This window comes from Streptomyces sp. NPDC048290, assembly GCF_040652095.1.
Taxonomy (GTDB): Bacteria; Actinomycetota; Actinomycetes; order Streptomycetales; family Streptomycetaceae; genus Streptomyces.
In genome coordinates this window covers 1-57,671 of sequence record NZ_JBEZLM010000012.1, presented here as the reverse complement: position 1 = coordinate 57,671, position 57,671 = coordinate 1, and the positions used below count along the sequence as shown (strand labels likewise).

The 57,671-nt window shown below is 73.2% G+C and carries 45 protein-coding genes and 1 pseudogene (1 of these 46 running past the window's edge); 24 read left to right on the top strand and 22 right to left on the bottom strand.

Annotated elements, in window-relative coordinates; genetic code table 11:
• The 4 genes from AB0D49_RS21700 to AB0D49_RS21685 all read left to right on the top strand — a co-directional run.
• Nucleotides 1–110 carry the 3' portion of a hypothetical protein gene (locus AB0D49_RS21700; protein ID WP_362759669.1) on the top strand. The gene continues 43 nt to the left of window position 1, outside the view, so 110 of the gene's 153 nt are visible here — the last part of the coding sequence; its start codon lies off the left edge, out of view; it ends in the stop codon at nt 108–110.
• Between the two features lie 3 nt (nt 111–113).
• Nucleotides 114–1,349, top strand: a complete 1,236-nt coding sequence (locus tag AB0D49_RS21695; protein WP_362759666.1) for a helix-turn-helix domain-containing protein — start codon at nt 114–116, stop codon at nt 1,347–1,349.
• Between the two features lie 149 nt (nt 1,350–1,498).
• Entirely contained in the window at nt 1,499–2,272 is a 774-nt protein-coding gene (locus tag AB0D49_RS21690) for an IclR family transcriptional regulator (RefSeq protein ID WP_362759662.1), read from the top strand.
• Complete coding sequence (locus tag AB0D49_RS21685; protein WP_362759659.1) at nt 2,269–3,111, top strand: SMP-30/gluconolactonase/LRE family protein; 843 nt, start codon at nt 2,269–2,271, stop codon at nt 3,109–3,111. The genes AB0D49_RS21690 and AB0D49_RS21685 overlap by 4 nt, the downstream gene beginning before the upstream one ends.
• A 10-nt stretch (nt 3,112–3,121) precedes the next feature.
• Here AB0D49_RS21685 and AB0D49_RS21680 read toward each other — a convergent pair whose 3' ends face one another.
• From AB0D49_RS21680 to AB0D49_RS21660, 5 genes are all read right to left on the bottom strand, one after another.
• The gene (locus tag AB0D49_RS21680; protein WP_362759656.1) at nt 3,122–4,552 is read right to left on the bottom strand and encodes an FAD-dependent monooxygenase; all 1,431 of its coding nucleotides are present in this window, start codon (nt 4,550–4,552) and stop codon (nt 3,122–3,124) included.
• A 21-nt stretch (nt 4,553–4,573) separates the two neighbouring features.
• Nucleotides 4,574–5,767, bottom strand: a complete 1,194-nt coding sequence (locus tag AB0D49_RS21675; protein WP_362759653.1) for an MAB_1171c family putative transporter — start codon at nt 5,765–5,767, stop codon at nt 4,574–4,576.
• Nucleotides 5,764–7,011 (bottom strand): MAB_1171c family putative transporter, encoded by a 1,248-nt coding sequence (locus AB0D49_RS21670; protein WP_362759650.1) that lies wholly within the window; start codon nt 7,009–7,011, stop codon nt 5,764–5,766. Before AB0D49_RS21670 ends, AB0D49_RS21675 begins: the two co-directional genes overlap by 4 nt.
• Entirely contained in the window at nt 7,008–7,529 is a 522-nt protein-coding gene (locus tag AB0D49_RS21665) for a toxin (protein WP_362759647.1), read from the bottom strand. Before AB0D49_RS21665 ends, AB0D49_RS21670 begins: the two co-directional genes overlap by 4 nt.
• 95 nt (nt 7,530–7,624) lie before the next feature.
• Nucleotides 7,625–8,863, bottom strand: coding sequence for a DUF6545 domain-containing protein (locus AB0D49_RS21660; RefSeq protein ID WP_362759644.1), 1,239 nt, complete (start codon nt 8,861–8,863; stop codon nt 7,625–7,627).
• Between the two features lie 506 nt (nt 8,864–9,369).
• On the opposite strand from AB0D49_RS21660, the gene AB0D49_RS21655 reads away from it, so the two are divergent.
• A complete protein-coding gene (locus AB0D49_RS21655) occupies nt 9,370–9,828 on the top strand; it encodes an Rrf2 family transcriptional regulator (RefSeq protein WP_362759641.1) in 459 nt (152 codons plus the stop codon).
• A 42-nt stretch (nt 9,829–9,870) separates the two neighbouring features.
• Here AB0D49_RS21655 and AB0D49_RS21650 read toward each other — a convergent pair whose 3' ends face one another.
• On the bottom strand, nt 9,871–11,316 hold the full coding sequence (locus tag AB0D49_RS21650; RefSeq protein WP_362759638.1) for an SMI1/KNR4 family protein: 1,446 nt from the start codon (nt 11,314–11,316) through the stop codon (nt 9,871–9,873).
• Nucleotides 11,317–11,541: 225 nt separating this feature from the next.
• Between AB0D49_RS21650 and AB0D49_RS21645 the strand changes: the two genes are divergently transcribed.
• A complete protein-coding gene (locus AB0D49_RS21645) occupies nt 11,542–12,456 on the top strand; it encodes a sulfite exporter TauE/SafE family protein (RefSeq protein ID WP_362759635.1) in 915 nt (304 codons plus the stop codon).
• Between the two features lie 19 nt (nt 12,457–12,475).
• On the opposite strand, the gene AB0D49_RS21640 is transcribed toward AB0D49_RS21645, so the two are convergent.
• The gene (locus AB0D49_RS21640) at nt 12,476–14,359 is read right to left on the bottom strand and encodes a glycerophosphodiester phosphodiesterase family protein (protein WP_362759632.1); all 1,884 of its coding nucleotides are present in this window, start codon (nt 14,357–14,359) and stop codon (nt 12,476–12,478) included.
• 734 nt (nt 14,360–15,093) lie between these two features.
• Here AB0D49_RS21640 and AB0D49_RS21635 point away from each other — a divergent pair.
• Together AB0D49_RS21635 and AB0D49_RS21630 are read left to right on the top strand one after the other, a co-directional pair.
• The gene (locus tag AB0D49_RS21635; RefSeq protein ID WP_362759629.1) at nt 15,094–15,744 is read left to right on the top strand and encodes a DUF4360 domain-containing protein; all 651 of its coding nucleotides are present in this window, start codon (nt 15,094–15,096) and stop codon (nt 15,742–15,744) included.
• 146 nt (nt 15,745–15,890) lie between these two features.
• Nucleotides 15,891–16,097 (top strand): annotated as a pseudogene (locus AB0D49_RS21630) (ankyrin repeat domain-containing protein); the annotation flags it as partial.
• Nucleotides 16,098–16,112: 15 nt separating this feature from the next.
• Here AB0D49_RS21630 and AB0D49_RS21625 read toward each other — a convergent pair.
• Entirely contained in the window at nt 16,113–19,241 is a 3,129-nt protein-coding gene (locus tag AB0D49_RS21625) for a VCBS repeat-containing protein (protein WP_362759626.1), read from the bottom strand.
• A 250-nt stretch (nt 19,242–19,491) separates the two neighbouring features.
• On the opposite strand from AB0D49_RS21625, the gene AB0D49_RS21620 reads away from it, so the two are divergent.
• Nucleotides 19,492–25,953: an RHS repeat-associated core domain-containing protein gene (locus AB0D49_RS21620; RefSeq protein WP_362759624.1), complete on the top strand. Its 6,462-nt coding sequence runs from the start codon at nt 19,492–19,494 to the stop codon at nt 25,951–25,953.
• A gap of 52 nt (nt 25,954–26,005) precedes the next feature.
• Nucleotides 26,006–26,497: a hypothetical protein gene (locus AB0D49_RS21615; protein ID WP_362759621.1), complete on the top strand. Its 492-nt coding sequence runs from the start codon at nt 26,006–26,008 to the stop codon at nt 26,495–26,497.
• 50 nt (nt 26,498–26,547) lie between these two features.
• Here AB0D49_RS21615 and AB0D49_RS21610 read toward each other — a convergent pair whose 3' ends face one another.
• Nucleotides 26,548–27,141: an intradiol ring-cleavage dioxygenase gene (locus AB0D49_RS21610; protein WP_362759618.1), complete on the bottom strand. Its 594-nt coding sequence runs from the start codon at nt 27,139–27,141 to the stop codon at nt 26,548–26,550.
• A gap of 7 nt (nt 27,142–27,148) precedes the next feature.
• Between AB0D49_RS21610 and AB0D49_RS21605 the strand changes: the two genes are divergently transcribed.
• A complete protein-coding gene (locus tag AB0D49_RS21605; RefSeq protein ID WP_362759615.1) occupies nt 27,149–27,388 on the top strand; it encodes a hypothetical protein in 240 nt (79 codons plus the stop codon).
• A gap of 66 nt (nt 27,389–27,454) precedes the next feature.
• Here AB0D49_RS21605 and AB0D49_RS21600 read toward each other — a convergent pair whose 3' ends face one another.
• Together AB0D49_RS21600 and AB0D49_RS21595 are read right to left on the bottom strand one after the other, a co-directional pair.
• Nucleotides 27,455–29,116 (bottom strand): histidinol-phosphate transaminase, encoded by a 1,662-nt coding sequence (locus AB0D49_RS21600; protein ID WP_362759612.1) that lies wholly within the window; start codon nt 29,114–29,116, stop codon nt 27,455–27,457.
• Nucleotides 29,117–29,313: 197 nt separating this feature from the next.
• Nucleotides 29,314–29,814 carry a hypothetical protein gene (locus AB0D49_RS21595; RefSeq protein WP_362759609.1) on the bottom strand — a complete coding sequence of 167 codons (501 nt, stop codon included), beginning with the start codon at nt 29,812–29,814 and terminating at the stop codon, nt 29,314–29,316.
• Nucleotides 29,815–30,053: 239 nt separating this feature from the next.
• Between AB0D49_RS21595 and AB0D49_RS21590 the strand changes: the two genes are divergently transcribed.
• The 4 genes from AB0D49_RS21590 to AB0D49_RS21575 all read left to right on the top strand — a co-directional run bounded on the left by AB0D49_RS21590 (nt 30,054) and on the right by AB0D49_RS21575 (nt 33,016).
• Nucleotides 30,054–31,304: a helix-turn-helix transcriptional regulator gene (locus AB0D49_RS21590; protein ID WP_362759607.1), complete on the top strand. Its 1,251-nt coding sequence runs from the start codon at nt 30,054–30,056 to the stop codon at nt 31,302–31,304.
• Between the two features lie 709 nt (nt 31,305–32,013).
• Nucleotides 32,014–32,322 carry a hypothetical protein gene (locus tag AB0D49_RS21585; RefSeq protein WP_362759605.1) on the top strand — a complete coding sequence of 103 codons (309 nt, stop codon included), beginning with the start codon at nt 32,014–32,016 and terminating at the stop codon, nt 32,320–32,322.
• A 53-nt stretch (nt 32,323–32,375) separates the two neighbouring features.
• On the top strand, nt 32,376–32,810 hold the full coding sequence (locus AB0D49_RS21580) for a hypothetical protein (RefSeq protein WP_362759602.1): 435 nt from the start codon (nt 32,376–32,378) through the stop codon (nt 32,808–32,810).
• Nucleotides 32,807–33,016, top strand: coding sequence for a hypothetical protein (locus AB0D49_RS21575; RefSeq protein ID WP_362759599.1), 210 nt, complete (start codon nt 32,807–32,809; stop codon nt 33,014–33,016). The genes AB0D49_RS21580 and AB0D49_RS21575 overlap by 4 nt, the downstream gene beginning before the upstream one ends.
• 165 nt (nt 33,017–33,181) lie before the next feature.
• On the opposite strand, the gene AB0D49_RS21570 is transcribed toward AB0D49_RS21575, so the two are convergent.
• The 4 genes from AB0D49_RS21570 to AB0D49_RS21555 form a co-directional block, all read right to left on the bottom strand.
• A complete protein-coding gene (locus AB0D49_RS21570; protein WP_362759597.1) occupies nt 33,182–33,340 on the bottom strand; it encodes a hypothetical protein in 159 nt (52 codons plus the stop codon).
• 13 nt (nt 33,341–33,353) lie between these two features.
• On the bottom strand, nt 33,354–34,478 hold the full coding sequence (locus AB0D49_RS21565) for a glycosyltransferase (RefSeq protein WP_362759594.1): 1,125 nt from the start codon (nt 34,476–34,478) through the stop codon (nt 33,354–33,356).
• 40 nt (nt 34,479–34,518) lie between these two features.
• Nucleotides 34,519–35,820 (bottom strand): nucleotide sugar dehydrogenase, encoded by a 1,302-nt coding sequence (locus tag AB0D49_RS21560; RefSeq protein WP_362759591.1) that lies wholly within the window; start codon nt 35,818–35,820, stop codon nt 34,519–34,521.
• A gap of 68 nt (nt 35,821–35,888) precedes the next feature.
• Nucleotides 35,889–37,286 (bottom strand): glycosyltransferase family 4 protein, encoded by a 1,398-nt coding sequence (locus tag AB0D49_RS21555; protein WP_362759588.1) that lies wholly within the window; start codon nt 37,284–37,286, stop codon nt 35,889–35,891.
• A gap of 119 nt (nt 37,287–37,405) precedes the next feature.
• On the opposite strand from AB0D49_RS21555, the gene wecB reads away from it, so the two are divergent.
• From wecB to AB0D49_RS21535, 4 genes are read left to right on the top strand one after another with little or no spacing between them, the layout of a single operon-like run.
• Entirely contained in the window at nt 37,406–38,497 is a 1,092-nt protein-coding gene (gene wecB / locus AB0D49_RS21550; RefSeq protein WP_362759585.1) for a UDP-N-acetylglucosamine 2-epimerase (non-hydrolyzing), read from the top strand.
• Nucleotides 38,490–39,278 carry a methyltransferase domain-containing protein gene (locus AB0D49_RS21545; protein ID WP_362759582.1) on the top strand — a complete coding sequence of 263 codons (789 nt, stop codon included), beginning with the start codon at nt 38,490–38,492 and terminating at the stop codon, nt 39,276–39,278. The genes wecB and AB0D49_RS21545 overlap by 8 nt, the downstream gene beginning before the upstream one ends.
• The gene (locus tag AB0D49_RS21540) at nt 39,278–41,095 is read left to right on the top strand and encodes a hypothetical protein (RefSeq protein ID WP_362759579.1); all 1,818 of its coding nucleotides are present in this window, start codon (nt 39,278–39,280) and stop codon (nt 41,093–41,095) included. The genes AB0D49_RS21545 and AB0D49_RS21540 overlap by 1 nt, the downstream gene beginning before the upstream one ends.
• Nucleotides 41,092–43,620 (top strand): glycosyltransferase, encoded by a 2,529-nt coding sequence (locus tag AB0D49_RS21535; RefSeq protein ID WP_362759576.1) that lies wholly within the window; start codon nt 41,092–41,094, stop codon nt 43,618–43,620. Before AB0D49_RS21540 ends, AB0D49_RS21535 begins: the two co-directional genes overlap by 4 nt.
• Here AB0D49_RS21535 and AB0D49_RS21530 read toward each other — a convergent pair.
• Both AB0D49_RS21530 and AB0D49_RS21525 read right to left on the bottom strand, forming a co-directional pair.
• Entirely contained in the window at nt 43,617–44,387 is a 771-nt protein-coding gene (locus tag AB0D49_RS21530; RefSeq protein ID WP_362759574.1) for a class I SAM-dependent methyltransferase, read from the bottom strand. The two genes, AB0D49_RS21535 and AB0D49_RS21530, sit on opposite strands and share 4 nt — an antisense overlap.
• 9 nt (nt 44,388–44,396) lie before the next feature.
• On the bottom strand, nt 44,397–44,846 hold the full coding sequence (locus AB0D49_RS21525; protein WP_362759570.1) for a MarR family transcriptional regulator: 450 nt from the start codon (nt 44,844–44,846) through the stop codon (nt 44,397–44,399).
• 108 nt (nt 44,847–44,954) lie between these two features.
• Between AB0D49_RS21525 and AB0D49_RS21520 the strand changes: the two genes are divergently transcribed.
• Both AB0D49_RS21520 and AB0D49_RS21515 read left to right on the top strand, forming a co-directional pair.
• Complete coding sequence (locus AB0D49_RS21520; protein ID WP_362759567.1) at nt 44,955–45,980, top strand: NADP-dependent oxidoreductase; 1,026 nt, start codon at nt 44,955–44,957, stop codon at nt 45,978–45,980.
• 104 nt (nt 45,981–46,084) lie between these two features.
• Nucleotides 46,085–46,504: an organic hydroperoxide resistance protein gene (locus tag AB0D49_RS21515; protein WP_362759564.1), complete on the top strand. Its 420-nt coding sequence runs from the start codon at nt 46,085–46,087 to the stop codon at nt 46,502–46,504.
• 70 nt (nt 46,505–46,574) lie between these two features.
• On the opposite strand, the gene AB0D49_RS21510 is transcribed toward AB0D49_RS21515, so the two are convergent.
• On the bottom strand, nt 46,575–49,151 hold the full coding sequence (locus AB0D49_RS21510; RefSeq protein WP_362759561.1) for a M14 family zinc carboxypeptidase: 2,577 nt from the start codon (nt 49,149–49,151) through the stop codon (nt 46,575–46,577).
• A gap of 129 nt (nt 49,152–49,280) precedes the next feature.
• Between AB0D49_RS21510 and AB0D49_RS21505 the strand changes: the two genes are divergently transcribed.
• On the top strand, nt 49,281–50,105 hold the full coding sequence (locus tag AB0D49_RS21505; protein WP_362759557.1) for an EI24 domain-containing protein: 825 nt from the start codon (nt 49,281–49,283) through the stop codon (nt 50,103–50,105).
• A 15-nt stretch (nt 50,106–50,120) separates the two neighbouring features.
• On the opposite strand, the gene AB0D49_RS21500 is transcribed toward AB0D49_RS21505, so the two are convergent.
• Entirely contained in the window at nt 50,121–51,368 is a 1,248-nt protein-coding gene (locus AB0D49_RS21500) for a pyroglutamyl peptidase (RefSeq protein WP_362759554.1), read from the bottom strand.
• Nucleotides 51,369–51,454: 86 nt separating this feature from the next.
• Nucleotides 51,455–52,057, bottom strand: coding sequence for a helix-turn-helix domain-containing protein (locus AB0D49_RS21495; protein ID WP_362759552.1), 603 nt, complete (start codon nt 52,055–52,057; stop codon nt 51,455–51,457).
• Nucleotides 52,058–52,156: 99 nt separating this feature from the next.
• Here AB0D49_RS21495 and AB0D49_RS21490 point away from each other — a divergent pair, with 99 nt between their 5' ends.
• Nucleotides 52,157–54,655 (top strand): glycoside hydrolase family 3 C-terminal domain-containing protein, encoded by a 2,499-nt coding sequence (locus AB0D49_RS21490; RefSeq protein ID WP_362759549.1) that lies wholly within the window; start codon nt 52,157–52,159, stop codon nt 54,653–54,655.
• Between the two features lie 100 nt (nt 54,656–54,755).
• Here AB0D49_RS21490 and AB0D49_RS21485 read toward each other — a convergent pair whose 3' ends face one another.
• Together AB0D49_RS21485 and AB0D49_RS21480 are read right to left on the bottom strand one after the other, a co-directional pair.
• The gene (locus AB0D49_RS21485) at nt 54,756–55,712 is read right to left on the bottom strand and encodes an aldose epimerase family protein (protein ID WP_362759547.1); all 957 of its coding nucleotides are present in this window, start codon (nt 55,710–55,712) and stop codon (nt 54,756–54,758) included.
• A gap of 45 nt (nt 55,713–55,757) precedes the next feature.
• Nucleotides 55,758–56,648 (bottom strand): SGNH/GDSL hydrolase family protein, encoded by an 891-nt coding sequence (locus tag AB0D49_RS21480; protein ID WP_362760149.1) that lies wholly within the window; start codon nt 56,646–56,648, stop codon nt 55,758–55,760.
• A gap of 266 nt (nt 56,649–56,914) precedes the next feature.
• Between AB0D49_RS21480 and AB0D49_RS21475 the strand changes: the two genes are divergently transcribed.
• The gene (locus AB0D49_RS21475) at nt 56,915–57,409 is read left to right on the top strand and encodes a DUF3145 domain-containing protein (protein ID WP_362759544.1); all 495 of its coding nucleotides are present in this window, start codon (nt 56,915–56,917) and stop codon (nt 57,407–57,409) included.
• The last annotated feature ends 262 nt before the right edge of the window (nt 57,410–57,671 follow it).

Genomic DNA, 57,671 nt, shown 5'->3' with positions numbered 1-57,671 from the left:
CCGCACTCGCCGTGGCCGCCGCGTTCGGTGTCGTCGCGCTGCTCGGCGCCACGCCCGAGCAACCGAACACCCCGCTGATCACCTACGAGCAGGCCGATCAGGGGAGCTGAGCCGTGACCACCCAGCCCGCACCGGCCCTCTCCCCCCGCTCCGCCTGGCATGACGTACCGCGCTTCCAGGTGCGCCGCTTCGCGTCCATCGCGCTGGCCGAGGCCCCCGGCCTCGCCGAGGACATCATGCGGGAGATCCGCCGCGAGTACCCGCAGCTGCCGGTCGTCATGGACGAGAACGGCGAACCCATGGCCCTGGTCGGCATCCGCCGCGCCATCGAGGTCTTCGTCCAGCACCTGGAACGCTCCGAGGGCCGCCCGACCGTACCGCCCGGCGTCTTCCACGACTTCGGCCGCGGCGAGGGCTACGGAGGCCGCAGCCTGGACTCCCTCCAGGCCATCTACCGCATGGGCGTACGGCTCGCCTGGCGCCGCTTCGCCGACATCGGCCAGCGCGTGGAGATCCCGCCCCCGGCCATGTACGAACTGGTCGACGCGGGCTACGAGTACCTCGACGGCCTGGTCGACCAGTCGGTACGCGGCTACGCCGAGGCCGCCGCCCGCCAGGCCGGGGAGCGGCTGCGTCTCCAGCGCCGCCTGATGGAGCTGCTGCTCGTCGAACGCCACCGGGGCGACCCGGCCGAGGCGCTCGGCGAGCGGGCCGCCCGGATCGGCTGGCCGCTGCCGCGCAAGGTGGCCGTCGGGGTGCTGCTGCGCCCGGCGCGCGAGGCGGTCGCCCCCGCGGTCCCGCAGGGCGTGCTGCTGGACATGGAGTACGAGCAGCCCCGCATGGTGGTGCCGGAACCGACCGCCGCCGGACGCCCCGAACTGCTGCACCGCGTCCTCGGCGGCTGGGCCGGCGCGATCGGACCGCCGGTGGCGCTGGCCGACGCGGCGAAGTCGCTGCGCTGGGCGGAGGCGGCGGTGCGGTTGATGGAGCGGGGGTTGCTGCCCGCCGGGGAGGTGTTGTTCTGCACCGAGCACACCGAGGCGCTGGTGCTGCTCCAGCCCGAGGAACTCATCGACGATCTGGCGCTGCGGTGTCTGGCGCCGCTGGTGCACTGCGGGCCCACCCATGGGCGGCGGCTCGCGGAGACGCTGCTCGCCTGGCTGGAGACGCGGGGCGGGGCGCCGGAGGTGGCGGGGCGGTTGGGGGTGCATCCGCAGACCGTGCGGTATCGGCTTCGCCAGATTCGGGAGCTTTGGGGGGACGAGATTGATGATCCTGATCGTCGGTTCGAGTTGGAGTTGGTGCTGCGGGCTCAGCGGTTGCGCGGGCGGTTGGGGGAGGCCGGGTAGCGGGTGCGGGTGCGGGTTCGTCGTGGCTGGTCGCGCAGTTCCTCCCCCAGAGGGGGTACCCCCAGCGCCCCTGAACGGCGGGCGTTGCCCAGCCCCCCGTTGCCTTCGTAAGGTGTGTTCGATGTGTCGAACGACTGGGTGAGGTGGGTGTGGGGCGGCTCGTGCCTGCTGTGACGCGGGCCTTTGACATTCTTGAGCTGTTTCTCGACGGGGACGGGACGCTGGGCGCGCCCGACATCGTGCGGCGGCTCCAGTTGCCCCGGACCACCGTCCATGAGCTGGTCACCACGCTCGCCGCCCGCTCCTATCTCGCGCCCGTCCCGGGCAGCCCCGGTCTCTACCGGCTCGGGGTGCGCTCCTACCAGCTCGGCAGCCGCTACGCCGAGCGGCTCGACATCGCCGCCGAGGGGCAGCTCGTCGCCCAGGCCGTCGCCGGGACCTGCGGCGAGACGGTCCAGGTGGCGATCCTGGAGGGCACGGACGTCATCTGCGTCGCCACGGCCGACTCCACCCACGCCGTGCGGATGGTCTCCGCCGCCGGGCGCAGGCTCCCGGCCCACTGCACCTCCGTCGGCAAGATGCTGCTCGCCTCGCTGCCCGAGCCCGAACTGCTCGCCCGGGTCCCCGACGGCACCGCGCTGCCCGCGACGACCCCGCACAGCGTCACCGACCCGGCGGCGCTGCGCACGGCCCTCGCCGAGGTCCGGGCCCGCGGTATCGCCGTGGAGGAGCGGGAGTCCCACCCCGATGTCTCCGGTGTCGCCGCGCCGGTCCGCGACCGTACGGGACAGGTGGTCGCCGCGCTCTCCATCGCCGTACCGAGCATCCGCTGGAGCGAGCGGCGGCGGGCGGAGCTGGAGCGGCTGGCCGACGGGGGCGCGCGGGACCTGTCCGCCCGCCTGGGACACCGAGGGGAACGATGACGACGCGCTACGAGGTCGCCGTGCGGGCCGACGCCCAGCTCGGCGAGGGTCCGACGTGGGACGCGGACACCGGACGGCTGCTGTGGGTGGACATCCTCGGCCGCCGGGTGCACACCTACGAACCCGCCACCGGACGGCGCACGGTCCGGACGACGGACCAGCACGTCGGCGCCGCCAAGCCGCGCGCGGGCGGCGGACTGGTCCTCAACCTCCGTGACGGCGTGGCCCTCCTGGACCCCGACGGCACTGTCCGCTGGCTGCACCACGAGCCTGTCCCGGGCCGCCGCGCCAACGACGCCGCCGTCGCCCCCGACGGCTCCCTGTGGGCGGGCACCATGTGCTACGACGAGACCCCGGGCGGCGCCACCCTCACCCGGTACACCGCCGACGGACAGGCGGAGGTCGTCCTCCCGGACGTCACGGTCGGCAACGGCACGGGGTGGAGCCCCGACGGCGGCCTGCTGTACTACGTCGACAGCACCACCCGCCGGGTCGATGTCTTCGACCACGACGACGGCCGCCTCCACGGCCGCCGCCCCCTCACCGAGGTCACCGCCGGTTTCCCCGACGGGCTGACCGTCGACGCCGACGGCTGTGTGTGGGTGGCCCTGTGGGACGGCGGCGCGGTCCACCGCTACACCCCGTCCGGCGCCCTGGACCGGGTCCTCGAACTGCCCGCGCCCCGCGTGACGTCCTGCGCCTTCGGCGGCCCCGGCCTCACCGATCTGTACGTCACCACGGCCCGTACCGGACTGACTCGCCCGACGCCGCTGTCTGGCTCGGTGCTGGTGGTGCCGGACGTGGGGCGGGGCCTGCCGCAGCCGCCGTTCGCGGGCTGAGAGTCCCGGCTCAGACCGTCGCGCCCGTCCGGTCCAGGTCCCTGAGCACCGTGCGTTCCTGCGTGGTCAGCGGCGGGCCGGAGAGCGCGGGGAGGGGGGAGCCCAGGGCCGCCGCCAGGACGGCCGACGGACGGAACAGGGCGGCCGGGCCCGCGGTCATGCTGGTGACCGCCCACAGCGCGGACGCCGCCGGGTACGAGCCGGTCGCCGCGGCGGTCAGCCGGCGGGTGTAGCGGGCGGCGAGCCGGTCGGTCAGGGTGGGACCGCCGCCGTCCGCCCTCAGGTACCAGACGTCCTGGCTGACCGCCATCAGCCAGGCCGCGTCCACCGCCCCCGCCACCGCGCGCTGCACCCGGCGGGCGAGCCCCGGCGCCGCCAGCCCCCCGCGCCGTACCTCCTCGGCGAGGTGCCGGGCGCCGAACGCGGCGACCGACATGCCCTGGCCGTACGCCGGGTTGAAGGTGGCGACCGCGTCGCCGAGCACCGCGAACCCCTCGGGCCAGCGCGCGGTCTTCTCCAGATGGCGCCGCACATTGCTGGTGCTGTGCCCGATACGTATGCCGGTGAGCGGTTCGGCGCCGGAGACCAGCCGGCCGACGATGGGGTCGGGCAGGTCGAGGGTGTAGCGCAGAAAGCCCTCGGGGTCGGCGGGCGGCTCGCCCCCGCGGGTCCCGGCCAGGCTCACCATCCAGCGCCCGCCCTCGATCGGCAGCACCATCGCGCTGCGCCCGGGACGGCCCGCGTACGGGTCGGCCTGCACCATGGTGAGCGGGAAGCGCTCGGCCCCGGCCGGGGTGCGGTAGATCCGGGTGGCGTTGACCAGCCCGGCGTCCACGGTCCGCTGCGGGACGTCGGAGATCCCTATCAGTTCCAGCCAGTTCAGCACCCGGGAGCCGCGTCCGCTCGCGTCCACCACGAAGTCCGCGGCGAGTTCGCCGTCGTCGCCGTCCGGGCCGGACAGCCGTACCCCGCGCACCCGGTCGGCGTCGCCGCGCAGACCCTCCACGCGGGCGGTGCGGATCCGCACCCGGGCGGTGTCCAGCACGGCCTGCCGCACGGTCCAGTCCAGCAGCGCCCGGGTGCAGGTGATCATGTGCGGCCCGGTGTGCCGCCAGCGTCTGAGCCAGCCCTCCGGGGTGAGCGCCACCATGCCTCTGCCCAGCGGTATCTCATGGGCGCCCGCCGCCAGCAGGTCCTTGCGCAGCCGTGCGCCGGGCACCAGCTCCTCCATCGCGGCCATGCCCCCGGCCATCAGCAGATGGGCGTGGCGGCCCTGCGGCACGCCCCGGCGGTGCTCCGGGCCCTGCGGCAGTTCGTCGCGCTCCAGCACCACCACCTCGTCCACCACGTCGGCCAGGGCGGCGGCGGCCAACATGCCCGCGAGACCGGCACCGATGACGACGGCTCTACGCGGCAGGGAAGAGGACACCGGACGCGACATGGGACTCCTTAAAGATCAGAATCAGCCATGGTTGAGGCCATGGGAAGTCCTCACGGTACCTTCGCGTGCGGCGGTGGCGACCGCCGAATGCCGCAGGGCGTGGGCCAGTTCGACCAGGCCGCTGCTGTCGGAGACCTCGGTGGCGTGCAGCCGGTAGGTGCTGGGCGGGTCGAGCGGCTGCTCCCGCGCGGCGGCCCGGCGGGCGGCGTCGACCAGCATCTCCGCCTCGCCCGCCATCCGCGCCTGGTGCGGGGGCCGCCCCGCGCGGGCGGCGATGTCCCGGGCGTGCTCGCGCACCCCGTCGTCGAAGTAGGGCGCGAGCGCCAGCAGCGCGTCATGGATGGCCACCTCCCGCCAGTGCAGCCGCTGGCGCGGCGACTGCCACCAGCCGCTCGGCGGCTTGGGCGCGGTGGACACAAAACCGACCCGCGACCACAGCGGGCGCAGCCTGCGGTGATCGCCCAGACAGCGCCAGTGGGCGCGCAGCGGCGGCAGCAGCCGGGGCAGGGTGAACCCGGCCGAGCTGAGCAGCGCCGCCAGCGCGGCCAGCGGCGGGGCGACCCCCGTGGACAGGAAGTCCAGGTCGCCGCCCGCCCAACGGGCCGCGACCGCCGTGTACTTGGTCAGCTGGAACCCCAGCAGATCCAGCACCGAACTCGCCATGATCAGCCGCAGCCCGGTCCGCAGCAGCCCGGTGACCTCGCGCTGCCACTTCAGACACAGCACACACATCACCACGGTCGCCACCGTGTGCCCGAGCAGATAGAGCACGATCATCTCGCGCATCAGCGGAGTGGTGGCGTAGTACGTGTCGAGGTCGGCCAGCCGCTCGGTGTCGCTGTCGGCGAGCACGAACAGCACCACGATGGCGACGATCAGCGCGGCGTACGCGGTGACGCTGCGCCGGACCGTGCGCCGCATCCGCTCCGGCGGCCCGCCCCGCCAGTGGATCAGCAGGATCAGCAGCGAGCAGCTGTACGCGGAGAGCAGCCCGTAGGTCAGCGGCGCACCGAAGTTGGGGATGCCGGTGACGCCGTTGACCACGGCCAGCGTCACCGGGGCGGAGCAGACGAAGACCAGCGCGGCCAGCGCGATGGCCACGGCCGTCGACACGGTCAGCGGACTGCGCGCCCCGGTCCCGGCGGCGGGCCGCCGGTAGATCACCACGGCGGCCAGCGCCAGCAGCGCGGCGGCGACGTACACCACGAGGCTCATCGACGCCCGCCCCGCCCGCCGTACAGCTGCCCGCCCCAGGCGCCGCCGACCGCGCCGGTCACCGCGCCCGGGTGACCGCCGGACGCGGCCGGGGTCCCGGCGCCGCCCAGCCGGGCCGCGGCGACCAGCGGCGAACGGGCGAGCGCCCGCGCGATCGGCACCAGCGCGGCCGGCGCCGGGCCCTCGACGGGCGGCACCTCCGCGCCCACCGGGGCCTCCCCGCGGTGCTCCGCCCGTGCCGCCGCCGCTATCACGGCCGCCCAGGCGGTCGCCTCGGCCCGCCGGGGGTCGCCGCTCAGCCGCAGCTCGGTGTCATGGGTGCGCGTGTACAGCGGCCGGTCGAAGAACACATCGAGATAGCCGAGCGCGTTGTGGATGCTGGTCTGCCGCCACATCAGCCGGGTGCCGGGCGCCGCCCAGCGCGGCCGGGCCAGCCGCAGCGCCCGCCGGGTGAGCACTCCGTCGAGTTCCCGCTCCAGCGGCGCGAGACGCAGATACGTCCGCCAGGCCGACAGCCAGCGCGCCAGCGCGGGCCCGGCCAGCGGCACCAGGACACCGGCGCAGGTGGCGAGCGCGCCGAGCCCGGCCGCCGCCCGGGACACGGCGGTGTCCAGCGCGGACCAGTCGTGGCCGAACCAGCGTCCGGCGACCGCGCCGAGCTTGGCCAGGCCGTAGCCCGAGGACGCCAGGGTGCCCAGGCCCAGGATGACCAGTCCGGCGCGCAGCCAGCCGTGCACCTGCCGGGCCCAGCGCAGCGAGGCGACCGTGGTGACCCCGGTCGCGAACAGGTGGGCCACCAGGTACAGCACGATCATCTGCCCGGTGAACGGCGTGGTGGCGTAGTACGTGTCGAGGTCGGTGCGCCGCTCGACGGGCGCGTCGCCCAGCGCGAACATCACCGCGATGCCCAGCACCACCAGCGCGTAGCCGACGACCCAGCGCCGGGAGGTCCGGTGCATCCGGGGCCCGCCCCGCCAGCACACCACCAGCACCTGGGAGGCGGCGCCGTACGCGGTGATGGTGGCGTACGTCATCGGGGCGGCCAGGTTGGGGACGCCGCTGAGCTGGTTGATCGCGCCCACCGTGGGCGGCGCCCCCAGCAGGAAGCTCAGTCCGGCGAGGAACAGCACCGCGCAGATCGCCCGCAGATAGGGGTCCTTGGGGTGGCGCAGCAGATCGGGCACCTTCACCGCGAGCCCGAGCCACAGCAGCGCGCACGACAGATAGTTGACGAGGCCGCTCATGCGCGGTTCCCGCGGTAGTTGAGGGCCGCCCCGATCCGTCCGGCGATCCCGCCGGAGCCGTCCGCGTCGCCGTCCGGGCCGGGCCCGTCGCCGCCCCCGGTCTCCGTCTCCCGCTCCATGAGGGTCCGCAGCCGCTGCCCCATCAGCATCCCGAACCGGTCGGCCTCCTGCTCGTCGGCCAGCGAGAAGTCGGTGCGCAGCGCGGCCGGGGCGTCACCGGGCGCGGGGTGCGGTACGCGGTGCATGTGCCACACCTCGTGGCAGAAGATCACGATCTGGTGCCAGACGGCGGCCCGCCGGTCGACCACGATGTGGTCGTGGGCCTCCCGGTTGAGCCACAGCCCGCTCGCGGTGTGCGGCGGGAACACCTCGCGGTGCAGGGTCACCTCCCGCCCGCGCCACTGTCCGACGGCGGCGACCAGGGCGGCGAACAGGGCCTCGGGGTCGTCCGGCACGGGGGCCGGCAGGGACGCGATGAGGGCGTCGGCGAGCCGGCGCATCTCCTTCTTGGTACGCACGTTTCTTCCCCGGGTTCGTCTGGTCGTTCGGCGGCGCGGCGGCGGTGGGGTCGTTCCTGGACGTCTGACGCCTGGACGGTCCCCTCCCGGACAGCTCACTCATGGACGGGCACACTCCGTACGGTGTCGGCGGTGCGCGAGCGTACCGCCGCGAGGACGTCGGGGCGGCCGAGGGCCGTGGACACGGCGGCGATCTCCTGGAGCAGCCGGGTGGCGTCCGCCTCCCCGTCACCGGCCCGGTCGGCGGCGAGCGCGGGGCGGGCCAGCACGTCCTGCACGGTCAGCGCGCCCGCCACGGCCCGCGCCGCCGCCGGTTCCAGACCGAGCCCGCTGGCCGTGTCGTACGAGCGCTGCCACAGGTCCTCGTCGAAGTGCGGGGCGAGCAGGAGCAACTGGTCGCGGATGAAGGTCTCCCGGCGGATCAGCCGCAGCTCCGGCGAGGCCCCGAGGCTCACCGGCACCCCGGAGCCGTGCGCCGCCCGGGTCAGCAGATACAGCGGACGCAGTTCGTGCAGGGCCCGCCGCACCCGCCAGCGCCCGCGCAGATACTGGCCCGAGTGCGGCAGGATGAACCCGGCCGCGATCAGCATCGCCGACAGACAGGCCACCGGCGGGGCGACCCCGGTGTTCAGCCAGTCCAGGTCCCGCCCGGCCCAGCGGGCGGCGACGGCGGTGAACTTGGCCGCGTCGAAGACCAGGTTGAGCGCGTATCCGGCGCCGAGCGCGAGCAGCCCCCAGCGCAGCCAGATGTCCAGCCCGTCGGCCCGCACCCAGTTCCACAGCAGCCGCGAGGTGATGAGCACGGCGACCGAGTGCGCGACCAGATAGAGCACGATCATCTGCCCCATGAAGGGCGTGGTGGCGTAGTACGTGTCGAGATCGTGCAGCCGCTCCACGTCGGCGTCGGCGAGGAAGAACAGCACCCACAGGGCGACGGTCACCCCCGCGTACCCGCCGATCACCCAGCGCCGGGCGCTGCGCACGGCGGCGGACGGCTCGGCCGTGCCGTCCCGCCAGGCGAAGAGCAGCAGCAGACAGGCCGCGCAGAACGCCATCAGCAGCGAGTACACCCAGGGCGCGGCGATGTTGGGCACACCGGTGATCCGGTTGACCCAGGCGATGGTGGCGGGCGCGACGAACACGAACACCGCGCAGGCGAGCAGCAGCAGCCCGCCGACCGCGCGCAGCAGGGGTTCCTTCCACAGCCGCAGGACGGTGGGTGCCTTGATGGCCAGCGCGGCCAGCAGCACGGCGGTCGGAATCCAGATGAACGAGTCGTACAGCTCACCGAGGAAGGCTGCGGGAGCCGGCGCGAGCGCGCCCGCGATGTTCATCGGACCCCCTTCTCACCGCCGTCCGGCAGCTTGTGGCGAGATTACGCGGCTGGAAGTGTCCGCGTCACGCGCCCGCGGCCCGTTGGCCGACCGCCCGGCACCGGTACGGCCGGAAAGCGACGGTGCGCCCGCCGACCCGCCCCGAGCCCCCCCACCCCCAACCGGAACCCACCCCTCCACCCCACGGCTCAGCCCCTCCCCTCCTCAACTCCACACGCTCGCAAACAAGTTGGGGCCCGCCACGGAACCCCTCTCCCGCCCGGCCGAGGGCCGCCGCCGCCCTCTCCCTCGCCCCCGCCGTCGTCCCGACCGTGAACGCCCCCGCCCGCCCCCGCCTCGGGCGCCCCGCCCCGCACACCCCGCCGCCCCCGCCCCCGCCGCCCACGCCCCGGACACCGCGGCGCGCCCCGCCTACCCGCCCCCCGGACAACGGCCCGAATCCCACCGCCGGGCCTCCTCGTTCCGGCCGGTGCCGGGCCGCGCGGCCCGCACCTCACAATGGGCGCATGAGGATCTCGGCAAGGGCGGACTACGCGGTGCGGGCGGTACTGGAACTCGCCGTCCGGACGGGCGGCGCCCCGGTGAAGGCGGAGACGATCGCCGCCGCGCAGGACATCCCGCACAAGTTCCTGGAGGGCATCCTCGGCGACCTCCGGCGCGGCGGCGTGGTGGAGAGCCGCCGGGGCGGAGGCGGCGGCTACCGGCTGGCCCGCGCCGCCACGGAGATCACGGTGGCGGACGTGATCCGCACGGTCGACGGCCCGATCGTCTCGGTCCGCGGCGAACGCCCCACGACCCTCACCTACACCGGCTCCGCCGAACCCCTCCTCCCCCTGTGGATCGCCCTGCGCGCGAACGTCCGCAAGATCCTGGAGGGCGTCACGATCGCGGACATCGCGGGGGCCGAGCTGCCGGAGGGGGTCCGGGAACTGGCGGCGGATCCGGCTTCTTGGGTGAATCCGTGAACCGATGCCCACGGGTGGGGTACCGCGAGCGGCGTCCCCGCGCTACCCGCGCGGGTGCGGCACCGCGCCCGTCAGCTGCCGTTCGCCGATCCCCGGCCGCCCCCACAACCCCAGGATCTCGTTCGCCAACTCCACGATCCGGATGGGGTCTTCGCTGCCCTGGACCTTGATCGACGCTGCCAGGAGTGTGCGGGGGACCGAGGCCGTGGTGAGGAGGGTGTGCCAGGTGTCCGGGGGGAGGGCCAGGAACTCCAGGTGCTGAAGGGCGGCGATCTCCCGGGGGTCCGCGAGGGTGTTGGGGTAGGCCGACAGGGTGCGCAGGCGGGGGAGGGACAGGACCGGGGCGAGGGTCGCGGGGGGTGCGTCGCGGACGCCCAGGGACAGGACCTCCAGGTCCGGGTGGGCCGCCGCCTCCACCGTGGGGACGGCGTAGTCGTTGACGTGGGCCACCGCGGGGGCGTCGTCCGCGCGGCGGGTCCGTCGGCCCCGTGTCCGGCCGTTCAGGATCAGGGACGTCAAGGAGTCCGCCAGCAGCTCCGCGCCCACGTACTCCTCGTGGCCGATCAGGATGATCTGGCCCCGGTGTCCGCGCGGGCCCGGCGTCAGGTCCACCGCCAGGCGGTCGCCGCCGCCGTTGTCGCCGAAGACCAGCCAGCCGGGGGAGCCGACCAGGCCCTGGACGGCGTCGTCGGGGCGGGTGACCGCCGCCTGAAGGGCGCCGTGGGCGAAGGGGGCGGGGCGGGTCGAGGGGTCGGCCAGGTAGAGGCCGGTGAGGGGGAGGAGTTCGCAGCCGACGGCGTCGTACTCGCGGTCCGCCGCCGCCAGGTCCCCGGTGTGGTCCTGCACGCGCGCCCGGGTCACCCGGTACAGGGCCCTCAGCTCGGCGGGGAGGGGGATGCCGAGGCGGGCTTCCGTCTCGGCGAGGTCCGTTTCGGTGGCGCCCTTGGCGTGCGGGAGGCGGGCGCGGACGGTGCGTTCCAGGGTCCCGGGGTCGGCGGAGGGGGCGGGGGTCGCCTCCGGGGTCGGGGCGGGGAGGGTGCGCCAGGGGAGCGGTACCGCGTCGGGGACCAGGAGGAGTGCCCCCGGGTGCGGGTTGCCGATGCCCGGCTCCACCGCCGGGCCCCGGGTCAGGAGGCGTAGGTCCGCCTCGCCGGAGGGGGATATCCGGGCCGTGAAGGAGATGTCGTCCACTTCCGACGCCGCCAGCGCCTCCCGCACCCGGTCCACCGCGTCGTACTCGTCCTGGGCGTCCTCGATCTGTGCCGCCCGGCCCGGTGCCGGTCTCGGGGAGTGGATCGGCAGGCTCCAGCCGCCCCGGCCGATCTGGCCCGCCACCTGGCCCTCCGGGGCCGCCAGCTGTTCCTCGTTCGCCGCCCACAGCACCTTCAGCAGGGGCGCCCAGGTGCCGAAGTCGTGGAGGGGGGAGGTGGGGGACGTGGGGGAGGTGGGGGACGTGGGGGGCGTCGAGGGCGGAAGCGACGGTGGCACTGGGGCTCCTGGATTCCCGGGCGGACGGTTTCCGTGATCGTAGTCAGTGGCCCTCCTGTCCTCCGGCCCCCCTGCCCCCGGGGCCCGTCCCCGTCCCCCGTTCCCGTCGTCAAAGGCTCTCCACAGACGGCCCGTCTAGCGTCCCTGCCGTCCCCGCCATTCCTACTCAATCGGTGGGAAAACCAGGAAAGCCGGGAATCCGAAGCGAAGGAAGGGCGTACGCCCATGCGCACCATCATCCTGCTGGCCCTCGCGGGCTTCGGGGCCCAACTCGTGGACGGCAGCCTCGGCATGGCGTACGGAGTGACCTCCACGACCCTGCTGCTCGCCCTCGGCACCAATCCGGCCGCCGCCTCGGCCACCGTGCATCTCGCCGAGATCGGGACGACCCTGATGTCGGGCGTCTCGCACTGGCGGTTCGGCAATGTGGACTGGAAGGTCGTCGCCCGGATCGGCGTCCCCGGCGCCGTCGGCGCCTTCCTCGGGGCGACCGTGCTGTCCCGGCTGTCCACCGAGGTCGCCGAGCCGGTGATGGCCCTCCTCCTGCTGGGCCTCGGGGCCTACGTCCTGACCCGGTTCACCCTGCGCGGCATCCCGCGCCGCCGCCTCGGCTCCCCGCCGGGCCGCCGGTTCCTCACCCCGCTCGGACTGGTCGCCGGGTTCCTGGACGCGACCGGTGGAGGCGGCTGGGGGCCGGTCGGCACGCCCGCGCTGCTGGCCTCCGGGCGGATGGAGCCCCGTAAGGTCATCGGGTCCATCGACACCAGTGAGTTCCTGGTGGCGGTGGCCGCCAGTCTCGGCTTCCTGTTCTCGCTCGGGTCGCGAGGCGTCGACTTCGCCTGGGTCGCCGCGTTCCTGCTCGGCGGGCTGCTCGCCGCGCCGCTCGCCGCCTGGCTGGTACGGCTGATGCCGCCGCGCGTACTCGGCTCCGCCGTCGGCGGCCTCATCGTCGTCACCAACATCCGCACGCTGCTGAACAGTGACTGGGTGGCTGTTTCCGGCGGCACGGCGGCCGTCGTGTACGTCGCCGCGTACGCGCTGTGGGCCGCCGCGCTCGGCTACTCGATCCGGGCGCATCTTCGGGAGCGGGCCCTGACCGGGAGCGCGGAACCGGTCGCGGAGGCGGGCGCCGCGCGCTGACCGCCTCCGCGTACCGGGGCTACCGGAGCAGCTTCGCGTCCGCCGCGATCAGCTTCGCCGCGTCCGCCGGGAGGCTGCCGTGCCGGCCCGCCAGCTCCGCCGTCTTCGCCAGCAGCGTGTACTGCTCCTTGGCCAGCTCGCCGAGGAGCAGGGCGACGGTGTTGTCCTTGCCGCCCGAGGTGAGGATCAGATGGCCGAGGCCCGCCTGATCGGCCGTCACCGTGAACGTGCTGGACGCGGTGGCGGTGCCGGACGCGCCGGTCGCCTCGACCGTCACCGTGTGCCTGCCCGCCGTCAGCCGGGTCAGGTCCAGCGGCTCACCGGCCTCGTGGGCGACGCCGTCCACGGTGATCTCCGTCTTCGTGGCGTCCGCGTTGTCGATGTCCACCGCGAGGACCGGGCGCTGCGCGCGGTTCAGGACGGCTCCGTCGGCGGGGGAGGTCACGGCCGCCGCCGTCACGGGGACGACCCGCTGGCCCTGCGCCTGGTTCCAGCCGGTCAGCTCGGTCGGCCGGTTGGTGATGATGGCGTCGACGCCCCACTTCTCGTACTGCTGCCACTTGGCGGCGGAGTCGATCGTCCACACCATGGTGGCGATCCCGGCGTCGTGCAGCCGCTTCACCACCTCGGGGCGGGTCTCCAGGGCGCCGCCGCTGGGGTTGTACGAGGACAGGCCCAGGTCCTTGGCGACGGCGACCGGGTCGGCGTCCAGGGCGCCGACGAGCAGGCCGGTGGGGAGTTCCGGGGCGAGGTCGCGGACCCAGCGCAGGTGGTCCTTGCTGAAGCTCTGCACGAAGACCCGGCCGGTCATCCGCTCCGCGCGGACCACGTCCAGCATCTTCGCGACCTGGTCCTTGCTGTCCGCCCGCTTGACCTCCAGCAGCAGACTGCCGCCCCGGGTGCGCAGATCGGCCAGCTGCTGGGCGAGGGTCGGCACCTTGGCGCCGGTGAAGGTGGGCGCGAACCAGGACCCGGCGTCCAGCGCGTCGAGCTGGGCGGCGGTGAGGGCGGTGATGTCACCGGTGCCGTCGGTGGTGCGGTCGACGGTGTAGTCGTGCATCAGATACGGGACGCCGTCCTTGCTGAGCTGGACGTCGTTCTCGATGAAGTCGGCGCCGCCGCGGCGGGCGATCTCCTGCGCCTGGAGGGTGTTCTCGGGGGCGGCGGAGGACGCGCCGCGGTGCGCGATGACGGTCATCGGGGCGCCCTCGGCCCGCAGATACCCGTTGGGGCCGAGCGCGGTCACCTTGACGTCGTCGAACGACACCTTCGCGCCGTTGACGACGAACGCGAGTCCGCCGTCGGCGGAGCGCTGGAGCTGGTTGGTGCGCATCAGCTGCCGGCCGTCGAGGAACCAGGCGGCCTGGTGGCCGTGCACCTCGATCCGGACCTTGACGTCCCGTCCGGTGGCGGCGGCCTGCGGGGCGGCGGCGGTGTTCGTGACGTTCCACGCGCCGGACGGGGTGAGCTGGGCGAACTCCACACCGTTGGTGGCGGTGGAGCCGCTGCGCAGGGTGGCGATCCACCAGGGCGTGGCGCCGGAGGCGGGGACGTCGAGGCCGAGCGCGAACCAGCGGGTGGCCTCGTTGACGGACTCGAAGCGGGCGGTCGCCTCGAAGCGGTAGTTCTCCAGGTGCGAGCCGAAGGTGAGCTTCTTGGTGCCGGAGGCGGCGGTGCCGACCAGACGGCCGTTCTGCACCTGCCACTCGCCGTCGACGGCCCGCCAGCCGGCCGGTATCGCCCCGGAGTCGAAGTTCTCGGAGATCACCACGTCACCGGGGTCGACGGTGGTGTCGGCGCTCGCGGACGAGGCGAGCGGGAGCAGCAGCAGGGAGCCCACGGCGACGAGCGCGGCACCGGCTCGGGCCGGTCTGGGCTTGTATCGGAGGTTTCGGAAGATCATGCCGGTGAAGCTAGAACCGCCGTTCGTCCAAGGGGCGTCCGCCGCGTGACCGGTTGGGAAACGCGGGCGGGGAGGGAGGGGCGGGAGGGGAGGGGAGGGGACGGGACGGGAGGGGAGCGCGGCTGGGCGGGAGTACGGCTGGGCGGGCGTGCGGCGCGGGGCGTACCGCCGCCGCACGGGGAACGGCACGGTGGCGATGACGCCGACACCGCACAACGGGCGGCGCGCGGCGTGGTCGATGGCCCCTCCGTTTGTGGGGGAGGTGCGGACGGCGTGCCGCGCGGGCGGTGTCCGCCGGGCCGTTGGGCGCGGTGTACCGGTGCTCCGTCAGGGAGGCCGGGGCGTTTCCCGGAACGGCTGCTTCCCTGTGGCCAATACCATCGCCCGACCCCGGCCCGCTACTCACTGACCAGGGGAAAGTGGCCTGATTAATAGGCGTCCGACGACAACGGGACGGGCGGAAGGTCGGCTCCCGGTTGGCTGGATAACGACCTGACCACTCCCCGTCCGCGCCCCTACGATGCGACCGCTCCCGGTCTTCACAGCGCATTCACAACGGGCTCCAGGACGGGGAGTGATGCCAGTTGAAGCGTGTCATGTGCACGTCATTCATGCGTGCCCATGCGCGGAGACCGGCATCAGGACCGACCAGGTGCCACCCCCCGACCAGGCACTGGAACCACCCATGGACCAGGCGCGAGCCGGTCCCCGGACCTGGCACAGACAGGAGAACCATGACCGCCGGACTGATTCTCGGTGGTGCGATCAGCGCACTGCTCGCCACCGCCGTCCCCGCGCACAACCCGACCGACGCGTTCGCCGACCCGCCCCCGGACAAGATCATCATCAAGGTCGCCACGGTGAACGGCTCCGGCTGTCCCCAGGGCACCACCGCCGTGGCCGTCTCCGAGGACAACACGGCGTTCACCGTGACCTACTCCGAGTACCTCGCCCAGGCCGGCGGCAACTCCTCACCGACCGCCTTCCGCAAGAACTGCCAGCTCAGCCTGGTGGTCCATGTCCCCGGCGGCTTCACCTACGCCATCGCCAGCGTCGACTACCGCGGCTTCGCCGCCCTCCAGCCCGGCTCCACCGGCACCCAGCGGGCCTCGTACTACTTCCAGGGCTCGCCCGACACCCAGCAGCGCACCCACCCCTACCGTGGCCCGCTCAACGACAACTGGCAGGCCACCGACGAGACCGACTGGGCCCAGCTGGTGTGGGCGCCCTGCGGCGCGCAGCGCAACTTCAACGTCAACACGGAGCTGCGGGTGACCGCGGGCACCGACGCCACCAAGACCAGCTTCATGACGATGGACTCCACGGACGGCGACATCAACACGATCTACCACCTGGCCTGGAAGGAGTGCCCCGCCAAGCCCTGACCCTCCCGGACCGCTGGTCCGGGACCCTTGCCCCCCGGACACCGGCACCCCTTCGGCCGGTGTCCGGGCCACCGCCCGCCCGCCTCTCCCCCCGCCGATTGTCGGCACGTGCCGCCCCGCCAGAACGGCGGTCGGCGTCCGCGCCGGGACCCGGCGCCGAAGGCACCCCGCTCTGCGCTGCGGCCTGTTGGGGGCATCACGAGGTCGTCCGGGAGTTGCTCGCCGCCGGGGCCGGTCCGGAGGTGCGGGAGGACGGCGGGACCGGGCGCACCCCGAGGGAGTGGGCCCTCGAGGGAGCGTGCCCGGACCGCGTGACGGCCGGTCTCCTGGGTGGGGAGACCGGCCGTCGGTGAGCTGTTGAGCGGGCGCTACGAGATCAGGCGGACCGCCTGCCAGCCGCCCGTGCCGACCACCGTCGGCGGACCGACCGGGCCCGTCTTGCGGCCGGGCACGAACTCCAGCCCCGCCGTGGCGTTGGCGGTCGTCGACCACAGGTCGGGCACGCCGTCGTTGTTGCTGTCACCGGAGCCGGTGAACAGCGGACGCGCGGCCGTGGTCCAGCCCGTGCCGTACGCGGTGCGCTGCGCGCCCGCCCCGAGGGACGCCGGGTCGGTGCCGCCGTCGGGGACACCGTCGCCGTCCGCGTCGCCCCGGCTCCTGCCGTGGTACAGCCACAGCTCGCCGGTGGCGGTGTTGCGGGCGATCAGATCGGCGAAACCGTCGCCGTCGACGTCACCGGAGGACGCCAGCTGCATCACGCCCCAGCCGGAGCTGCCGATGAGATAGCCGGAGTCGACCGTGCCGTAGGCGTGGCCGGGCAGGAACCAGAGCTGGTCGCCGATCACCGCCACGAAGTCGGGGTTGGCCGACTCCGTGTCCGGGGTGATGTCCCCGACCGACACGATCTGCTTGATGGTCGCCGGGTCCAGCGGCACCTCGGTCTCCGGGTCCGGGAAGAGGTACACCTCCTGCTTGGTCGCCTCGGCGAACTCGCCCAGCCCGTTGTTCGGGTACACCCACAGCTTGCCGTCGGCGCGCCGGGCCACCAGGTCCTCGTAGAAGTCGCCGGTCCAGTCGCCGCGGTGGGTCAGCAGCGCGTTGTTCCAGCCGCCCCCGGAGGACAGCGGCACCACGGTGGCGACCTGTCCGCCGCCGGTCCCGCCGTACAGCCGCAGGTCGTTCGTGCCGTCCAGGGCGAAGAAGTCCGGCATCCCGTCGCCGTTGACATCACCGGGCTTGTCCGGGACACCGGGGCTCTTGACGTAGAAGCGGTACGGGTAGACCGGGCCGGGGTTGCCGCCCGCGTCGACGATCCGCACGTACAGGGTGTGCGGGCCGGGCGTCAGCGGGGTCACCTTCGCCGTCGCCGTACCGCCCTTGACGGCGGGCTTGGCCTCCTTGCTCGGCGGGGTCCGGTCCAGGTCGTACAGGTACTTCGTGGCGTCGGACACCCCGTTGGCGCCGAACTCGAACTCGCCCTCGGTGCGCGGCAGCGCGCCCTCGACGGGCTCCGCCCCGGGCACGGTCTCCGGGAAGAGACCGCCCTTGGAGGTGACCTTCGGCATCACCGACGGTGCCTGCGGGTCGAACCCGAAGCGGCAGCCCGGCGCGCCCGCCGTCGGGGTCCAGTCGGACGCGAGATTGGCGTCCACCGTGTCCTCGGCCTGCGCCTTCCACGAGAACTGTCCCGCGCTCGCCCCCATGTGCTGGGTCAGCAGCGTCTTGGACACCGACACCCGTGCCTGGGCGCCCTTGGTGTCACCGGCCTTGACGGTGACCTTGACGCGTTTGTCGAACAGCAGCCCCGGGGCCACGTCCCGCTTGGCGGTCGCCCACAGATGGAACTGGACATTGACCGCGCCGCCGTCCGGGTCGTACACCTGCGCGCTCAGTTCGACGTCGGTGTTGCCGACCGTCACATAGGTGGAGCCGTTGCCGCACTCGGTCGTGCCGACCTTGGTGCTGGGGACGGTGTCCAGTGCCCAGGGCGCGTTCGGCGGACGGTTGAACTCGACGATCAGCTTGGCGTCCGGGCTGAACTTCTTCCAGCTGTACTCGTCCTTGTTGTCCTCCGCGCTCTGCGGGGCGCGCAGCCCGAAGGTGATGTTCGTCCACTTGCCCGCCGCCGCCTTCACGGCCGCGTCCATCGCGGTGAAGTCGACGGCCTTGTTGGGGCAGCCGAACGACTCGTTGCCATGGGCGTAGTTGCGGCTGTCCTGACGGGTCGTCCAGGACGGCTGGGCGCTCCAGGTGGTCTTGGACGAGATCCCGCCGGTCAGCCACAGCTCCACCGGCTTCGGGGTGCAGGACCAGGAGTGGGTCTCGGTGATCTGGAACTGGGCGTCGACCACCTTCACCCCGGCCAGGAACTTCGAGCCGACCCGGAAGAAGGAGCGGGCCGTGCCGCCGGTCGAGGACTCGTAGCCGACCCGGGCCTCGTTGGTGGTGCCGCCGCTCCAGCCGGTGCCGTTCCAGTAACTGCTGGTGGAGTGGGGCTTGTAGGCGATGGTCCATGCCTCGCGGGTGCCGGTCATCCGCGGGTCGATATAGACCGGGAAGGTGGTGTCGGGCGCGTCCAGCAGCTTCTGATCGGGTGTCAGCACGATCTGGCCACCGCCGACTTCGACACCGACCTCGCTGCTCTTGGTGCCCGGGGTCAGCGGACCGGGCTCGGACGGGGCGGGCGGGGCGGGCGCCTTCGCCGCCGGGGCGCCCTGCCGGGTGGTCGTGGGCGGCGGCGGTGCCTGCTCGGCCGCGCCCGACGAGTCCCACATCCGGGCCGTGGAGGACGCGAACACCGTCTGACCGGCCGCGTTCACCGCCTGGAGGCTGCCCGTGGTGGCGTCCTCCCGGACGTCGAGGCCCTCGGTGCGCAGCCCGAAGCCGACCTGCTTCAGCTCGGGGCGGTCGGCGGCCTCGGGTGTCTTCACGATCAGCGCCTGGCTGAAGCCGTCCACGCTGGCCCGGACCGCGAGGTCCACCCCGGGGAAGACCTCGGGATAGGTGGCGACGGCGCCGTCGAGGACCGGCTTCGGCAGCGCCTTCGGCCAGGTCAGGGCGAGTTCCCCGCCCCGGTCGGCGAGCGTCACCAGCTTGGTGTCGCCGCCCGCGGAGAAGGTGATGTCGCCGGGTGCGGCCTGCGGCCGGACCCGGCCCGCCGCCTCGGTGAGGGTGGTGTCGACGGGCAGCCACGTGCCCTCGCGCCGCACCCGGACCGGCAGGGTGTGCTGCGTCGTGCGCAGATTGCCGTTGGGCAGGGCGTGGGTCTCGCTGGTCTCGGAGCGGGCGGCGGCCACCTCCACCGGCTGTCCGGTCTCGGCGGCCCGCTGAAGGGCCCGTTCCTCGGCGGTCAGGGGCGCGGCCTCGGCGGACGTGGCGCCGAGCGGTCCCGACGGGGTCAGCGGTGTCAGGCCCAGCGTTCCGCCGGTGAGCACCGCGACGAGTGCGGCCCGTGACCAGCGCCGGGTCGGGCGCTGTCTTCGGGTTTCTACAGGCATGGGCGATCCCCCCGGAGTCGTTCCACTACGTCCCCCTCTGGGGGGCCGTCGCGACCCTCGTTGTCCGGGCCGCGACGCCGAACAGTACACGCCACCAGGGCTTTTCTTGACCGAGAGTTGGGCGAAGTGGGGGTTGTCGCATTACCTGTGAGTTCCTTGTCAGGAAGATCGAGAGCGCTTACTGTGTCTGACCGTTCACCACTCGATCACATTGAGTGAGTTGTTGAGTGAGTTAGGGGGAGGTCCATCAGTGGACCAGCTGATAAGACAGCTGCGTTACTTCGGTCACTGGCACAGATCCGTGTCGCTCGCCGTGGGGCTGATTCTCTTCGTCGGGCTGATCCCCGACGACGCCAGCGCCGCCGACGGTGAGACCCGGCGTACCGCCGAGCATCGTGAAAGAGCCGTCCTCGGAGAGGACTTCAAGCAGAAACGCCCGAAGGCGCGTGACGACGCCGAGGGCGTTTTCCGTGCCACGGCCGGTCAGGTCGCGGCCGACAGCTTCACCACCGTCGTCACCGGACCCGACGGCCGGACGGACGGCCCGGCGGACGGCCGGGCGGAACTCGCCTCCGGCACGGCGGACCCGCTCGCGGGAACCGGTCAAGGTCCCGTCCAAGACCGTATGGTGACGGTCCGTCAGGTCCCGTCCGCCGGAGCGAAGGCCGACGGTCTCGCCCTGCGCGGCGCGGCGCCCGAGCGGCCCGCCGCCCGGACCGGCACCGCCGTCGACGTGCAGGTGAAGGACCCGGCCACGGCCCGCAAGGCGGGTGTGCAGGGCGTGCTGTTCACCGTGGCGCCCGGCGGTGCGGGGCTCGCCCCGGCCGCTTCGGGTTCGGTCCAGTTGGAGCTGGACTACGCGTCGATCAAGGACACGTTCGGTGGTGACTGGGGTTCGCGGCTGCGTCTGTACCGGCTCCCGGCGTGTGCGCTGACCTCGCCGGAGCTGGAGCGCTGCCGGACGCGTACCGCGCTGCCGGGCGCCAACGACCCGGCCGCGAAGACCGTCACCGCGAACGCCGATCTCGCCGCCGGGCGCGCGGTGTTCGCCGCCACGGCCGCCGCGTCGGGACCCGGTGGCAGTCATGAGGCGACATCGCTGTCACCGTCGGGTTCGTGGATGGCGGGCTCGTCGTCGGGCGGGTTCTCCTGGACCTATCCGATCGAGGCGCCCGAGGTGCCCGGTGGTCCGCAGCCCGAGGTCGCGCTGTCGTACTCCTCGCAGGCCGTGGACGGCCGTACCGCGTCCACCAACGGGCAGTCGTCGTGGATCGCGGAGGGCTGGGACTACGAGCCCGGCTTCATCGAGCGGCGTTACCGCTCCTGCGCCGACGACAAGGGCGAGATCGGCGGGAAGAAGCCCAACAACACCGGTGAGAGCGGTGATCTGTGCTGGGGTTCGGACCATGTGGTGATGTCGCTGGGCGGCAACACCACCGAGCTGGTCAAGAAGGACGGCACCGACGAGTGGCGTCCGGCCGACGACGACGGTTCGCGTCTGGAGCACAAGAGCGGTGCCGCCAACGGCGGTACGGGCGGTGAGTACTGGATCCTCACCACCACCGACGGCACCCGCTACCACTTCGGTCTGAACAAGCTGCCCGGCGCCCCCGAGGGCACCGTCACCAACTCGGCGCTGACCGTCCCGGTGTTCGGCAACCACCCCGGCGAGCCCTGCAACGCGACCGCGTTCGCGGACTCCGACTGCAAGCAGGTCTACCGCTGGAACCTGGACTACGTGGTCGATCCGCTCGGCGACGCCATGACGCTGTGGTGGAACAAGTGGACCAACTACTACGGCCAGCAGATGAAGGCCGACCAGCAGGCGGTCTACGACCGCAACGCCCAGCTCGCCCGGATCGACTACGGGCTGCGCTCGGACAAGCTGTTCGGGGTCCAGCCCGCCGGACGGGTCGCGTTCACCGTGACCGAGCGGTGCATCCCGGGGACGTTCGACTGCGCGGAGTCCAAGCGGACCACCGCGAACGCCAAGCACTGGCCGGACACCCCGCTGGACCAGGAGTGCGCCTCCGGGGCCAAGTGCACGGACAAGTACTCCCCGACGTTCTGGTCGACCAAGCGCCTGGTGAAGATCACCACCAGCGTCCTCGCCGGAACGGCACTCAAGACGGTGGACACCTGGGACCTGGAGCAGACCTACCCGCCGACCGGTGATGCCACCTCCCCGGCGCTGTGGCTGGAGTCCATCACCCGCACCGGACACGGCGCCGGTGCCACCGCGCCGATGCCGAAGGTGTCCTTCGCCGGTCTCCAGATGGACAACCGCGTCGACGGCGTCGAGGGCCTGCCCCCGTACTCCCGCCACCGCGTCCACGCCATCGACACCGAGACCGGCGGCCGGATCGGGATCACCTACTCGCCCCGTGACTGCCAGGTCCTGGAGCCGAAGCGGATGCCCGCCTCCCCGGAGGCCAACAGCATGCGCTGCTTCCCGCAGTACTGGACTCCCAAGGGCGCGCTGAACCCGGTCAAGGACTGGTTCCACAAGTACCTGGTCACCCAGGTGAGCGAGGAGGACCTGGTCGCCGGCAGCCCCGCCAAGGTCACCTCCTACGAATTCCAGGGCGGCGCCGGATGGGCGTACGACGACAGCGAGTTCACCGAGAACAAGCACCGCACCTGGTCGCAGTACCGCGGCTACGAGACGGTCCGCACCCGGCAGGGCGGCGGCAGTGATGTCAAGCAGCTCACCGAGCACCGCTACTTCCGCGGTCTGCACGGCGACAAGCTCCCGTCCGGCACCCGCACCTCAGCGGTGATCACCAGCGACGGCACCAGCTATGACGACCTGGGCCACTACCAGGGCCAGCTGCTGGAACAGATCACCTACGCCGCCGACGGCGGAGCGATCGACTCGGCGACCGTCACCACCCCCTGGGCGGTGAAGACCGCCACCCGCACCCGGGCCGGGACCACCGCCCTGGAAGCGTGGATGACCCGCCCCGAGACGGTCCGCACCCGCGAACACGTCAAGGGCACCACCTGGCGCACCTCCACCGAGACCACCACCTACGACAGCCACGGACTGCCGGTCCGGGTCGAGGAGAAGTCACCCGGCGGCAAGCTGCGCTGCTCCACCACCACCTACACCCGCAACACCAGTGCCCATCTGCTGGAGTCGGAGTCCCGGGAGCGGACGTTCCTGGGCGCCTGCGACGCCACGGGCGGCGAGGTGGTCGAGGACACCCGCACGCTCTACGACGACCAGGCGTTCGGCGCGGCCCCCGTCAAGGGCCTGCCCACCGAGGTCCAGGAGCTGAACGCCACCGGCGACGGCTATGTCACCATCGACAAGACCCAGTACGACCTCCACGGCCGTGAGCTGGCGACCTGGGACGGGGACAACCGCAAGACGTCCGTCGTCTACACGCCCGCGACCGTGGCCCGCCCCGTCAAGCAGGTCTCCACGGACCCCCTCGGACACACCGAGACCACCGTCTTCGACGATGTCCGCGGCCTGCCGCTGACCGAGACCGACGCCAACAACCGTACGGCCACCATGGAGTACGACCCGCTCGGGCGGCTGATGAAGGTCTGGGAGATCGACCGCGACCCGGCGACCCAGACCCCCACCGCCACCTACGACTACACCGTCCGCCGCGACGGCCCGACCATCGTCACCACCCGCTCCCTGAAGGACAACGGCGAGTACGCCGTCTCCTACGAGATCCTCGACGGACTGCTGCGCCAGCGGCAGACCCAGGACAAGGCGGTCGGCACCGGACGGATCGTCAACGACGTCTTCTACGACAGCGCCGGCCGGGTCTGGAAGGAGAACGACGGCTACTTCAACCCGGAGGCGCCCAAGCCCGAACTCCTCAAGGTCCCGGACAACGAGGTCTCGTCCCAGAACCGCACCACCTTCGACGGCCTGGGCCAGCCCACCGCCGAGGTCACCTACTACCGCGGCACGGAGAAGCTGCGCACCACCACCGAACGCGACGGTGACATCTCCACCACGATCCCGCCCAAGGGCGACACGGTCACCGCGACCTTCGAGGACGCCGAAGGCCGCGTGGAGCGGCTGCGCGAGTACACCGACGAGGCCCGCACCACCTGGCGCGACACCCGCTACGGCTACGACGACCACGACAACCTGCGCACGGTCACCGCACCGGGCGGCGCCGTCACCGAGTTCGAGTACGACCAGCGCGGACGGCAGACCGCGATCGTCGAACCCGACGGCGGACGCACCGAGATGCGCTACGACAACGCCGACAACGTGGTCGAGACCATCGACCCGCTGAAGCGCTCCCTGTTCACCACCTACGACGACGCCGGCCGTCCGACCTCGCTGCGGGAGGGCAGCGTCACCGGCACCAAGCGCATGGAGTGGACCTACGACACGGTCGCCAAGGGTATGCCGACCGCGCAGATCCGCTACGACAACGGCCGCGAGTACCGCGAGGAGGTCACCGCCTACGACACCGCCTACCGCGTCAAGAAGACCAAGACGGTGATCCCGGCCGAGGAGACCGGCCTGGCGGGCACCTACGAGTACGAGTACTCCTACACCCCGACCGGCAACCTCGCCTGGGTGTCCGTGCCCGGCGTCGGCGGACTGGTCACCGAGCGGGTCGTGTTCCGCTACAACGCCGACGACCTGCCCATCTCCATCGGCGGCGCGTCCACCTACCTGGCGGGCGCCGAGTACTCGGCGTTCGGTGAGATCCTCCGCACCGACGCGGGCCTGGCGGGCAAGCAGGTCCACGGCAGCTATGTCTACGACGAGTTCACCCGCCGCCTCCAGACGGCCACCTTCGACCGGTCGATCGCCCCGCTGCGGATCAGCGAGACGTCGTACCAGTACGACGAGGCCGGGAACGTCACCCGGATCACCGACACCCCGGGTGGTGCCGCGCCCGACGCGGGCAAGAAGGACACCCAGTGCTTCGCCTACGACCGGCTCCGGCAGATGACCTCCGCCTGGACCGCGAAGACCGACGACTGCGCGGCCGGTCCCACCAAGGACACGGTCGGCGGCCCCGAGGCGTACTGGCAGTCCTTCACCTACGACGAGGCGGGCAACCGCAAGCGGCTCGTCGAGCACGACACCACGGGCGACCCCGCCAAGAACGTCACCCGTGACTATGTGTACGGCAAGCCGGGCGTCGGCGGTCCCAACGCGCTGGCCGAGATCAAGTCGACCGGCCCGCAGGGGCAGACCACGGCCGCCTTCGGCTACGACAAGGCGGGCAACACCACCGGCCGCCAGCACGCCGGAACCGACCAGACCCTCGAGTACGACATCGAGGGCCAGCTCCGCAAGGTCACCCAGCCCGCCCCGGGCGGCGCCACGAAGACCACGGCGTATCTGTACGGCGCGGACGGCCAGCGGCTGATCCGCACCGGCGCCGACGGCAGCCGCACCCTGTATCTCGCCGAGGCGGAACTCACCGTCGACGCGGGCAACACCACCAAGAAGGCGGAGCGGTTCTATCCGCTGCCCGACGGCTCCACCACGGTCCGGGCGACCGGCGGGGTACGCCAGCTGATGCTGGCCGACCACCACGGCACCTCCCACACCGTGGTGGACCTGGCGGACCCGGCGCTCGGCGTCACCCGCCGCAAGGCCACGCCGTTCGGCGACGCGCGCGGGCAGCAGCCCGCCGCCTGGCCCGGACAGCGCGGCTTCGTCGGCGGCACGGTCGACCCGGACACCGGCCTCACCCGGCTCGGCGCCCGCGACTACGACCCGGCCACCGGACGGTTCCTCCAGGTCGACCCCATGGTCGACTACGGCCATCCGGCGACCATGAACCCGTACGCCTACAGCAACAACGCGCCCGCCACCTTCTCCGACCCGTCCGGCACGTTCTTCCCGATCCTCATCGGGATCGCGGCCCGGATCGCGATCCAGGCGGCGATCCGCGCGGCGGCCCGGCGCGCGGCGATCATCGCGGCCCGCAAGGCGGCCCAGGCGGCGGCCCGGCGTGCCGCGGCCCTCGCCCGCAAGCGGGCCATCGAGGCGGCCAAGCGTGCCGCGGCCAAGGCCCGCCGGGAGGCGGCCCGCAAGGCGGCGGCGGCCAAACGCGCCGCGGCGAAGCGGGCGGCGGCCCGCGCGGCGGCGAAACGCGCGGCGGCCCGGCGCGCCGCGGCGCAGGCTCGGGCCCGCGCCGCCCGTGCCCAGGCCCGCAAGGCGGCGGCCCGGCGGGCGGCGGCCCGCAAGGCGGCGGCCCGGCCCAAGCCCCGCGCCACCCCGCGCGCCCAGCCCAAGGCCCGGCCCAAACCGTCCCAGGTGAAACGGCCGGTCCAGCGGGCCACCCGCAGAGTCGCGGAGGAGGTCAAGTCCGAGGCCAAGGAACAGGCCCAGGACGCCGTCCAGCAGCAGGCCACCGAGTGGAGCGAGGGCCAGGAGAACCAGGCCAGCGCTGCTCGCTATGCTCGTGACCTGCAAGGACATGAGGACAGGGGGCGCAACCACTCCACCTACACCGCCGGATTCGACCCCGACAACCCCGACCAGGTGTTCATCGGCTGCTCCTCCAACCCGACCGGCTGCGCCGAGCGGGACGTGGAGCGCCAGACCGGCAAGGGGCCCGGCAAGGTGGTCTTCACCAAGGCGTTCGGCTGGCGCGCCAAACGCTGGGTGGAGATCCCGGTGTGTGTGAAGTGCCAGTCCCGCTACAGCAAGAAGCAGTTCCCGCCGGACGTCACCTATGACGAGGGAGGGGACTGGTCCAAGAAGTGAGCCCAGTGAGTCCGGTCCGTGCCGTGCGGCACGGGACAGCGGAAGGAGAGCGGTGAGCAAGAGCTTCGCCGACATCGAGATCGGGCGGGTCGCCTGGCAGCAGTACCGCACGGCGGGCGACCGCTCGGCCCAGGTGCCCGACGCGCTGCGCGCGCTGGCCGCCGCGGTCACGGAGGACGACGCCTTCGGCGCCTACTGGGGTCTGGAGAACGTCGTCGTGATCCAGGGCCAGCTGTACAGCGCGGCCGTGCCGACGGTGTCCGTGCTGCTCGCGGCGCTGCTCGACGAGTTGTCGCCGGACGCCCGGGACCTCGTCCTCGAACTGCTCCAGCAGATCGTGCGGGGCGAGGCCGAGAAGGAGGAGGCCGCCCTCGGCGACGCCGACCTCGGTGACCGGTGCCGGGCCGCCGCCCGTGAGGGGCTGTGGCTCGTCTACCGGGAGCTGGGCACGCGGCGCCGGGAGACGGCCGAGGCGATCCTGGAGCGGATCGAGCCCGACCGCGCCCGGCTGACCGCCTATCTGAAGGGCCTGCGCGGCAAGTAGGCACAGCGCCGGTTCACCGACCCCCGCCGGGCGGGACCTCCGGGTCCCGCTCAGTCCCGCCGGACACCGAGGGTCAGTGAACCGGCGTATCCCGTTCCGGGGCCGTCGCCCGGTGCGGTCAGCGCGAGCAGCCCCGAGACGGTCCCGCCGCCGTCGTAGAACTGGTCGTCGTCCAGCGCGGTCCGGGCGCCGGTGTTCGCCGCGTAGACGGGGAGCGCGGCCACCGCCCGGGTGGTGGCCTCGGCGAAGAACAGCTGGCCGGTGTGGAGTTCCTGGCCGCCCTCGAAGGAGCCGTCGCCGGTCTCCGTCACACCCGTGTGCACCTTGACGTGGATATGGACGCACCGGTCCCCGTACCAGCCGGGATAGACGGTGGCGAACTCCACGGCGCCCCGCGCGTCGGCGCGCTGGGCGCCCCGCAGGAAGCGGCCGTCGTCCGGACCGTCATGGCCGTTGCCGCCGACGAAGCCCGAGTACTCGCCGAGCGCGTCGCAGTGCCACAGCTCCACCATCGCGTCCGGCAGCGGTACGCAGGAGTCCGCGTCGACCACGGTGAGCGCCACCCGCAGCGGGACGCCCTCCTTGCCCTCGCCGATGTCCGCCCGGACCAGGGCACCTTCCAGGTGGTAGGGGCCCTCCGTCATCTCCCGGGTGAGCGCGCACACCACGGGCGAGGCGGTACCGGAGGGCGCCGTGGAGGGCGTGGTGGACGCCGTGGGCGAGGGTGATTCCGGGGACGGCGCCGCCGTCGATCCGCCGCCGTCCGCCGTGCAGGCCGCCACCAGGGCCGCCGCCGCGGCCGTCCCCGTCGCCCTCAGCACCGTACGGCGGGCCGGTGCCGGGCTGCCGCTGTCTGCCATGTCCTTGGACCCCATGACCAAGGGACCGTAGCCGAACAGCCTGTCGGGGAGCTGTCGGGAACGCGGCGGACCCTAGGCGAGATCCATCAGACACCCCCTACCCGGCGTTAGGCCACCCCGCCGGATTCGGCCAGCTCGCCGCCGGGGCCAGTCCGTCGGTGCCGCGCACCTGCGCCGCGGTGAGACCGCCGTGCGCGGGGACACCGGGCGGGGTCAGTCCGGCGCCGGGCGCGGCGGCCATCTGGGGCGCGGCGGGGACCATCGGCGCCATCTGGGCCACCGGCGCCATGGGAACCATCGCGGCGGGCATGGCAGGCATCGATGGCATGGCAGGCATCGCGGGCATCGCAGGCATCGCGGCGGCCGGGACCGGCATCTGCTGGGGCATCTGCTGAGGCATCGGCTGCGGGACCGCCACCGGCAGCGGTACGGCAGCCGCCGCGGGCAGCGGCACCGCAGCCGCCGCGGGCACCGGTACCGGCCCCGGCATCGGCGTCGGCATCGGGAGCTGCGCGGGCGGCGGTGGGCCGCCCGGCGGCAGTCGCAGGCCCGCCCCGTTGGTCGCGCTCACCAGCCGGTCCACCGCCGCCGTGCCGGAGCTGTAGCCGGTCCCGGTGGCCGGCTCCGGCACGGCGGCTCCCCTCCTGGTCCCGTAGAGCACCTGTTCCAGGCCCGACACCAGGCGGCGGACGTCGACCTGGGGGCGCACCACGAGCCGCAGGAAGCGGCTGGACGAACCGATCTTGTTGCCGCACTCGCGCACCAGGATGCGGTGCTCGGTCAGCAGCCGGTCCCGCACCACCGTGCCCTCCGCGCCCACCGGCAGCCGCACGAAGAGGAAGTTGCCCTGGGAGGGGTAGACGGTGAGACCGGGCAGGGAGGAGAGCTGGCCCGCCATGTCGAGCCGGTCCCGGCGGACCTGGTGGAGGCTCTGCGCGTACTCGGCGCCGTGCTCCTTCAGCATGAAGACCACGTACTCGGCGAAGGAGTTGAGGTTCCACTTCGGCAGCATCGAGCGGACCTTGCCGGCGAGCGCCGGGTTGGCGACCAGATAGCCGAAGCGGATGCCGTGCAGTCCGAAGTTCTTGCCGAGGCTGCGCAGCACGATCACATTGGGGCGGATCATCGCCTCCTGGACCACGCTGGGCTCGTTCTCCGCGTCCGCGAACTCCAGGAACGACTCGTCGATCACGATCAGGTCGAGGTCCGCCATCGCGTCCATGAACTGCACCACGGCGTGCTTGTGCAGGAACCCGCCGTCGGGGTTGTTCGGGTTGCACAGCACCGCGACCCGGGTGTTGCGGGCCCGGATGAACTCCGCGTACTGGGCGAGGTCCAGGGCGAAGCCGCTGGACTCCTGGAGCGGGAACATGTCGACCCGCTTCCCGGTCTCCATCGGCTGGTCGGTCCACCGGCCGAAGGTCGGCACCGGGACGGCGAGGGACTCCCGGACCAGGAGATGGTCGATCCAGGTGATGAGTTCGGTCGAGCCGTTGCCCATCGCCACACACTGCGGCGGCAGTTGCAGCAGCCCGCACAGCTCCGCCGTGATGGTGTCGGCGCCGCTCGGGTAGTACGTGAGGATCTCCCGCAGCCGGACGGCCATCTCGTCGAACATGGCGGGGGTCGGGAAGTACGGATTGCAGGGGATGCAGAAGTCCACCGGGCCGGCCCCGTCGCCGCCCTCTCGCGTCAGCGCCGCCATCGACGGGCTGTGTGCCGCGGTGCCGCGGAACAGCGAGGTGACGTTGTCAGCCAAAGCGACCTCCAAAGAAGCGGGCCCGGCGGGGACGAACGGGCCCGCTCGATTTTGGGCGGCCCGCGCGAGGGGGAGCGCGGGCCGCCCTCCTGTACGGGGGGCGGCCCGGAACCGTTCAACGGATGTGAGAGAAGTGTGACGCCCAGGTGCCGGGGCACCTCCCGCAGCACCTGCCCCCCGCGCCTGGATCGGGGCCGCTACGACCCCACCCGCCGTTTGTTCCACACGTCGAAGCCCACCGCCGCCAGCAGCACCAGCCCCTTGATCACCTGTTGCCAGTCCGTGCCGACCCCGACCAGGTTCATGCCGTTGTTCAGCACCCCGAGGACCAGCCCGCCGATGATGGCGCCGAGGACCGTGCCGACCCCGCCGCTCATCGACGCGCCGCCGATGAACGACGCGGCGATGGCCTCCAGTTCGAAGTTGAGGCCCGCCTTCGGGGAGGCCGCGTTGAAGCGGGCCGCGAAGACCAGCCCGGCCAGCGCCGCCAGCATCCCCATGTTGAGGAAGACCAGGAAGGTGACCTTCTTGTCCTTCACCCCGGACAGCTTGGCGGCCGGGAGGTTGCCGCCGATGGCGTAGACATGGCGGCCGACGACCGCGTTGCGCATCACATAGCCGAAGCCGACCAGCAGCGCGCCCAGGATCAGCAGACCGTCCGGGGCCTCGATGTACAGGTCCATCGGGGCGCCCGACACCCGCCGGGTCTCGGTGAGACGGGCGGTGGTCGGATCGCCGGGGACGCCGGGGGACTGAGCCTCGCCGAACTCGGCATGGACGGCCGATCACGGCGGGTGGTGAGGTGCTCGGGTGGTACGGGACTCTGTCCGCGGTCGCGCGCATGACGCGGAGCGGGCGGTGTTCCGGACCGCCAGAAGGGGGCATCAACGGCGTACCGTGGTAGGGGAGTTTCCACCACACGCGTAAGGCGGGAAGCATGAGCGCACTCGGTGACAACGTCCGTAACAAGCGCTTGGCCGCTGGGCTGACTCAGGAAGAACTGGCGCACGCCGCTGGCATCGCGCCGTCCACGGTGGCCAAGCTGGAGCAGGGCGGGAGCGTTCGTATCGAGACGCTGCACAAACTTGCGCGGGCTCTGCATCTGAAGACGTCTGACCTGATGGCATCCGGGACTCCCGGAGCCCTCGGCGGGGAGCCTTCAGCCGTCGGACTGGTTGAGCTGCGGAATGCCTTGACGCCCCCTGTCGGGCTGGACGATTCCAGGTCTGAGATTTCAGAGACTCCAGACCTCACAGCGCTCCGGGAAGTGATCCGCCAGGGGGCGTCATCCTATGCCGCGCTGAAGCTCGAACCGGTGGCCGCCCACCTCCCCAAGATCATAAGAGACTCGACATCGGCAGTCGCCCACTTCGACAACGGTCCTGAATCCGAGCGGGCCCTGTTGCTCCGATCGGAAGCACTGCTGCTGTCTGGGCGGTATCTGACCGCCGTGCGTCAATTCGACCTCGCGTACTGCGCGCTTTCCGGGGCGATCCGTGACGCGCTTGCCGTGGACGACACCGACACAGCTTCTGTCTCCATCGGCATCATGTCCTGGCTCATGACACGTCAGGGCCGTTTCGACGACGCCGAACGCCTCGCGGTCGAGACAGCGGAACGCATCGAGCCCCGCATCTCCCAGGCGACATCTGAGCGTCTGTGTTCGTGGGGTTGGCTGGCATTGCACGGGGCCGCGGCGGCGGTCCGGAACAACCGCCCGGAGGAAGCCGAGGAAATTCGCCGAATTGCTGCTTCTGCCGCGTCCGCCCTGAGCAATCAGTCTGTCGAAACCGCGTGCCATGGTCGGAGTGGCAGGTTCGATTCGACCATCGTGGAAATGAAGGCTCTGGAGGACGAGCTGATCAAGAAGGACGGGGACCCGTACAAGGTCATCGAGAAATCCACCGGGAAGGCGTTCCTCTCCGATCACGCCATGAAGCTCGCCAAGGTTCCTGAAACCGACAATGAGTGGAACCGGCATCGGCTGACAGTTGCGTCCGCCTACGTAATGGTCGGGGATCACGACAACGCAATGGATCGGCTAGTTGCGATCGAGTACAAAAACGCCGATTGGCTGACCCATCAACGCCCCGCCCTGGACATCGTGCGGACAGTCGTACAGCGACGTAAGCGGAAGCTCACCCGGGACATGCGCCGCTTGAGCGCTCTCCTGATGGTCGACGCGTAATTACCGCGCTCCGCAGTAGTTTCCGCCCCGCCGGAAGCGTCAGACGGGTGTGACTACTGCGAGGCGTGCAGCGTTGGCCGCCGATGCGCAGGAAGTACCGCCTTCCGCTCGTGTGACCAACTCCATTGCTCCCTAGGGTTGTTGCACCCAATTGCCACCAAAGACCCCCGCGACGCGCTGAACGTCCGGGGGCGTGGCCAGCAGCCTCAAGGGAGCTGATGACAGTGGTCATTATCCATACGATCGTGCGATGGGTGCTGGGTGTCTTACCGCCCGGGGAGGGGAAGCGCCGGGCGGGTGCTCGTCCGGCTCCCAAGGCCCCCGCGCAGCACCCGGGGACATCCCGTCCGGGTGCTGCGCGGGGGCGTGTGCCCCGGTCGCCCTACGGGGTCCACAAGCCGCTCGACGGGGCGGGTACGGCGTTGGTCCGGCCGTATGTGGTCGCTGCGGAGCGGGAGCGGGGCGTTCAGTACCGGCGCCGTGTGGCGCTGGTACTCGCTGCTGACTTCGGTGTCGACCTTGACCGGCGTGTGGTCGGTGCGGACCGGGGGACGGTGTGAGCGCGCCGTCCGGTCGCGCGGTCGCGCGGCGTGCCGGTCTGTTCTTCGGGTGGCTGTTGCGGCTGTTGCTGCCCCCTACCGGGCGTCGGCGGGCCGACCGGCCGCAGGTGTCCGGTCGGCCCGGCGCGGGAGTGCCCGGGGCGGCTCCGGTGACTGTCCTCCTGCCGCTGAGGGAGCGTGCGTGGTCGCCCGGGGAGGCGTGCCCCGAGGGGGACGACGGGATCGCCTGCGACGCGGGTACGGCGGTGCTGGTGCGGCCGTACTACCCGGCGGGTGAGGACGACCGTGCCCGGGAGCGGGAACGGGTCCGTGACTGGCAGGACAGCGAGCGGGAACGGTGGCGTCGGCACGCGCTCGCGTTCACGCTGCGGAGGGCCGCTGAGGGCTCGGTGCGTGCAGTATGTGCGGACGCGTCCACACCCAAGACGATGCCGGGGGGTGGCCGGTGGTCTCGCTGATCAAGGCGGGCCGGTCCGTGCTCCCGCCCCACAGGTGCGGCGCGCGAGCCGTGATGCCGGTCGACCTGATCGCGATCATGTTCGTGTCGGTCGGGGATTCCAGCGCCCCGGACACCGTTCAGCCCTCCCTGCGGTGCCGCCTTCAGGAGCATTCCGGGGGCCGTCATCACGCCTTGGTGTGGGAGCTGGACGACGCCGGTGACGGGGAGGTGTGGGCCCTGTGGGCGAAGGGCTGTCCACCCGACATGTTCCGTGTCGTCCCCGACTGCAACACCCCCTCCGGGCCCACCGCCCAGGACACGGTGTGCAGCCTGTTCGCCGGTCACCGGGGGTGCCACACCTTCGAGTACACCGACCCCCTACAGGACGCCCTCACCAGCGATCCGGAGTTCCGGCGCGCAGCCCGGCGGATGCAGAAATTGATGGCCCGTCACATCCCCCGGCAGCCGTCCGGGGACGACGACGGCGGGGAGGTGGAGGCGCGGTGAACGCCGGTACGCCACCCGCCCCGGGCGCCTCGCGTCTGACGATCGAGACGTACCGGGTCCGCCCGGACGGCGAACGCGTCGACCGCACCCCGGTGATCGTCTACCGGCCCGGTGAGATGCGCCCCTGCGGGATCGGCACCCGCCGCTGGCCGCCGTGCCGGTGCCCGCGCTGCCGGACCGGTGACGGTCCGCCGGGACCCTGGTAGCGGCCCTGTGATCGCCCCTCCGCCCGGTGGACAGGAAGGACCCTGGCGGAGGGTGCGCCAACCGCCGTCCGCCCCATGCCGCATCGGCTCCCCCCGATGGGGCGGACGGCCCCTGAACGGCCCCCACAGCGACCGCTGGAACTCAAGCGCTGTGGGGGCCGTTTCTCATACCGAGGAACGTCCGGTCCCCGGACCGTCGCCCTGCTCGTTGGCCTCTTGCAGCGCGACCGCGGTGATGCCGTCGCGCACGAGGGTGATCTCCCGGTCCTCCCGGTCGTAGAGTCCGCGCGTGCTCAGGTAGTCCGCGCCCCCCTGGGTGACCACCAGGGCCCCGACATCACACCGCCACCGTGTCCGCCGACTCCTTCACCCACCGCTCCAGCCGGTCCACGAAGTCCGCGCCGCGTGCGGCCCAGTCCAGTTCGGCCAGCGCCGCGTCCCGGCCGCGTTCGGCCGAGCCGAGCCGCAGATCGGCGTCGGTGCGCAGCCGCCGTACCGCCATCGCGGCGGCGGCCGGGTCCTCGTAGGGGACGACCAGGCCGCAGCGGTGGCGTTCCACCAGGTCCGCGGCGAGCGGGTTGGGGGTGGTGACCACGGGCACGCCGTGGGCCATGTACTCGACGACCTTGGTGGGCCGGGAGTGCCGGTAGTTCGGCTGGTCGTGGAGGAGGGACAGCCCGGCCAGCGCGCCGGAGAGCAGGGCGAGGGCGCGGTCGTTGGACTGGTAGCCGTGCCAGCGCAGTACGCCCTCGCGGTCGGCGGCGGTGAGCGCGTCGCGCACGTCGGGGTCGGCGGCGCCGACGGCCTCCACCCGGACCTCGGGCGCCAGCAGCCGGGCCGTCTCGATCAGGTCGAGCGCCCCGCGCGCCCGGGACAGATGGCCCAGGTAGACGGCCCGGTCGGGGCCGGGCGGCGCCGGGTGCGCGCGCGGCACGACGGGCAGGTTGGGCACCACGGGGTGGGTCCCGCGGAACCGTTCCTGGTAGGCGTCCTCGGCGAGCAGCAGCCGTACGTGCCGTTCGGCGAGGCGTTCCGCGGTGCGGACGGCCGCCCGGAGCGGGGGGCGCAGCAGCGCGGGGACCCAGCGTTTCATCGCCAGCGCGGCCGAGGTGTCCTCGTGCACGTCCCACACCGTCACCGGGGCCCGGCCCGCGCGGCGCCAGCGGCGCAGGGTGCCGGGCAGGGCTAGCAGCAGCTCGGGGTCGTGCAGCAGCACCACGTCGACCTCGGGGCCGCGGTCGGCCAGCAGGGTGCGGGCGGCGCGCAGCGCGGCGCGGCGGTCCCGGCCCACCGCCCGGGGCAGGTCGAGGCCCTCGACGTCGGGGCGCGGGACGGCCCGGCGGGCGGCGAACGGGGCCGCGTACAGCACCTGGTGGCCGTGTTCGCGCAGGGTGGCGATCTGGCGGTGGAGGATGCGCGCGTCCTCGGGATGGTGGACGACGGTGACCACGAGTATCCGCATCAGAGCAGCACCTTTCGGCTCCCGGCGGGGCGGACGGGGGTCAGAGCACCTCGACACCGGGCCGGAAGATCCGCCCCTTGGTGTCGAAGAGCAGCCGGGCCGCGTCGGACAGGGCGGGCAGGTCGTAGGAGGAGTGGTCCTGGAGCAGGATGGTCAGGTCGTGTCCGGCGACCGCGGTCGCCGGGTCGTCCACCCGGGGCACCGGGACCCCGTCGATCGCCCACTCGGCCACATGCGGGTCGTGGAAGTACACCTCCGCCTCGCGCCGCCGCAGCAGCCGGGCCACCGGCACCGCCGGGCTCTCCCGCTGGTCGGCGATGTCCGGCTTGTAGGTGACCCCGAGCAGCAGCACCCGGGAGCCGTGCAGCGGCCGTCCGGCATGGTTGAGCAGGTCCTGCGCCCGGCGTACGACGTACTCGGGCATCCGGCGGTTGATCTCCTGGGCCAGCTCCACGAACCGGAACTCGTAGCCGAGCGAGGAGCGCACCTTGTAGGAGAGGTAGTTGGGGTCGATGGGGATGCAGTGGCCGCCGACGCCCGCGCCGGGCCGGAAGGCGTGGAACCCGAACGGCTTGGTGCTGGCGCAGCGGATGGCGTCCCAGAGGTCGACGCCCAGCTCGTGGCTGATCACCGCCAGCTCGTTGACCAGGGCGATGTTGACATGCCGGTAGGTGTTCTCCAGCAGCTTGGCCATCTCGGCCTCGCGGGTGCCCTTGGCCTGCACCACCTCGTCGACGAGCTTGCCGTAGAAGGCGACCGCGCGGGTGGCGCAGGCGGGGGTGGAGCCGCCGACCACCTTCGGGGTGTCGCGCAGTCCGAAGCCGGGGTTGCCGGGGTCGATGCGCTCGGGGGAGAAGGCGAGCGCGAAGTCGCTCCCGGCGCGCAGTCCGGAGATCCGTTCCAGCAGCGGGCGGACGACCTCCTCGGTGGTGCCGGGGTAGGTGGTGGACTCCAGGACCACCAGCGTTCCGGGGCGCAGCCGTTCCGCGACCGCCTCGGCGGCCGAGGTGACCGCGCTGAGGTCCGGGCCGCCGTCCGTGGTCAGCGGGGTCGGCACACAGATCACCACGGTCTGCGCCCGGCGCAGACAGTCGGGGTCGGTGTGCGCGGAGAACCCGGCGGCCAGCATCCGTCCGATGTCGTCGTCGGTGACGTCGTCCACATGGGAGCGTCCGGCGTTCAGCGCGGCGACGATCCCCGGGTCCAGATCCAGGCCGACGACCCGCAGGCCGACCGTGGCCGCCTCGCGGGCCAGCGGCAGTCCCACATAGCCGAGTCCGATCACCGCGAGTTCGGCGGTGGGTTCCGGGTCCTGGGACCGAGTGCTCCGGGCGACCTGCATGGCGTTCCTCCCCGTCCCGTGCCGGACCCGGCGGTCAGGCGTGGCGTCACCGGTGCGGGGCCCGCGCCTCAGACAGCGCCGAGGGCGCGGTACGCCGCACGGGTCGTCTCGGCGACCCGAGTCCAGGTGCGGTCGCGGGCCACCAACTCGCGCGCCGCCGCTCCCCAATCCAGTCGATTAAGACGGTAATACATATTTTCAATACCTTCTGCCCACAAATGGGGTGAATCGGGCGGGATGAGGAGGCCGGTCCTGCCCGGCTCCACGAGTTCCCGGAGCGCCGGGAGGTCGCTGGCCGCCACCGGCAGCCCGCACGCCATCGCCTCCACCGGCTTCAGCGGGGTCACCAGCCGGTTCACCCGGGCATCGGTACGGGCCACCGCGAACAGGTCCAACGCCGCGTAGTACTCCCGCACTTGGGCGTGCGGCACCCGCCCGGTGAACAGCGCCGTACGGTCACCGAGCCCCAGCTCCCCGGCCAGCTTCTCCAGCGCCGCCCGCTCGGGACCGTCCCCCACGATCAGCAGCCGCACCGGCACCCCGCGCAGCCGCAGCTCGGCACCCGCATGGAGCAGCGTCCCGATTCCCTCGTGCGGCGCAATGGAGCCGACCGCGCCCACCACGAACTCCCCCGGCCCGATCCCCAGCCGCGCCCGCAGCGCCCGTCCGTCCGGCGGCGGCGCGAGGAACGCCTCGTCCACCGCGTTGGGCACCAGCAGCACCCGCTCCGGGTCCACTCCCCGCCCCACGATCTCCGCCTTCATCGCCGCGCCCAGCGTCAGCACCAGATCGGCCTCGGTCATACAGGACGTCTCCAGCGCGCGGCGCGCCAGATAGCTGGGGTCGTCCCGGGTGCGGCCGGGCGCCTGGGTCAGCCAGGTGTCCTCCAGGAAGCCCCGCACCTCGTACACCACCGGCAGCCCGTAGGCCGCGCGGAGCGCCAGCGCCACCCGGCCGTTGCCGTGGTCGGTCGCCGGATGCAGCACCGCCGGGCGCAGCCGCTCCACCAGCCGCCCGGCCAGCTCCGCGTTCCGCGCCAGCAGCGCCCGCTGCCCGTACGGCAGCCACCACGGCAGCAGCCGGTGCTGCGGCACCCCGCCCACCGTCACCACCGCACGGGTGTCCGGCGCCCCCTGCGCCACCGGGAAGCCGAGCCGGGTCACCACATGCGGATCGAGCCCCGCCGCCCGCTGCGCCTCGGCGATCTTCTGGGTGCGCACGGTGTACCCGGCGTGCTTGACCGGCAGCGCGTTGGTCACCAGATGCAGCACCCGCCCCGGCACCGGCCGCACCACCGCCCGGGGCGGCGGCGCGGGCACCCGGCGCCCGTCCGGCACCGCCGCCGGACCCGACGTGGCGGCCCGTGCCGCGAGCCGCCGCTCCAGCCCGCCCGGCGCCCCCGGCAGCAGCCGCGCCCCGAGCAGCGCGGCACGCGCGGGGTCATGGCGCAACTCGCCCCACGCCACGGAAGCGGCCAGACTGAGCGCACGAGGGGACGAAAAGCGCAAATACCCCAAGCGACGGAAACCACGCAAATGACTCGACATGCCGTCACGGTAGGCGGAAAGAGCGGAGAACGTACGACATGAACGGGCGCGTACTCCACGTCGTCGGCACCCGGCCGAACTTCGTCAAGGCCGCACCGGTCGTCGCCGCCCTGCGCGACGCGGGCTGCGACCAGGTCCTGGTGCACACCGGCCAGCACTACGACGAGCGGATGTCCGACATCTTCTTCCGGCAGCTCGCCCTGCCCCGGCCGGACACCGACCTCGGCGTCGGCTCCGGCAGCCACGCCCGCCAGACGGCCGAGCTGCTGATCGCCCTGGAGGGTGAGCTGACCGCCCGGAACCCGGCCCTGGTCGTCGTCTACGGCGATGTGAACTCGACCCTGGCCGCCGCCCTCGCCGCCGCCAAACTGGGGATCCCGGTCGCCCATGTGGAGGCCGGACTGCGCAGCTTCGACATGGCGATGCCGGAGGAGGTCAACCGGCGCCTGGTCGACCAGCTCGCCGAGCTGCTCCTCGTCACCAGCCCCGAGGCCATCGGCCACCTCGCCCGCGAGGGCGTCCCCGCCGACCGCGTCCACCTGGTCGGCAACCCGATGATCGACACCCTGCTCACCCACCTCGACCACTTCGACCCGGCCGCCGCCCGCGCCGCGCACGCCCTGCCCGAGCGCTACGCCGTGGTCACCCTGCACCGCCCCGCCAACGTCGACGACCCCGAGGCCGCCCGCGCCGCCGTGCACGCCCTCACCGAGGCGGCCCGGCTGATCGACCTCGCCGTCCCGCTGCACCCGCGCGGCCGGGCGGTCCTCGGGGAGGCCGGCCTGACCGGTGCCCCCGGCGTCCACGTCATGGATCCGCTCGGCTACGTCGAGTTCATGAGCCTGGTGCGCGGCGCCGCCGCCGTGATCACCGACTCCGGGGGCGTCCAGGAGGAGACCACCGTCCTCGGCGTCCCCTGTCTGACCCTGCGCACCACCACCGAACGCCCGGTCACCGTCACCCATGGCACCAACCGCCTGGTCGGCCCGAGCGAACTCGTCCCCGCCCTGCGCAAGACCCTCGACACCGCCCCGGACACCCGCCCCAGCGAGGGCCCGCCCCTGTGGGACGGCAAGGCGGGCCCGCGCATCGCACGGATCGTCACCCGCTGGCTGGACCACCATGCCTGAGCCCACGGCTCACAGGGACGCCCACCAGGACGCCCGCCCCGCCGCCCACCAGGACGCCCCCGCCGCCGCCCACGCCCGGCCCGCCGCCGACGCTCCCCCCGGCGCCCACGACAGCACCGCCGACCCCGACCACGCTCCCCCCGGCGCCCACGACAGCACCGCCGACCGCGCCTACTGGAACACCCGCCACCGCGACCACGACACCCTCGCCTCCGGCGGACACATCGGCCTCGACCGCCCCGGCAACGAGATCTTCTACGCGCTGCGGCTCGGCGCCCTGCTGCCGCTGATCGGCGACCTCGCCGACCCGGCCGCCCCCCTGTTCGTGCTGGACGCGGGCTGCGGCAAGGGCCACTTCGCCCGCGCGCTGGCCCGCTGCGGACACCGGGTGGACGCCTTCGACACCAGCGCCCAGGCCATCGCCCTGGCCCGCGCCGAGGGCGGCGGCCCCCGCTACTCCGTAGCCGCCCTGGACGAGTGGCGCGCCCCCTGGCTCTACGACGCAGTGCTCAGCGTGGACGTCCTCTTCCACGTCCTGGACGACGCGGAGTGGGCCGCCGCGCTGCGCAACCTCGCCTCCCTGGTCCGGATCACCGGACGGCTGATCGTCACCGACGAGAACCTCACCGCCCGCCGCCCGCGCGGCACGTACATCGTCCACCGCCCGGCCGCCGACTACACCGCCGTCCTCGCCCCCCTGGGCCTGCGCCACACCGGCTTCACCCCGTACGGCTTCCGGGAGAACGAGGTCGGCTTCCACGTCTTCACGAGGACCCGCTGATGCGTCTGACCGATCTGCTGCGCCCCCATCTCGACGGCGTCACCACCGTCCTGGACGCCACCCCCGGCGCCCTCGACCTGGAGCCCTACCTCCATCTTCCCGACGGCGTCACCCTGACCCGCGAGCCGCAGCCCGTCGGCGAGGGCGCCCTCGTCCTGCTCTCCTACGGCCCCGACACCCGGCTGCACGGCACCGAGTCCGATGTCGTCGCCGTCCTGGAGCGGATGCGCCCCGGCGGACGCGGCGTGCTCGTCCTCGGCCACCGGGGCCCCGACCTGCCCTACCACCGGCTGCTGGACGCCCTGGTCGCCCACCACTGCCAGGTGCTGCGGGCCGCCCCCCTCGACTACACCCATCTGCACGCGGGCGCCGTCTTCACTCGCACCGACGCACTGCTCCCGCCCGACGACTGGTTCGGCCGCCCGGTCCCCGCCGAGGGCTTCACCACCGCGCTGCGCATCGCCGACGAGTATGTCCTCGCCGACCTGGTCTCCCGCTCCCTGCGCGCCCGGGTCCTGGACCTGGAGAGCGCCGCCGAGGAGTTCGCGACCGCCGCCGGGGCCACCGGGCACGGCGACTCCCTCGCCGAACGCCTCGCCGCCGCCGAACGCGAGAAGGGCCGGCTCTCCGCCGCCCTGCGCGGCGCCCGCGACCGGGTCGATGTGCTCCAGGCCCGGGTGGCGATGCTGGAGGGCTCCACCTCGCTGCGGGTCGGCAAGGCCCTGGTCTCCGCCGCCCGCTCACCGAAGCGCGGCGCGACCCGGCTGCCGAGGGAGCTGTACGGGCTGTGGCGCGGCCGGACAGCCACACCCGGCCCCGCGAAACCGGCGCCCACCGCCCCCACCGGGTCCGCCGCCCTCGCCGAGGAGGTCCAGGACGGGCGGTTCCATCTCGCCCACCGCGCGTTCACCTCCACGCCCCGCGACCGGCTGGTCCTCGCGGGCGTCCTCACCGACGCCACCGCCACCGCGTTCGCCGCCGACGCCGCCGTCGAGCGGATGCTGCCGCACGACGGTGAGCTGATCGTCGCCCGCACCGACCCGGACGCGCTGCTCGTCCAGCTCACCGCCTGCACCGGGTACGGCCCCTGGGCGCACACCGGCACCGGCTTCGCCCCCGACCTCGACCGGCGGCTCGCCCAGATCCTCGCCGCCGCCAGGACGGCCGGCCGCGCCTGTGTGCTGTGGCGCGACGGCCCCGCCTCCGCCGCCCCGGGACTCGCCCGGTTCACCTGGGACGCCGTCCTCGACTCCGACACCGGCACCCCCCTCACCGCCCTCGACCCGGCCGCCGACGGCCGTGACCGGCTGCGCGAGGTGTTCCACAGCACCGGCACCCGGGTCCGGCTGGCCGCGCTCGCCCGCCGCGTCGGCGCCCCCGACCCGCTGGCCGCCCGCCAGGTCGCCGTGCTGGCCGACCCGCGCGACCGCGCCGACCTCGCCCGGCTCACCGCCCAGGTGCTGGACCAGCGCCACCGGCCCGCCGAGGTCGTCGTCCCCGACCCCGCCGGGCTCGGCGAACTCATCGCCGCCGGGGTCACCGTCCGTACCGGCGAGCCCCGCGCCCCCTGGGTCGCCGACTGGACCGACCTCACCGAGGACCGCCCGGACACCCTGCTGCTCGATCTGCTGTGCGCCCAGGAGTACTCCGGCGCCGACGCCGTCGGCTCCACCCCCGCGGGCGACGACTACACCTTCGTCCCCGAACTGCGCCCCCTGCTGGTCTCCCGGGCGCTGCTCGCCACCGGCGTCCCGCCCGAGCTGTGGGCACGCCGGGGCCACCGACTGTTCGCCTGCTGCGGAAAGGAGCCGGCATGAGCCGGGAAGAGACCGGCCTGGGCCGGGAGGAAGTCGGAGCGGGCCGGGAGGAGTCCGGCGCGGGCCGGAAGGAGTCCGGCGCGGGCCGAGGGGAAGTCGGAGCGGGCCGGGAGGAGTCCGGCATGGGCCGAGGGGAAGTCGGAGCGGGCCGGGAGGAGTCCGGCGCGGGCCGGAAGGAAACCGGCGCGGGCCGGGAGGAGCCGGGTGCGGGCCGAGGGGAAGTCGGCACAGGCCGGGAGGAAACCGGCGCCAGCCGGGAGGAATCCGGCACAGGCCGGGAGAGATTCGCGCCCGGCCCCCAGGGCGCGGCGCCCGTTCCGGCCCGGACCCTGAACGCCCTCGTCTACGGCGATGTCGACCTCAACCTCATCGACGGCTCCGCCGTCTGGGCCCAGTCCACGGTCCAGGCCCTGTCCGGCACCGGCTGCCGGACCCGGCTGGTGCTCAAGGCGCCGGTCCGCACCGGACGGCTGATCGACCCGCTGACCGGGCTGCCCGGCGTCCGCGTGGTCCGCCCGCACGACGAGGGACTTGTCCCCGGCGCCACCGACAAACCGCTCTCCCCGGTCCAGGCGTCCCGGCTGCTGACCCGGCTGGACGAGACCGACCCCTGCGATCTGCTGGTGCTGCGCGGCCGTCGGCTGGTCAGCCGGGTGGTCGCCGACGGCCGTTTCGACGGCCGGATCTGGGCCTATCTCACCGACATCCCGCAGTCCGCCGCCGAGCTGACCGAGGAGGCCCGCGCCGAACTGACCCGGATCGCCGAGGCCGCCCAGCGGCTGCTGTGCCAGACCGAGGAACTGCGCTGTCTGCTGGAGACCTGGGTCCCGGAGGCGGTCGGCAAGTGTGTGCTCAGCCCGCCCGCCGTCCCCGACCCCGGCTTCCCGGTCCCGGACCACGACCAGCCGCACACCCCCTTCCGGCTGGTCTACACCGGCAAGTTCGCCCCGCTGTGGAACACCCTCCCCATGACCCGGCTGCCCGCCCTGCTGGCCGAGCACGGCGTCCGGGCCGAACTGCACACCGTCGGCGACAAGATCCACGACGACCCCGGGGACCCCGAGTTCCGGCCCGCCATGGCCCGCGCCCTGAACACCACCCCCGGCGTCGAACACCACGGCGGACAGCCCCGCGAGACCGCCATGAAGATCGCCGCGGGCTGCGACCTGGGCCTCGGCTGGCGCGCCTCCGCGCTGGACGCCAGCCTCGAACTCTCCACCAAGGTCCTGGAGTTCGGCGCCCTCGGCCTGCCCGTCGTACTCAACCGCACCCCCGCCCACGAGGCCCTGCTCGGCGTCGACTATCCGCTCTACGTCCCCGGCCGCGCCACCCTGGACGACTGCGCCACCGCCATCGCCCACGCGGCACAGGACCCCGCCGCCCGGCGGCTGGCCGCCGAACGCTGCCGCGAGGCCGCCGACCGCCACACCCTCACCGCCGCCGTCGACCGCTGGCGCGGCCACCTGGAGCGGGCGTTCCCGCCCGCGCCCCGCGCGCTCGCCGACCGTCCCCGTCCGCTGCGGATCGGCGTCGCGGGCCACGACCTGAAGTTCCTCACCCGGCTCCTGGACCATTTCCGCGCGGTGCCCGGTCTGGAGCTGCGGATCGACGCCTGGCCCGCCCTCGCCCGGCACGACCCGGTGGCCAGCAGGGAACTCGCCGACTGGGCCGATGTGGTGGTCGTGGAGTGGTGCGGCCCGGCCGCCGTCTGGTACAGCCGCCACAAGCGCCCCGGCTCCCGGCTGATCGTCCGTCTGCACCGCTTCGAGCTGGACGCCGCCTGGCCCCGCCAGGTCGCCATCGACCACGTGGACCGGGTGATCTGCGTCAGCACCTACTACGCCCGCCGCACCCTGGAACACACCGGCTGGCCCGAGTCGAAGGTCGTCGTGGTGCCCAACTGGGTCGACACCGACCAGCTCGACCGGCCCAAGGCGCCCGGCGCCCGCTTCCGGCTCGGCATGATCGGGATCGCGCCCAGCCGCAAACGGATGGACCTGGGCCTGGACGTGCTGGAGGCGCTGCGCGCCCGCGACCCCCGCTGGCACCTCGCCATCAAGTCCAAGCCGCCGTGGGAGTACTGGTGGATCTGGAACAAGCCCGAGGAGCGCGCCCACTTCGACGCGGTGCTGCGCCGGATGCAGACCTCGCCGCTGCTGACCGGCGCGGTCACCTTCGACGGCTTCGGCGCGGACGTGGCGGGCTGGCTGCGCCGGGTCGGCCACGTCCTGTCCACCAGCGACGACGAGAGCTTCCACCTAGCCCCCGCCGAAGGCATGGCATCCGCCGCCGTCCCCGCGCTGCTGCCCTGGCCGGGCGCGGACGAGATCTACGACCGCCGCTGGATCCACTCCGACCCGCGGGCGATGGCGGACGCCCTGGAGGGGCTCGGCGACGACGGCTGGCGGACGGCCGGACAGGAGGCCCGCACCCAGGTACGGGAGCACTTCTCGCTGGACCGGGTGGCCCGGCAGTGGACGGACCTCCTGCTGACCGGCCAGGTGTCCGCCCCGGCGTCCGTCTAGTCGACCGGGATGCGTTCCACGGACCCGGCCGGTGGAGCCGTCACCGCTCCGGCCGGGTCCACCGGCTTGACGACCCGGAACGCGAACTGCCCGCAGTACGTCAGCTTGCGAAGATTGACCAGCGCGGTCTGCCGTCCGGTCCGCCGCCCCCAGTCGTCGATCTCGGAGTTCATCGGCGACTCCTCGCTCCAGTAGCGCCCGTACCGGGACTTCCCGTCCGCGCGGTAGGACCGCATGATCAGCGTCACACCGTCCAGCGAGGGCCGGATCTCCGCCAGCCGGAGCCCGGCCTCCTCGACCAGCACCCGGAACCCGTACGGCGTGTAGTTCCACAGGCTGAAGGAGTGGTACGGCTCGAACTGCGAGGTGGAGCCGATGAAGGTGCCGCCGGGCCGCAGCACCCGGGCGATCTCGCCCAGCAGATCACGCGGCCGGGCCACATGCTCGAACACCTGGTGGGAGTAGATCAACGGCAGGCTGTCGGTACGGAACGGCAGCCGGACCCCGTCGTAGTGCACCACCGGGTCGCCGCCCGGCAGATGCTGCCGGGCCTCCGGGGAGTCCCGGATGTCCACCCCGATCCAGCGGACCGCCGGGTCGTGCCGTTTGAAGTGCGCGGCGGACGCGCCCTTTCCGCAGCCCAGGTCCACCACCGCGCGGGGGGCGCCGGGCGCGGCCATGACCTGGTCGACGTAGTAGCGGGAGGTCACCTGACGGGCGTGGTCGCCGGGGATGCAGTCCTTCAGAAGGTCCCAGAGGGTCGCCATGCGGCGAGGCTACGGCACCATCCGCCGCAGCAGATCGCGCAACACCAGCCGCTCGTCGGCGCTCAACCCGGCCAGCGGTTCCCGGGCGAACCGGAGGGACTCGCGCAGCCCGCGCGCCACCCGCAGCCCCTCGTCCGTGGCCGCCGCCAGCTTCACCCGGCGGTCGGCGGGGTCGGCGCGCCGCTCGGCCAGCCCCCGGGACTCCAGCCGGTCCACTATCCCGGTGACGTTCGACGGCTCGCACTTCAGCCGGTGGGCGATCCGGCGCATCGGCAGCGGCTCCAGCGCCAGCAGGCTGAGCAGCTTGGCCTGGGCGCCGGTCAGCGCGTGCTCTGCGGCGGCCTCCTCGTACTCCTCGTGGTAGCGGGCCACGAGACCGGCGATCAGCTCGACGACCTCCAGGGTCAGCGGGTCGGCGCGGTGCGGGGTGGCGGACGGGGTGCCGGACGGTGTGGCCATGGAGTCCAGAGTAGCGCTTTACTTGACAGCATGAAATATTAAAGCCCATTGTTGTTTCATCACCTGAAGTATTAGTCCCGCACGGCAGCGATCCCGGAAGGCCCAGCCATGACCGACAACGCCCCCACGCTCCCCGCCACCAGCCGCGAATGGCACCTGCTCAGCCGCCCCGTCGGCTGGCCGAAGCCCGAGGACTTCGCCCTGGTGGAGGCGGCGGTCCCGGCCCCCGGCGAGGGCCAGGTGCTGGTCCGCAACCGCTATCTCTCCGTCGACCCGTACATGCGCGGCCGGATGAGCGCCGCCAAGTCCTACGCGCCCCCCTACGCCCTCGGTGAGCCGATGCTCGGCGGCGCGGTCGGCGAGGTCGTCGCCTCCCGTGCCGAGGGCCTCGCCGTCGGCGACCATGTCCTGCACTTCGAGGGCTGGCGCGAGTACGCGGCCGTGGACGCCACCAGTGCCGTCCGGGTCGACCCGGCCGCCGCCCCGCTCCCGGCGTACCTCGGTGTCCTCGGCATGACCGGGCTCACCGCCTACGCCGGGCTGCTGCGGGTCGCGGACATGCAGGAGGGGGACACCGTCTTCGTCTCGGGCGCGGCCGGGGCCGTCGGCAGCCAGGTCGGGCAGATCGCCCGGCTCAAGGGCGCCGGCCGGGTCATCGGCTCGGCGGGCTCCGACGAGAAGGTGAAGCTGCTGCTGGACGAGTACGGCTTCGACGCCGCCTTCAACTACAAGAACGGCCCGGTCGCCGAGCAGCTCGCCGCCGCCGCCCCCGACGGGATCGACGTCTACTTCGACAATGTCGGCGGCGACCACCTGGAGGCCGCGATCGGCGCCCTCAACCTGGGCGGGCGGATCGCGATCTGCGGCGCGATCTCCGTCTACAACGCCACCGAGCCCGCCCCCGGCCCGCGCAACCTCGCCCGGCTGATCCAGATCCGCGGCCGGATCGAGGGCTTCCTCGTCAGCGACCACTACGACCTCCAGCCGCGGTTCGTCCAGGAGGTCGGCCCCTGGGTCGCCTCGGGAGACCTGAAGTACGGCGAGACCGTGGTCGAGGGCGTGGAGAACACCCTGGAGGCGTTCCTCGGGGTGCTGCGGGGCGACAACACCGGGAAGATGATCGTCGCGCTGTAGCCCCGCTGCCCTTCTGTGGATTTCCGGTATCCGGTAACTTCTTTCCGAAACCGCTCGGGATCGTGGGCGCGAGTCCCGGGCGGACCCGAGGAGGAAGAACCCGTATGCCCATCCAGCAGTCCGACGTCCTCTACACCGCCGTCGCCACCGCCCAGAACGGCCGTGACGGCCGGGTCGCCACCGACGACGGCAGGCTCGACGTGCTCGTCAACCCGCCCGAGGAACTCGGCGGCAGCGGCGCGGGCACCAACCCGGAGCAGCTGTTCGCCGCCGGGTACAGCGCCTGCTTCCAGGGCGCGCTGGCCGTCGTCGCCCGCAAGCGCGGCGCGGACGTCTCCGGCTCGACCGTCACCGCGAAGGTCGGCTTCGGCAAGAACGCCGAGGGATTCGGCCTCCTGGTGGAGATCTCCGCCAGCGTCCCGGACACCGACCCCGACACCGCCAGGGCGCTCCTCGCGGAGGCCCACCAGGTCTGCCCCTACTCGAAGGCGACCCGGGGCGACATCACGGTGACCCTGACCTGACGGCAGCAGAAAAAAGGGGGGGGCCGCGGCCGACCAGCCACGGCCCCCTCTCCTTCCTGGTGACCGGCGGTCAGCTACCGCCCGCCCCCGCTCCCGCCATCGCGAACAGCGCCCGTCCCACCTGCGCGAACTCGCCCTTCGGGTGGTCCCGGAACAGCGGCTCGGTACCGAACAGCACCGCACCGCGCCCGCTGACCACGGACGCCTTCTGGGCCGCCTCGCCCGGACCGCCGCCGCCGTCCGCCCGCGCCCGCCAGTGCCCGGACACCAGCGGCGCGCCGCCGCCGTACGACTGCTCCACCCGCACCCCGGCGCCCAGCCCGGTGAACCACATCGGCCCGTACACGAAGGCGTGGTCCGGTGATCCGGCCGTCAGCGGGCCCGAGTTGACCACCCGCACCACTCCGTTGGCGTCCCCGTCGGCCGCGACCGGGGTGACCGGCAGCAGCCCGGCGGCCGTGTTGAGCGCGGCCCCGGCCCCGCCCCGCCCGACCAGACCGTGCCCGGCGAGGAAGGCGCCCAAAGCGTCCCGCGCGGCGGGCGTCAGCCGGGCGTGGTCGAGCCCGGCCGACACCGACAGCACATCCACCGAGGACCAGTCGAACCCGGCGTTCAGCACGGCCGTCGACACCGGTGTCACCGCGAAGCCCATCTCACGCAGCGCGAACAGCTCGCCCGAGGCCACCGCGGCGGCCACCCGCACCGGCCGCAGCACCGCGCCGCCCCGCTCCTTGGTGGAGCGGAACACCACCCCGTGGGCGTCGGCCACCGCGCGGACCCGCTCCCGGGCCGAGCCCGGCACGACCGCGCCGCCGCCGTCGTGCGAGCGCCGCACCTCGACGCCCCGCCGCAGCAGCTCGTTGAGCGCGGCGACCTCCCGCGGATCGTCCAGCCGCAGCTCCAGGTTCCCGTACCGGCCCACCGCGGCGACCGGCGCCGCCGCGTCCACCGGCCGCGGCGACCCGCCGTGCGGCCGGTCGGCCGGGGTCACGGTCGCGCCCCACAGCCGCCCGAGGCTCCAGCCGGAGATGTCGTACATCGCCGACACCTTGCCGCTGATGTCCCGGCCGTCCGCGAGCAGCGCGTTGACCAGCCCCCGCTTGGGCTGCCGCATGTCGACGACGTACGACCCGGCGGGGTACGTGGTGCGCCCGGCGCGGAAGGAGTGCCGGGCGCGTTCGACCTCGACACCGTTGGCGAGGAGATGGTCCACCAGCCGGGCGGCGGCCGTCGCGGAGCGCTGGGCGCCGCCCGCCGGGACGATGTACGCGCCCGGGAACCGGACCGTGTACACGTCCTCGGGCCCGATCCCCGGCACCCCGGGCACGGTCCGCTCCGACACCGGCACCTGCGCCGCCCCGGCGGCACCGCGCCGGAACACCTCGATCTGATCGGCGATCAGGGACGCCCGGCGCTCCCGCACATACTCCAGGGTGGCGTCCAGCGCGGCCCCGGCGACGGCCACGTTGACCGCGGAGCGGCGCCGCAGCTCCGCCACCGGCAGCGTGTTGTACGCCGCGTTGTTGACCTGGAGGGGTATCTCCACGGTGTGCGCGGCGACCGCGCCGTGGAAGGCCGCGTACTGCGGGGTGAAGATCGGCGGCCAGTCGTCCCAGCCCTCCTCCTGGTCGCGGAACGGTATCTGCGCGGGCCGTACCCCGTCCCGTCCCTCCGTGTAGCCGAGCCCGTTGACGGCGGACTCCATGCCGAGCGCGTTGGCGTAGGTGTGCTTGAGGAACAGGTCGTACTCGTAGTTCTCGCCGTGCGGCGGGGTCGTCGGCTCGATCAGCGTGCCGTTGACATAGCCGTGCAGATCCAGCAGCACGGCCGGCTGCTTCTCCAGCATGATCTGCCGCATCGCCCGGGTCTCCGGCTGCGAGGCCGTCACGAAGTCCCGGTTCAGGTCGAACCCGTTGCCGTTGGCCCGGGTGCCCGCGATCCGGCCGTCCGGGTTGGCCGTGATGTTGAAGTACAGCCGGGAACGGCCGAGCAGCTCCCCGGTGCGGGCGTCGTTGGCCCGCGCGAGCCGCTCGATCAGCTTCAGGGAGGCGTCCGTGCCCTCCCACTCGTTGCCGTGGATGTTGGAGTTGAGGAAGACCGGCGTCTTGTACGCCGACCTGACCGCCTTGTCCTTCGCCGCCCGCGCGGGCTCCCGCTCGATCAGCTCCCGCAGCCGCTGCTGCTCCCGGGTCTGCCGGGCGCTCTCCGGCGCGGTCACGGTGACCAGATACAGCCGGTGCCCCCCGGCCGACCGCCCGGCCACCTCCACACTCACCCGGTCCCCGATCTCCTGGAGCGCGTTGAGCCGCTCCGCGATGCCGTGGTACGGGATCAGCCCCAGCTTGACCGACCGGTCGTCCGGGTTCACCGGGTCGGGCGTGAGCCGCTGTTCGCGGGGATAGCCGCGCGCGGAGCCGCCGAGTTCGGCGACCGGCGCGGTGAGCGCCTGCCGGGCCGCGTCGGCGGGGGAGCGGCCGAACGCCTCGTCGGTGGTGCCGCCGTCCCGGACGGGGGGCGGCGGCGGAGCCGAGTCGGCCCCGGCCGGGCCGGTCAGGAACAGGGAACCGCCCGTCGCGAGGGCGAGGGCGGCGATCAGTACGGCCCTGCCGGGCCGGGGTCTGGCGGGGCTGCTTTCCGTGGTGCGCACGCAGTACCTCCTCCGGTCTTCCTGAGATCGGTACGGCGAGATCTACCCGTTCGGACCAGCCGCAACAAGAGGGCGGTACCGACCCGCCCGCCCCGGCCGCCTCCGCACGGCCCCCGTTAGGCTTCGCCCATGCATGATCTCGGGGTGGGTTTCGGCTATCTGATCAAGGGCCAGCGCTGGATGGCCGGACACGGCAGGAGTTACGGCTTCGGACTGATCCCGGGCCTGGTCACCCTGGTGCTCTACGCGGCGGCGCTGGTCGCGCTGGCGCTGTGGGGCACGGACTTCGTCGCCTGGGCCACCCCGTTCGCCGACGACTGGGCGAGCCCCTGGCTCGGACTGTTCCGCGGCTTTGTGACGGCGGTCCTGTTCGCCCTCGCCCTGCTGCTCGCGGTCCTCACCTTCACCGCGGTCACCCTGCTGGTCGGCCAGCCCTTCTACGAGAGCCTCTCCGAGCGGGTCGACCGCGATGTCTCACCCGACGGCACGGCGCCCGAGTCCGGTCTCCCGCTCTGGCGCGAACTGTGGATCTCGGCCCGCGACAGCCTGCGCATCCTGGTCCGCGCGCTGATCTGGGCGATGCTGCTCTTCGCCCTCGGCTTCATCCCGGTCGTCGGGCAGACCGTGGTCCCGGTCGTCGGCTTCTTCGTCACCGGCTTCTTCCTCACCGAGGAACTCGCCGCCGTCGCCCTCCAGCGCCGCCGCGTCGACCTCCGCGCCCGCCTGACCCTGCTCCGCTCCCGCAAGCGCCTGGTCTGGGGCTTCGGCACCCCGCTCGGCCTCGCCTTCCTGGTCCCGTTCGTGGCGGTCTTCCTGATGCCGGGCGCGGTGGCCGGCGCCACGATGCTGGCCCGGGACCTGCTGGGGGAGGGCTTCAAGGACGACGAAGGGGACGCGGGGGACGAAGAGAACGGGGCGGCCGAGCGCTCGGCCAAGCGCACCCCCGCCCCATAGCTCCCCCCGCGGCGCTCAGCCCCCCGCCCCCACCGCAACCCCCACGATCGCCCGCACCTGCGCCACGATGTCCGCCCGGTTCTGCTCGAACACCGGGTCGGTCACCTCCGCGGTGTTCCCCGCCCCGAACTCCAGCACCGGGGTGTGCACATGTCCGCCCGGCAGTGTGGCGCCGAGGCCCAGCCGGTCCCGCAGCAGCGTCGCCCGGTAGGCGATCTCATTGGAGAGGTAGTTCCCGCCGCCGCCCGACCGGGCCGCCGACCCCGGCGTCGGACCGCCGGGCCGCACCACGGGGGCGCTCTCCCCGGCCGGTATCTCCGTCACCGAGGTGTTGTCGAGCACCGGGAACCGCCCGGTCCCGGCCGCCGTGATCGCCGCGTACGGCAGGGTCGTCGACGTCCACTGCGGCTGTGAGCCGGGGTCGGTCACCGGGACCGGTCCGGCCGTCCCGGTGTTGAGGTTGTCGCCGGTGCCGCCCCGCCAGGCCCCGTTGGTCCGCTCGATGTCGAACCGTCCGATCCGGCCCTGGCTGACCGTGGCGAACAGATCGACCTTCCCGAGCACCGGTCGCAGGGTCCGCTCCACCATGCCGTCGGCGAAGTCCGCCCAGCGCACCGGGAACACCGCCGTCTCGACCCGGGCGGGTCCGGCCGCCGTCTCGATCACCGTGCCGTCCAGCGCCAGCGCGCCCGCCCCGGACGGGTTGGAGATCCGGACGTCCCGGTCCAGCGTGAACGGGTCGAACCCGGTCACCAGCACCCGCCTGACCTTGTCGCCCTTCGGGTACCGCAGATCGTCCTGGCCGCGCGAGCCGCGCTCCAGGAGCCCCAGCAGCCGCTCCCGCCGCTCGTCCGACAGGGCGAACTCCGGGGTCCAGGCGCGTACTTCCCGGGTCATCGACAGCCGCGCCCAGTACAGCGGTCGGTCGTCGGCCCGGCTCAGATCCCCGCCGGCCGGTCCCCGCCCCTGCGCCCGGTCCACGGCCCGCTCCCACAGAGCCGACCCTTCCCGGACGACGATCCGCGCGGCCTGCGCGTACGACCGCGCCCGGGACAGCTCACGGGTCAGGCGGGGCGCGGCGGAGTCGAAGCCGGAGCGGCGCAGGATCTCCTGCGGCACCGCCCGGTCCAGCCGGAGTTCCTCCACCGTCGGCGGCGCGGCGGCCCCGGCGGGTTCGGCGGCGGAGGCGGGGAGCGTGGGAGCGGCGAGCGAGGCCAGCAGGACGACGGCGAGCGCGCCGCCGCGGACAGCCAGGGATCTCAAGGTACTTCGGTCCTTCCGTCGCAGTGGGGTGCGAGGCACCGGAAGGCCGCAGTATCGCGTGACAGGAGCGACCCTGGCCAGAGGCGTTACCCAGCCGACTCCCGCCCGGGGCCGGGGTCTTCGCCGAGCAGCGCCAGGAAGTCCCGGAACGCGCCCGGCATGTCGACCGACTCCGGGTCCAGCAGCCACTGGTACTGGAGCCCGTCCATCACCGCCACCAGCAGCGGCGCGGTCCGCTCCGGCGTCAGCCCGTTGGGCAGCCGGTCGCCGTACTCGGCGCGCAGCGCCGCCGCCATCGCGGCCCGCACCCGGGTGTAGCGGCCGGTGAAGTAGGCGCGCGCCGGATGCCCCTCGGTGACGCTCTCGCCGAGCAGCGCGCTGAAGGTCTGGATGATCCCGGGGCGCATCGCGTTGTACTCGACCAGCGCGGTCAGCAGATCCATCCGCCAGCGGCTGTCCGGCAGCGCGTCCCACTGGTCCCGCTCCTTGAGCACCGCGACCAGCAGCGCGTCCTTGGTCGGGAAGTAGTGCAGCAGCCCCTGCTGGGTGAGCCCCACCCGCTCGGCGACGGCGGCCAGGCTGGCGCCCCGGTAACCGCGCTCGGCGATCACCTCCAGAGCGGCCCGGACGATCTCCGCCCGCCGCTCCTCGCTCCTGACCCTGGCACTCATGCGGTCACCGTACGGCATACCCGACCGAAGATAACAGCCATATAACAAAACCTACCGACCTACAGGTGACGGATGCACGATGGAAGGACCAGACACACGCGACGAGGAGGCAGCCCCATGGCGACGACCACCGAGGGAACCGGACGGACCGGCGAGGACCAGGGCGCCGCGGGCGCCGCGCCCGGCCCGGACCAGGCCCGCGAAGCCGCCGTGGGCGCCGCGCTCGCCGCGCTCGACCTCGACACCAAGGCCCGGCTCCTGGCCGGTCACGACATGTGGACGCTGCCCGCCCTCCCGGAGATCGGCCTCGCCCCGCTGGTCCTGTCCGACGGCCCCATCGGCGTACGCGGTCTGAGCTGGAGCGCCGACGACCCGTCCGTCGCCCTGCCCTCCCCGACCGCGCTGGCCGCCACCTGGGACCCGGACCTCGCCGAACGCGCCGGGACCCTGCTCGCCCAGGAGGCCCGCCGCAAGGGCGTGCACGTGCTGCTCGCCCCGACGGTCAACCTGCACCGCTCACCACTCGGCGGACGCCACTTCGAGGCGTACAGCGAGGACCCCCACCTCACCGGCCGGATCGGCACCGGATACGTCCGGGGCGTGCAGTCCGGCGGTGTCGCCACGACCGTCAAGCACTTCGTCGCCAACGACGCCGAGACCGACCGCTTCACGGTGAACAACCTGATCGGCGAACGGGCCCTGCGCGAGCTGTACCTCGCCCCGTTCGAGGCGATCGTGACGGACGCCCGCCCCTGGGGCATCATGACCGCCTACAACTCCGTCAACGGCCCCACCATGACCGCCCACCACCACCTGGTCCAGGAGGTGCTGCGCGGCGAATGGGGCTTCGACGGGGTCAATGTCTCCGACTGGACGGCCGCCCGCGACACCGTCGCCGACATCACCGGCGGCCTGGACCTCGCGATGCCCGGCCCGAAGACCGTCTACGGCCCGGCCCTCGCCCAGGCCGTGCGCGACGGCGCGGTACCGGAGGCCGCCGTCGACGCCGCCGTCCGCAATGTCCTGCGGCTCGCCGCCCGCGTCGGCGCCCTCGCCGGTGCCGAACCCGCCGTCACCGCGCCGCCCGCCCCCGTCGACGGCGAGGCACTGGCCCGCGAGATCGCCCACCGCTCCTTCGTCCTGGTCCGCAACGAGCCCCGCCCGTCCGGCCCCGCCCTGCCGCTGCGCCCCGGCACCACGGTCGCCCTGCTCGGCGCCGCCGCCCGTGACGCCCGCATCCTCGGCGGCGGCTCCGCCACCGTCTTCCCGTCCCGGACCGTCTCCCCGCTCGACGGCCTCACCGCGGCCCTCCCCGAGGGCGCCCTCACCTACGCCGTCGGCGCCGACCCCAGCACCGAGCTGGGCGTCGCCGACCGCGGCTTCACCCTCAGCGCCGTCTGCCGCGACGCCCGGGGCGAGATCCTCGCCACCGCCTCAGCGCCCAGCGGCCACCTCCAGTGGACGGACGGCGACCTGCCCGAGGGCGTCACCCACGAGCGGCTGCACACCGTCGAACTCACCGGCACCTACCGCCCGCGCGAGAGCGGCACCCACACCTTCGGCATCCGCGGCGCGGGCGCCTTCACCCTCACCGTCGGCGGCCGGACGTACTTCGACGACGTCCAGGCGCCCGGCGAGGGCGACCCCTTCGCCGCGTTCTTCGGCTCCCCGGTGCCGCACGCCGAGATCCCCCTCACCGCGGGCGACCCCGTCGAGGTCTCCCTCACCCAGGTCGTCGCCCTGCCCGACGACCTCCCGGTGAAGCTGATCACCTTCTCCCTCACCCACCAGGAGCCGGTGCGCGACCCCGCCGAGCTGATCGCCGAGGCCGCGGCGGCGGCCCGCGCCGCCGACACCGCCGTCGTGGTGGTCGCCACCACCGACGCGGTCGAGTCCGAGGGCTTCGACCGCACCTCCCTCGCCCTGCCCGGCCACCAGGACGACCTGGTCCGCGCGGTCGCCGCCGCCAACCCGAACACGGTGGTGGTGGTCAACGCCGGGTCCCCGGTCGAACTGCCCTGGCGCGACGAGGTGGCCGCGATCCTGCTGACCTGGTTCCCCGGCCAGGAGGGCGGCGCCGCCCTCGCCGACGTCCTCACCGGCGCCCAGGAACCCGGCGGCCGGCTCCCCACCACCTGGGGCGCCCTCGCCGACGCCCCCGTCACCGAGGTCACCCCCACCGACGGCACCCTCGCCTACACGGAGGGCGTCTTCATCGGCTACCGCGCCTGGGAACGCGCCGACCGCGTCCCCGTCTACCCCTTCGGCCACGGCCTCGGCTACACCACCTGGGCGTACGAGACGATCGAGACCGACGGCGGGACGGTCACCGTCCGGGTCCGCAACACCGGCGACCGCCCCGGCCGTGAGACCGTCCAGCTCTACCTCGCCCCCACCGCCCCCGACCCGGACCGCCCGGCCCGCTGGCTGGCCGGTTTCACCACCGTCGAGGCCGCCCCCGGCGCCACCGCCGAAGCGGTGATCGCACTACCCCGCCGCGCCTTCGAGAGCTGGGACGAGCGGACCGCCGCCTGGTCGTTTGTGAAGGGTTCGTACGAGATCCAGGCCGGGCGTTCGATCACCGACCGAATGCTCTCGGTCACGACTACTGTCTGATCGAGGACGATTCGTCCCACCGAGCAGCCCCGGCCCGGAACCTGACACCCGGGCCGGGGCTCATCTCTGCTCCCCTCTGCCCCCTCTGCTCCCCTCGCGATCAGCGCGCGCCGAAGCCGTACACCGTCTCCGAGCGGAACACCTCGCCCGGACGCAGCACGGTGTCGGGGAACTCCGGCCGGTTCGGCGAGTCCGGGAAGTGCTGGGTCTCCAGGGCGATCCCGGCGCCGGGCGCGAACGGCTCACCGAGGTGGTCGGCGGTGTAGAGCTGGATGCCCGGCTCCGTCGTCGCCACCGTCAGAAACCGCCCGGACACCGGGTCGGACAGCTCCGCGACCCCCACCGGCTCGTCCGTGACCCCCTTGTCGAGGACGAGATTGTGGTCGTACCCCGGGCCGGTCTCCCGGCCCCCGCGAAAGTCGAACCGGGTCCCGTCGACCGGCTCGACGCCCGTCGGGATCTGGTCCGCGCCCACCGGCAGATAGCGCGAGGCGGCGACCCGCAGCCGGTGCCCGCCCGCGCTGCCCGAACCGGCAAGGTTGAAGTAGCTGTGCTGGGTCGGGTTCACCGGCGTCGGCGCGTCGGTGACCGCCTCGTACGCCACCCGCAGCGCCCCGTCCGCGTCCAGCGAGTACGTCACCGCGATCTCCAGCCGCCCCGGATAGCCCTCCTCGCCATGCGGACTCACCCGGCTGAGCCGTACCCCGTGCGGCACCGGCTCGCCGTCCCACACCCGCTTGTCGAAGCCGCGCTCCCCGCCGTGCAGCGCGTTGCCCGCGTGATTGCGGGCCAGGGCGTACGTCAGCCCGTCCAGCGGGAACCGGCCGCCCGCGATCCGGTTGGCGTACCGCCCCACCAGCGCGCCGAAGTACGGCCCCGGGTGCGCCAGATAGCCGTCCAGATCCGCGAACCCCAGCACCACATCGACCCCGCCCGGCACCTCGATGGACTGCACGATCCCGCCGTACGACAGCACCCGCACCCGCACGCCAGCCCGCTCCAGGGTCCAGCGCCGCACACGGGTGCCGTCGGGAAGGGTGCCGAAGTGTTCGCTCATGATCGGAAGACTAGGGCTTCGCGGGACCGGGGCCCGTCCCCCCGCTCACCCCTTCTCGGCGGTGACCTCCCGGTACGCCAGCTCCGCCAGCCGCGCCTGACCGTCCTTGCTGGGATGGAACCAGTCCCACTGGCTCAGCTGGTCCGTGCCGAAGTCGTACCCGAACACCGCGCCTCCGTCGAACCGGCAGCGCTCGTCGTCCTCGCACACCGTCCGCAGCACCTCGTTGTACGCCCGCACCCGCTCCTGCACCGACTGGCGGCGGTCGGTCGCCGCCGCGTCCAGCGCGTCCGCGTCGCCCAGCATCGACGGACAGATGCCCAGCTTCCACACCTGCTTGCCCAGCGGGTTCGTCCGCCCCTCTGACCACAGCCGCAGCAGATCCGGCACGCTCGCCACATACAGCTGCGCCCTCGGCGCGCCCCGCCGCAGCGCCGCCAGCGCGTCCTTAAACGCCTGCCGGAACTCGACGACCGGCGTCATGTCCGCCACCGACTTCCGGCAGGCGTCGTTGGCACCCGCCATCACCGTCACCAACTCCGGCCGCCGGTTCGCCGCCTGGGCCATCTGGCCGGGGAGATCCGCCATCCGGGCGCCCGTCTCCGCGTAGTTCCAGCTGTGCGTGGCCGCCCGCGCGCTGCCCAGCAGCCGGACGGCGAGCGAGTCGACCTCCGGGCTGCTGCCCGTCGCCCAGGACACCTCGGGGCAGTCCGACAGGACCGTACAGGCGTCGAAACCGCGGGTGATGGAGTCCCCGACGGCGGCCACCGACGCCGGACTGACATCCCACCGCGGGGTCGGCTTCGGCGCGGGCTGCGCCTTGCGCTCCACCTCCGGCGCGCCCCCGTCCCCGCCCACCGCGTCACAGCCCGCCAGCCCGACGACGGCCGCCGTCACGGCGGCGAGCACCGCCAACGCGCCCGGACGCCGCCGCAAACCCTGCCCGATCCCCACAAAGCCCTCCTCGCGCGGTCACCGTCCCCACCTCATAAGAACGCGCGAGGGTTCCCGGTACCTGACACGGAACGCCATCCGCCCGCACAGGCGTCCTGCCGGGTGAATGGCGACGGTTTCCCGGCACCAGGACCGACGGTACGTCACACTCCTTGCGCCGCCGCACGGTAGCCTCGCCATCAAACGTGGCTGCCGGCCACCGCCGCTCAGCCGCCGCACATATTGTCCCGCTCAGCCCGGAGGTCCCGGTGACGACACGTGGAGTTCTGTACGTGCACTCCGCTCCGCGCGCGCTGTGCCCACACGTCGAGTGGGCCGTCGCCGGAGTACTGGGCACCCGCGTCAGCCTCGACTGGACCCGGCAGCCCGCCGCGCCCGGCACCTGGCGCTCGGAGTTCTCCTGGAAGGGCCAGGTCGGTACGGCCTCCAAACTCGCCTCGGCGCTGCGGGGCTGGCAGCTGCTGCGCTTCGAGGTCACGGCCGAGCCGTGCGCCACGGCGGAGGGCGAACGCTACAGCTGCACTCCCGACCTGGGCATCTTCCACGCCGTCACGGGCATCCACGGCGACATCCTGATCCCCGAGGACCGGCTGCGGGCGGCGCTCCAGCGCAGCGCGCGCGAGGAGACCGACCTGCCGTCGGAACTGGCCCGTCTCCTCGGCAAGCCCTGGGACGACGAACTCGAACCCTTCCGCTACGCGGGCGAGGGCGCGCCGGTCCGCTGGCTCCACCAGGTGGTGTGACCCCCACCGGGTTGTGTCTCGAGCGCGGCCGGGCGGTGTTCCGGGTGCGGCTGCGCCGCGGCCGTTCACACAGTTCCCCGCGCCCCTAGCAAAACGGCACGGTCGTATGTCGGGTGCGGGTGGGTGGGGGCTGGCCGCGCAGTTCCCCGCGCCCCTAAAAGCAGGGGCCGTCGCAACGCCGCTTCTTTAGGACACCGGCCGCCCGGACCAGGTGCTGCCGACGCCGTCGCACACGATCGGCCCGTTCTACGGGTACGCGCTG

Excerpts from the sequence above, each read along its gene's own strand:
- AB0D49_RS21685 (WP_362759659.1), top strand. The coding sequence starts at position 2,269 with ATGACGACGCGCTACGAGGTCGCCGTGCGGGCCGACGCCCAGCTCGGC.
- AB0D49_RS21680 (WP_362759656.1), bottom strand. The coding sequence starts at position 4,552 with ATGTCGCGTCCGGTGTCCTCTTCCCTGCCGCGTAGAGCCGTCGTCATC.
- AB0D49_RS21675 (WP_362759653.1), bottom strand. The coding sequence starts at position 5,767 with ATGAGCCTCGTGGTGTACGTCGCCGCCGCGCTGCTGGCGCTGGCCGCC.
- AB0D49_RS21670 (WP_362759650.1), bottom strand. The coding sequence starts at position 7,011 with ATGAGCGGCCTCGTCAACTATCTGTCGTGCGCGCTGCTGTGGCTCGGG.
- AB0D49_RS21660 (WP_362759644.1), bottom strand. The coding sequence starts at position 8,863 with ATGAACATCGCGGGCGCGCTCGCGCCGGCTCCCGCAGCCTTCCTCGGT.
- AB0D49_RS21655 (WP_362759641.1), top strand. The coding sequence starts at position 9,370 with ATGAGGATCTCGGCAAGGGCGGACTACGCGGTGCGGGCGGTACTGGAA.
- AB0D49_RS21645 (WP_362759635.1), top strand. The coding sequence starts at position 11,542 with ATGCGCACCATCATCCTGCTGGCCCTCGCGGGCTTCGGGGCCCAACTC.
- AB0D49_RS21640 (WP_362759632.1), bottom strand. The coding sequence starts at position 14,359 with ATGATCTTCCGAAACCTCCGATACAAGCCCAGACCGGCCCGAGCCGGT.
- AB0D49_RS21635 (WP_362759629.1), top strand. The coding sequence starts at position 15,094 with ATGACCGCCGGACTGATTCTCGGTGGTGCGATCAGCGCACTGCTCGCC.
- AB0D49_RS21625 (WP_362759626.1), bottom strand. The coding sequence starts at position 19,241 with ATGCCTGTAGAAACCCGAAGACAGCGCCCGACCCGGCGCTGGTCACGG.
- AB0D49_RS21610 (WP_362759618.1), bottom strand. The coding sequence starts at position 27,141 with ATGACGGAGGGCCCCTACCACCTGGAAGGTGCCCTGGTCCGGGCGGAC.
- AB0D49_RS21590 (WP_362759607.1), top strand. The coding sequence starts at position 30,054 with ATGAGCGCACTCGGTGACAACGTCCGTAACAAGCGCTTGGCCGCTGGG.
- AB0D49_RS21580 (WP_362759602.1), top strand. The coding sequence starts at position 32,376 with ATGCCGGTCGACCTGATCGCGATCATGTTCGTGTCGGTCGGGGATTCC.
- AB0D49_RS21565 (WP_362759594.1), bottom strand. The coding sequence starts at position 34,478 with ATGCGGATACTCGTGGTCACCGTCGTCCACCATCCCGAGGACGCGCGC.
- AB0D49_RS21560 (WP_362759591.1), bottom strand. The coding sequence starts at position 35,820 with ATGCAGGTCGCCCGGAGCACTCGGTCCCAGGACCCGGAACCCACCGCC.
- wecB (WP_362759585.1), top strand. The coding sequence starts at position 37,406 with ATGAACGGGCGCGTACTCCACGTCGTCGGCACCCGGCCGAACTTCGTC.
- AB0D49_RS21545 (WP_362759582.1), top strand. The coding sequence starts at position 38,490 with ATGCCTGAGCCCACGGCTCACAGGGACGCCCACCAGGACGCCCGCCCC.
- AB0D49_RS21540 (WP_362759579.1), top strand. The coding sequence starts at position 39,278 with ATGCGTCTGACCGATCTGCTGCGCCCCCATCTCGACGGCGTCACCACC.
- AB0D49_RS21535 (WP_362759576.1), top strand. The coding sequence starts at position 41,092 with ATGAGCCGGGAAGAGACCGGCCTGGGCCGGGAGGAAGTCGGAGCGGGC.
- AB0D49_RS21530 (WP_362759574.1), bottom strand. The coding sequence starts at position 44,387 with ATGGCGACCCTCTGGGACCTTCTGAAGGACTGCATCCCCGGCGACCAC.
- AB0D49_RS21525 (WP_362759570.1), bottom strand. The coding sequence starts at position 44,846 with ATGGCCACACCGTCCGGCACCCCGTCCGCCACCCCGCACCGCGCCGAC.
- AB0D49_RS21520 (WP_362759567.1), top strand. The coding sequence starts at position 44,955 with ATGACCGACAACGCCCCCACGCTCCCCGCCACCAGCCGCGAATGGCAC.
- AB0D49_RS21515 (WP_362759564.1), top strand. The coding sequence starts at position 46,085 with ATGCCCATCCAGCAGTCCGACGTCCTCTACACCGCCGTCGCCACCGCC.
- AB0D49_RS21505 (WP_362759557.1), top strand. The coding sequence starts at position 49,281 with ATGCATGATCTCGGGGTGGGTTTCGGCTATCTGATCAAGGGCCAGCGC.
- AB0D49_RS21495 (WP_362759552.1), bottom strand. The coding sequence starts at position 52,057 with ATGCCGTACGGTGACCGCATGAGTGCCAGGGTCAGGAGCGAGGAGCGG.
- AB0D49_RS21490 (WP_362759549.1), top strand. The coding sequence starts at position 52,157 with ATGGCGACGACCACCGAGGGAACCGGACGGACCGGCGAGGACCAGGGC.
- AB0D49_RS21485 (WP_362759547.1), bottom strand. The coding sequence starts at position 55,712 with ATGAGCGAACACTTCGGCACCCTTCCCGACGGCACCCGTGTGCGGCGC.